This window comes from Citrobacter sp. S39 (assembly GCF_009495675.1).
GTDB classification, from domain to species: domain Bacteria; phylum Pseudomonadota; class Gammaproteobacteria; order Enterobacterales; family Enterobacteriaceae; genus Citrobacter; species Citrobacter freundii.
Genome location: NZ_CP045555.1, coordinates 2,643,549 through 2,701,219, shown reverse-complemented (window position 1 = coordinate 2,701,219; position 57,671 = coordinate 2,643,549). Strand labels below are relative to the sequence as shown.

General features: G+C 51.2%; 54 protein-coding genes (2 of these 54 cut by a window edge). 22 read left to right on the top strand and 32 right to left on the bottom strand.

Annotated elements, in window-relative coordinates:
- The 3 genes from GFB57_RS12720 to apbC form a co-directional block, all read right to left on the bottom strand.
- Positions 1–381: the 5' portion of a fimbrial protein gene (locus tag GFB57_RS12720; protein WP_003027341.1), read on the bottom strand. 171 nt of this gene lie to the left of the window's left edge; 381 of the gene's 552 nt are visible here — the first part of the coding sequence; its start codon is at positions 379–381; the stop codon falls past the left edge of the window.
- Between the two features lie 277 nt (positions 382–658).
- Positions 659–940, bottom strand: a complete 282-nt coding sequence (locus GFB57_RS12715; protein WP_003027342.1) for a DUF2574 family protein — start codon at positions 938–940, stop codon at positions 659–661.
- A gap of 264 nt (positions 941–1,204) precedes the next feature.
- Positions 1,205–2,314, bottom strand: coding sequence for an iron-sulfur cluster carrier protein ApbC (gene apbC, locus GFB57_RS12710; protein WP_003027343.1), 1,110 nt, complete (start codon positions 2,312–2,314; stop codon positions 1,205–1,207).
- Positions 2,315–2,478: 164 nt separating this feature from the next.
- Here apbC and metG point away from each other — a divergent pair, with 164 nt between their 5' ends.
- Together metG and GFB57_RS12700 are read left to right on the top strand one after the other, a co-directional pair.
- The gene (gene metG, locus GFB57_RS12705) at positions 2,479–4,512 is read left to right on the top strand and encodes a methionine--tRNA ligase (RefSeq protein WP_003027344.1); all 2,034 of its coding nucleotides are present in this window, start codon (positions 2,479–2,481) and stop codon (positions 4,510–4,512) included.
- Positions 4,513–4,718: 206 nt separating this feature from the next.
- Positions 4,719–5,177, top strand: a complete 459-nt coding sequence (locus GFB57_RS12700) for a YehR family lipoprotein (protein ID WP_003027345.1) — start codon at positions 4,719–4,721, stop codon at positions 5,175–5,177.
- 42 nt (positions 5,178–5,219) lie between these two features.
- On the opposite strand, the gene GFB57_RS12695 is transcribed toward GFB57_RS12700, so the two are convergent.
- The 3 genes from GFB57_RS12695 to GFB57_RS12685 are packed head-to-tail and all read right to left on the bottom strand — an operon-like array spanning position 5,220 to position 8,138.
- Positions 5,220–5,690, bottom strand: coding sequence for a DUF1456 family protein (locus GFB57_RS12695; RefSeq protein ID WP_003027346.1), 471 nt, complete (start codon positions 5,688–5,690; stop codon positions 5,220–5,222).
- Positions 5,691–5,736: 46 nt separating this feature from the next.
- Positions 5,737–6,456, bottom strand: a complete 720-nt coding sequence (btsR, locus tag GFB57_RS12690; protein WP_003027347.1) for a two-component system response regulator BtsR — start codon at positions 6,454–6,456, stop codon at positions 5,737–5,739.
- Positions 6,453–8,138, bottom strand: coding sequence for a sensor histidine kinase (locus GFB57_RS12685; protein ID WP_003027348.1), 1,686 nt, complete (start codon positions 8,136–8,138; stop codon positions 6,453–6,455). The genes btsR and GFB57_RS12685 overlap by 4 nt, the downstream gene beginning before the upstream one ends.
- A 225-nt stretch (positions 8,139–8,363) precedes the next feature.
- On the opposite strand from GFB57_RS12685, the gene mlrA reads away from it, so the two are divergent.
- A complete protein-coding gene (gene mlrA / locus GFB57_RS12680) occupies positions 8,364–9,095 on the top strand; it encodes an HTH-type transcriptional regulator MlrA (protein ID WP_003027351.1) in 732 nt (243 codons plus the stop codon).
- A 51-nt stretch (positions 9,096–9,146) separates the two neighbouring features.
- Entirely contained in the window at positions 9,147–9,254 is a 108-nt protein-coding gene (locus tag GFB57_RS12675; protein WP_003027354.1) for a protein YohO, read from the top strand.
- Here GFB57_RS12675 and GFB57_RS12670 read toward each other — a convergent pair.
- From GFB57_RS12670 to bglX, 5 genes are all read right to left on the bottom strand, one after another.
- On the bottom strand, positions 9,235–9,966 hold the full coding sequence (locus GFB57_RS12670; protein ID WP_003027356.1) for an ABC transporter permease: 732 nt from the start codon (positions 9,964–9,966) through the stop codon (positions 9,235–9,237). The two genes, GFB57_RS12675 and GFB57_RS12670, sit on opposite strands and share 20 nt — an antisense overlap.
- Entirely contained in the window at positions 9,950–10,897 is a 948-nt protein-coding gene (locus GFB57_RS12665) for an ABC transporter ATP-binding protein (RefSeq protein ID WP_003027357.1), read from the bottom strand. The genes GFB57_RS12670 and GFB57_RS12665 overlap by 17 nt, the downstream gene beginning before the upstream one ends.
- Positions 10,890–12,056, bottom strand: a complete 1,167-nt coding sequence (locus GFB57_RS12660; RefSeq protein ID WP_008323475.1) for an ABC transporter permease — start codon at positions 12,054–12,056, stop codon at positions 10,890–10,892. The genes GFB57_RS12665 and GFB57_RS12660 overlap by 8 nt, the downstream gene beginning before the upstream one ends.
- Before the next feature lie 15 nt (positions 12,057–12,071).
- Complete coding sequence (locus tag GFB57_RS12655) at positions 12,072–12,989, bottom strand: ABC transporter substrate-binding protein (protein WP_003027359.1); 918 nt, start codon at positions 12,987–12,989, stop codon at positions 12,072–12,074.
- 195 nt (positions 12,990–13,184) lie between these two features.
- Positions 13,185–15,482, bottom strand: coding sequence for a beta-glucosidase BglX (gene bglX / locus GFB57_RS12650; RefSeq protein WP_003027360.1), 2,298 nt, complete (start codon positions 15,480–15,482; stop codon positions 13,185–13,187).
- Between the two features lie 232 nt (positions 15,483–15,714).
- Here bglX and dld point away from each other — a divergent pair, with 232 nt between their 5' ends.
- Positions 15,715–17,424 (top strand): D-lactate dehydrogenase, encoded by a 1,710-nt coding sequence (gene dld, locus GFB57_RS12645; protein WP_003027361.1) that lies wholly within the window; start codon positions 15,715–15,717, stop codon positions 17,422–17,424.
- Between the two features lie 64 nt (positions 17,425–17,488).
- Here the strand turns inward: dld and pbpG are convergent, their stop codons facing one another.
- Positions 17,489–18,436 (bottom strand): D-alanyl-D-alanine endopeptidase, encoded by a 948-nt coding sequence (gene pbpG, locus GFB57_RS12640; RefSeq protein ID WP_003027363.1) that lies wholly within the window; start codon positions 18,434–18,436, stop codon positions 17,489–17,491.
- A 180-nt stretch (positions 18,437–18,616) separates the two neighbouring features.
- On the bottom strand, positions 18,617–19,204 hold the full coding sequence (locus tag GFB57_RS12635) for a Yip1 family protein (RefSeq protein ID WP_003027364.1): 588 nt from the start codon (positions 19,202–19,204) through the stop codon (positions 18,617–18,619).
- A 242-nt stretch (positions 19,205–19,446) separates the two neighbouring features.
- On the opposite strand from GFB57_RS12635, the gene GFB57_RS12630 reads away from it, so the two are divergent.
- On the top strand, positions 19,447–20,016 hold the full coding sequence (locus GFB57_RS12630) for a DedA family protein (RefSeq protein WP_290366801.1): 570 nt from the start codon (positions 19,447–19,449) through the stop codon (positions 20,014–20,016).
- Positions 20,017–20,053: 37 nt separating this feature from the next.
- On the opposite strand, the gene mdtQ is transcribed toward GFB57_RS12630, so the two are convergent.
- Positions 20,054–21,493: a multidrug resistance outer membrane protein MdtQ gene (gene mdtQ / locus GFB57_RS12625; RefSeq protein WP_003027366.1), complete on the bottom strand. Its 1,440-nt coding sequence runs from the start codon at positions 21,491–21,493 to the stop codon at positions 20,054–20,056.
- Positions 21,494–21,662: 169 nt separating this feature from the next.
- On the opposite strand from mdtQ, the gene GFB57_RS12620 reads away from it, so the two are divergent.
- Positions 21,663–22,397 carry a class I SAM-dependent methyltransferase gene (locus GFB57_RS12620; protein WP_003027368.1) on the top strand — a complete coding sequence of 245 codons (735 nt, stop codon included), beginning with the start codon at positions 21,663–21,665 and terminating at the stop codon, positions 22,395–22,397.
- Between the two features lie 222 nt (positions 22,398–22,619).
- Here the strand turns inward: GFB57_RS12620 and dusC are convergent, their stop codons facing one another.
- From dusC to GFB57_RS12590, 6 genes are all read right to left on the bottom strand, one after another.
- Positions 22,620–23,558 (bottom strand): tRNA dihydrouridine(16) synthase DusC, encoded by a 939-nt coding sequence (gene dusC, locus GFB57_RS12615; protein ID WP_003027369.1) that lies wholly within the window; start codon positions 23,556–23,558, stop codon positions 22,620–22,622.
- A gap of 61 nt (positions 23,559–23,619) precedes the next feature.
- On the bottom strand, positions 23,620–24,813 hold the full coding sequence (locus tag GFB57_RS12610; RefSeq protein WP_003027371.1) for a 3-hydroxybenzoate 6-monooxygenase: 1,194 nt from the start codon (positions 24,811–24,813) through the stop codon (positions 23,620–23,622).
- A gap of 14 nt (positions 24,814–24,827) precedes the next feature.
- The gene (maiA, locus tag GFB57_RS12605) at positions 24,828–25,472 is read right to left on the bottom strand and encodes a maleylacetoacetate isomerase (protein ID WP_003027373.1); all 645 of its coding nucleotides are present in this window, start codon (positions 25,470–25,472) and stop codon (positions 24,828–24,830) included.
- 8 nt (positions 25,473–25,480) lie between these two features.
- Complete coding sequence (locus GFB57_RS12600; protein ID WP_008323466.1) at positions 25,481–26,182, bottom strand: fumarylacetoacetate hydrolase family protein; 702 nt, start codon at positions 26,180–26,182, stop codon at positions 25,481–25,483.
- Between the two features lie 15 nt (positions 26,183–26,197).
- Positions 26,198–27,235, bottom strand: a complete 1,038-nt coding sequence (gene gtdA, locus GFB57_RS12595; protein WP_003027376.1) for a gentisate 1,2-dioxygenase — start codon at positions 27,233–27,235, stop codon at positions 26,198–26,200.
- An 11-nt stretch (positions 27,236–27,246) separates the two neighbouring features.
- Positions 27,247–28,605 carry an aromatic acid/H+ symport family MFS transporter gene (locus tag GFB57_RS12590; RefSeq protein ID WP_003027377.1) on the bottom strand — a complete coding sequence of 453 codons (1,359 nt, stop codon included), beginning with the start codon at positions 28,603–28,605 and terminating at the stop codon, positions 27,247–27,249.
- A gap of 126 nt (positions 28,606–28,731) precedes the next feature.
- Here GFB57_RS12590 and GFB57_RS12585 point away from each other — a divergent pair, with 126 nt between their 5' ends.
- The 8 genes from GFB57_RS12585 (at position 28,732) to preA (ending at position 35,695) form a co-directional block, all read left to right on the top strand.
- Complete coding sequence (locus GFB57_RS12585) at positions 28,732–29,640, top strand: LysR substrate-binding domain-containing protein (protein WP_003027378.1); 909 nt, start codon at positions 28,732–28,734, stop codon at positions 29,638–29,640.
- Positions 29,641–29,771: 131 nt separating this feature from the next.
- On the top strand, positions 29,772–30,170 hold the full coding sequence (locus tag GFB57_RS12580) for a CidA/LrgA family protein (protein WP_003027379.1): 399 nt from the start codon (positions 29,772–29,774) through the stop codon (positions 30,168–30,170).
- Positions 30,167–30,862, top strand: a complete 696-nt coding sequence (locus tag GFB57_RS12575) for a CidB/LrgB family autolysis modulator (RefSeq protein ID WP_003027380.1) — start codon at positions 30,167–30,169, stop codon at positions 30,860–30,862. Before GFB57_RS12580 ends, GFB57_RS12575 begins: the two co-directional genes overlap by 4 nt.
- Positions 30,863–31,010: 148 nt before the next feature.
- Positions 31,011–31,895 (top strand): cytidine deaminase, encoded by an 885-nt coding sequence (gene cdd / locus GFB57_RS12570; protein WP_003027381.1) that lies wholly within the window; start codon positions 31,011–31,013, stop codon positions 31,893–31,895.
- 134 nt (positions 31,896–32,029) lie between these two features.
- Positions 32,030–32,749, top strand: coding sequence for an outer membrane permeability protein SanA (sanA, locus tag GFB57_RS12565; protein WP_003027383.1), 720 nt, complete (start codon positions 32,030–32,032; stop codon positions 32,747–32,749).
- A gap of 2 nt (positions 32,750–32,751) precedes the next feature.
- Positions 32,752–32,991: a DUF2542 family protein gene (locus GFB57_RS12560; RefSeq protein WP_003027385.1), complete on the top strand. Its 240-nt coding sequence runs from the start codon at positions 32,752–32,754 to the stop codon at positions 32,989–32,991.
- A gap of 233 nt (positions 32,992–33,224) precedes the next feature.
- Positions 33,225–34,466, top strand: coding sequence for an NAD(P)-dependent oxidoreductase (locus GFB57_RS12555; RefSeq protein WP_003027387.1), 1,242 nt, complete (start codon positions 33,225–33,227; stop codon positions 34,464–34,466).
- Positions 34,460–35,695, top strand: a complete 1,236-nt coding sequence (preA, locus tag GFB57_RS12550; protein ID WP_003027389.1) for an NAD-dependent dihydropyrimidine dehydrogenase subunit PreA — start codon at positions 34,460–34,462, stop codon at positions 35,693–35,695. The genes GFB57_RS12555 and preA overlap by 7 nt, the downstream gene beginning before the upstream one ends.
- Before the next feature lie 57 nt (positions 35,696–35,752).
- On the opposite strand, the gene mglC is transcribed toward preA, so the two are convergent.
- The 6 genes from mglC to folE all read right to left on the bottom strand — a co-directional run bounded on the left by mglC (position 35,753) and on the right by folE (position 42,672).
- Positions 35,753–36,763, bottom strand: coding sequence for a galactose/methyl galactoside ABC transporter permease MglC (gene mglC / locus GFB57_RS12545; RefSeq protein ID WP_003027393.1), 1,011 nt, complete (start codon positions 36,761–36,763; stop codon positions 35,753–35,755).
- A 15-nt stretch (positions 36,764–36,778) separates the two neighbouring features.
- A complete protein-coding gene (gene mglA, locus GFB57_RS12540; RefSeq protein ID WP_003027396.1) occupies positions 36,779–38,299 on the bottom strand; it encodes a galactose/methyl galactoside ABC transporter ATP-binding protein MglA in 1,521 nt (506 codons plus the stop codon).
- Positions 38,300–38,370: 71 nt separating this feature from the next.
- The gene (mglB, locus tag GFB57_RS12535) at positions 38,371–39,369 is read right to left on the bottom strand and encodes a galactose/glucose ABC transporter substrate-binding protein MglB (protein ID WP_003027399.1); all 999 of its coding nucleotides are present in this window, start codon (positions 39,367–39,369) and stop codon (positions 38,371–38,373) included.
- A 292-nt stretch (positions 39,370–39,661) separates the two neighbouring features.
- Positions 39,662–40,687: an HTH-type transcriptional regulator GalS gene (galS, locus tag GFB57_RS12530; protein WP_003027402.1), complete on the bottom strand. Its 1,026-nt coding sequence runs from the start codon at positions 40,685–40,687 to the stop codon at positions 39,662–39,664.
- Positions 40,688–40,831: 144 nt separating this feature from the next.
- Entirely contained in the window at positions 40,832–41,989 is a 1,158-nt protein-coding gene (gene yeiB / locus GFB57_RS12525; RefSeq protein ID WP_003027405.1) for a DUF418 domain-containing protein YeiB, read from the bottom strand.
- 14 nt (positions 41,990–42,003) lie between these two features.
- Complete coding sequence (folE, locus tag GFB57_RS12520) at positions 42,004–42,672, bottom strand: GTP cyclohydrolase I FolE (RefSeq protein WP_003027410.1); 669 nt, start codon at positions 42,670–42,672, stop codon at positions 42,004–42,006.
- A 322-nt stretch (positions 42,673–42,994) separates the two neighbouring features.
- Between folE and fghA the strand changes: the two genes are divergently transcribed.
- Positions 42,995–43,831, top strand: coding sequence for an S-formylglutathione hydrolase (gene fghA, locus GFB57_RS12515; RefSeq protein ID WP_003027413.1), 837 nt, complete (start codon positions 42,995–42,997; stop codon positions 43,829–43,831).
- A 279-nt stretch (positions 43,832–44,110) separates the two neighbouring features.
- Positions 44,111–46,096 carry a ligand-gated channel protein gene (locus tag GFB57_RS12510; RefSeq protein ID WP_003027416.1) on the top strand — a complete coding sequence of 662 codons (1,986 nt, stop codon included), beginning with the start codon at positions 44,111–44,113 and terminating at the stop codon, positions 46,094–46,096.
- A 64-nt stretch (positions 46,097–46,160) separates the two neighbouring features.
- Here the strand turns inward: GFB57_RS12510 and lysP are convergent, their stop codons facing one another.
- A complete protein-coding gene (lysP, locus tag GFB57_RS12505) occupies positions 46,161–47,630 on the bottom strand; it encodes a lysine-specific permease (RefSeq protein WP_003027419.1) in 1,470 nt (489 codons plus the stop codon).
- A gap of 195 nt (positions 47,631–47,825) precedes the next feature.
- Positions 47,826–48,707 carry a DNA-binding transcriptional regulator YeiE gene (gene yieE / locus GFB57_RS12500; protein ID WP_003027421.1) on the bottom strand — a complete coding sequence of 294 codons (882 nt, stop codon included), beginning with the start codon at positions 48,705–48,707 and terminating at the stop codon, positions 47,826–47,828.
- A 178-nt stretch (positions 48,708–48,885) separates the two neighbouring features.
- Here yieE and GFB57_RS12495 point away from each other — a divergent pair, with 178 nt between their 5' ends.
- The 3 genes from GFB57_RS12495 (at position 48,886) to GFB57_RS12485 (ending at position 51,955) form a co-directional block, all read left to right on the top strand.
- Positions 48,886–49,935, top strand: a complete 1,050-nt coding sequence (locus GFB57_RS12495; RefSeq protein ID WP_003027424.1) for a YeiH family protein — start codon at positions 48,886–48,888, stop codon at positions 49,933–49,935.
- Positions 49,936–50,006: 71 nt separating this feature from the next.
- The gene (gene nfo / locus GFB57_RS12490; protein WP_003027428.1) at positions 50,007–50,864 is read left to right on the top strand and encodes a deoxyribonuclease IV; all 858 of its coding nucleotides are present in this window, start codon (positions 50,007–50,009) and stop codon (positions 50,862–50,864) included.
- 2 nt (positions 50,865–50,866) lie between these two features.
- Positions 50,867–51,955 (top strand): sugar kinase, encoded by a 1,089-nt coding sequence (locus GFB57_RS12485; RefSeq protein ID WP_003027430.1) that lies wholly within the window; start codon positions 50,867–50,869, stop codon positions 51,953–51,955.
- A 46-nt stretch (positions 51,956–52,001) separates the two neighbouring features.
- Here GFB57_RS12485 and GFB57_RS12480 read toward each other — a convergent pair whose 3' ends face one another.
- From GFB57_RS12480 to hypT, 4 genes are all read right to left on the bottom strand, one after another.
- The gene (locus GFB57_RS12480; protein WP_003027431.1) at positions 52,002–53,252 is read right to left on the bottom strand and encodes a NupC/NupG family nucleoside CNT transporter; all 1,251 of its coding nucleotides are present in this window, start codon (positions 53,250–53,252) and stop codon (positions 52,002–52,004) included.
- A gap of 96 nt (positions 53,253–53,348) precedes the next feature.
- Positions 53,349–54,284: a pseudouridine-5'-phosphate glycosidase gene (locus GFB57_RS12475; RefSeq protein WP_290366800.1), complete on the bottom strand. Its 936-nt coding sequence runs from the start codon at positions 54,282–54,284 to the stop codon at positions 53,349–53,351.
- A complete protein-coding gene (locus tag GFB57_RS12470) occupies positions 54,272–55,213 on the bottom strand; it encodes a pseudouridine kinase (protein ID WP_003027434.1) in 942 nt (313 codons plus the stop codon). The genes GFB57_RS12475 and GFB57_RS12470 overlap by 13 nt, the downstream gene beginning before the upstream one ends.
- Positions 55,214–55,515: 302 nt before the next feature.
- Complete coding sequence (gene hypT / locus GFB57_RS12465; RefSeq protein WP_003027438.1) at positions 55,516–56,427, bottom strand: hypochlorite stress DNA-binding transcriptional regulator HypT; 912 nt, start codon at positions 56,425–56,427, stop codon at positions 55,516–55,518.
- A 348-nt stretch (positions 56,428–56,775) separates the two neighbouring features.
- Between hypT and GFB57_RS12460 the strand changes: the two genes are divergently transcribed.
- Both GFB57_RS12460 and GFB57_RS12455 read left to right on the top strand, forming a co-directional pair.
- Positions 56,776–57,495, top strand: coding sequence for an amino acid racemase (locus GFB57_RS12460; protein WP_003027440.1), 720 nt, complete (start codon positions 56,776–56,778; stop codon positions 57,493–57,495).
- 75 nt (positions 57,496–57,570) lie between these two features.
- Positions 57,571–57,671 carry the 5' end (the start) of an anaerobic C4-dicarboxylate transporter gene (locus GFB57_RS12455; RefSeq protein WP_003027442.1) on the top strand. The gene runs 1,198 nt beyond the window's last position, so the window shows 101 of its 1,299 coding nt (coding positions 1–101); the start codon lies at positions 57,571–57,573; its stop codon lies off the right edge, out of view.

Genomic DNA, 57,671 nt, shown 5'->3' with positions numbered 1-57,671 from the left:
AATCTGCTTACTGCCTAGTGTTAAGTTAAAACCGACTCCTTCAGCATCACCCGAGGTTTTATTAAGTACACCAGAGGTAAAACTTGCACCCGTAATTCTGACTGTTTTTAAAGTTGTATTAGCTGGACAGACAATAATCATCGGCGTTGAGCTATCATGTTTTACATCACCAACTGTACCCCCAGTACTCAAATTAGCAAAGCGGGAAGCATCAATAGTGGGTAACTCAATTATGCTATTATTATTTTTATCTTTAAAATAACAAGAGCTATTATCCACATGACCATTAATAGTCAGTGTTCCTGTTTCATCAGCAGCAAAAGTCCCAGCGCTCATAAATACAACAGACAGAACAGCAGCAGAAATAATTGAACGTTTCATAATATCTTCCCTAATGAATTAATTTCGATTTGTTAAGAGCAGTTATCTCTTGAAAAGAAATTCTCACAGCTGAAACGTTGCCGCAATGTAAACGCGTTGTTTTATTGATTTAAAACAAGTTACAAATCGCAATATACATGCAACAAATAAATCAGGATTTGTATTATTTTCAGAATTAATAAATCTATGTAATTAACTGCCAGGAAGAATTTATTCAATGCATAGAAAACCACATATCATTCATTAAAATGATATGTGGTTAATAAAGGCGTTCTTTTTAATCGTAGCGATTGAGTACGATCTGTCGCGTGGTATCGCCAAGGACAGTAACCACTTCCGTCACCACCCCGCGCGCAGGTGAAGAAGCAACATCGTTAACAGTTGAAAAATGAAGTGTCTTGCCACACCGCTGTTGCACGTTGTTATTCACAACATCGGTACTACAGGTTGATTCGGTTACTCGTCCACTGATTGTTAAGGTCGCGGTATCGGAAGCAAACGCAGATGCACTTATTCCATAAGTCAGAATGATAGTTCCCATCAGCGAGCTAATTTTCATTTTTATCGTCACCTCTGTCGTTAACATCAAATAACATGCAGATGGCCTGTCAGCGTAATATGGGCAAAACGCGCTGTTCAATCCAATTGAAATTGTAGATTAATGAGATAGATTTGATCAATTGCAATGATGCATTGAGGTGATTCATTCGGAAAAAGGCATGAATTATAAACGCAGAATGAACAATATCATAATATTTTTAAATTTAATATATTCACCGCATCAATAATACATTAATGCGGTGAATATCTGTAACGCTATAAATTACACCGCGCGGAAAGCAATCTCGCCCGGAATAACTTCTCCCTGCCAATACAGCTGTGCCGCCACACGCCCTGCAAGGTCGCGGTAAATGGCGGTAAATTCGCTGTCTGGACGGCTGATAACCGTCGGCGTACCGCGATCTAGGTCTTCACGCAGAGAAATATGCAGCGGCATTTGTCCCAGCAGTTGGGTGTGGTACTGCTCGGCCAGTTTCTGCGCGCCGCCGGTGCCAAAGATTGGCTCATGGTGACCGCAATTGCTGCAAATATGCATACTCATATTCTCAACAATACCCAATACCGGCACTTCGACTTTTTCGAACATCACAATGCCTTTTTTCGCATCGATCAGCGCGATGTCCTGCGGCGTAGTGACAACAACCGCGCCCGTTACCGGAATGTTCTGCGCCAGCGTCAACTGGATGTCACCAGTGCCCGGCGGCATATCCAGTACCAGATAATCAAGATCCGGCCATAAGGTTTCCTGCAACATCTGCAACAGCGCTTTACTGGCCATCGGGCCGCGCCACACCATCGCGTTATCGTCAGTGACCAGGTAACCAATGGAGTTCGTTGCCAGACCATGAGACATGATCGGCGCCATGTGGGTACCATCTGGCGAGGTTGGACGCTGGTTTTCCGCGCCAAGCATTGTCGGGATAGACGGACCATAAATATCGGCGTCCAGAATCCCCACTTTCGCCCCTTCTGCAGCCAGTGCCAGCGCCAGGTTCACGGCGGTAGAAGATTTACCCACGCCACCTTTACCTGAACTGACGGCGATGATGTTTTTCACACCATTAATACCTGGCTGATTTTTCACGCGTTTCAGCGTCGCGATGTTATGCGACAGTTTCCAGTCGATCGCTTTCGCGCCGGTAATACGCAGCAGATCGGCGCTACATTGCTCTTTTAAGTCCTCAAACGCGCTATGCCAGACGAACGGCATGACCAGCTCAACGTGCAACGTGTCATCCATCCAGGCGACGTGGTGCAACGCTTTAAGCGTCGTCAGATTATGCTTCAGGGTTGAATGCTGAAAATTCGCCAGCGTCCCGGCAACCATGGCGCGCAGGGTCTCTGGTGATTTGGCCTGGGATTGTGCGTTCATCCCGACTCCTTTTTGTTGTTCTGAATATACAATAGTCACCAGGTAGTTTACTCCAACCGCAACAATTATTCATTTACGGATAAATGCCCTTATCGCTTGGCGCAGTAATTACCATTTTGGTACTATCAAAGCCCTTTTCACTACAAAAGAAGTAATTGCCCACTATGACTCAAGTCGCGAAGAAAATTCTGGTAACGTGCGCGCTGCCGTACGCCAACGGCTCAATCCACCTCGGCCATATGCTGGAGCACATCCAGGCTGATGTCTGGGTCCGTTACCAGCGAATGCGCGGCCACCAGGTTAACTTCATCTGCGCGGACGACGCACACGGTACGCCAATCATGCTGAAAGCACAGCAGCTTGGGATCACGCCAGAGCAGATGATCGGTGAAATGAGTCAGGAGCATCAGACTGATTTTGCAGGTTTTGACATCAGCTATGACAACTACCACTCGACGCACAGCGAAGAGAACCGTGAGCTGTCTGAGCTGATTTACACGCGCCTGAAGGAAAACGGTTTTATTAAGAACCGTACAATCTCCCAGCTTTACGATCCGGAAAAAGGCATGTTCCTGCCGGACCGTTTCGTTAAAGGCACCTGCCCGAAATGTAAGTCTCCGGATCAGTACGGCGATAACTGTGAAGTCTGCGGCGCAACCTACAGCCCAACCGAACTTATCGAGCCGAAATCCGTTGTGTCTGGCGCGACGCCGGTGATGCGTGACTCCGAACACTTCTTCTTTGACCTGCCGTCATTCAGCGAAATGCTGCAGGCGTGGACGCGCAGCGGCGCGTTACAGGAGCAGGTCGCCAACAAAATGCAGGAATGGTTCGAATCCGGCCTGCAACAGTGGGATATTTCCCGCGATTCCCCGTACTTCGGTTTTGAAATCCCGAATGCGCCTGGCAAATACTTCTACGTCTGGCTGGACGCGCCAATTGGCTATATGGGTTCATTCAAAAACCTGTGCGATAAGCGCGGTGACACCACCAGCTTTGATGAATACTGGAAGAAAGATTCCGACGCCGAGCTGTATCACTTCATCGGTAAGGATATCGTTTACTTCCACAGCCTGTTCTGGCCTGCCATGCTGGAAGGCAGTAACTTCCGTAAGCCGACCAACCTATTCGTCCACGGTTATGTGACGGTGAACGGCGCGAAGATGTCTAAATCTCGTGGCACCTTCATTAAGGCAAGCACCTGGCTGAAGCACTTCGATGCCGACAGTCTGCGCTATTACTACACGGCGAAACTATCTTCACGTATTGATGACATCGACCTGAACCTGGAGGACTTTGTTCAGCGCGTTAATGCCGATATCGTCAATAAAGTAGTCAACCTGGCATCCCGTAATGCAGGCTTTATTGCTAAGCGTTTTGACGGCATTCTGGCGACTGAGCTGGCCGACCCGGCGCTGTATAAAACCTTCACCGACGCCGCAGCAGCGATCGGCGAAGCATGGGAAAGCCGTGAATTTGGTAAAGCTATTCGTGAAATCATGGCGTTGGCCGACGTGGCAAACCGCTACGTTGACGAACAAGCACCGTGGGTTGTGGCTAAACAGGAAGGCCGCGATGCCGACCTGCAGGCAATTTGCTCCATGGGCATTAACCTGTTCCGTGTGCTGATGACTTACCTGAAGCCGGTTCTGCCAACGCTTGCTGAACGTGTGGAAGCGTTCCTTAACTGCGAACTGAGCTGGGATGCCATTGAGCAGCCACTGCTCGGTCACAAGGTCAACACCTTTAAAGCGCTGTACAATCGCATCGACATGAAACAAGTTGAAGCGCTGGTGGAAGCGTCGAAAGAAGAAGTGAAAGCCGCTGCCGCACCAGTAACCGGTCCGCTGGCGGATGACCCGATTCAGGAAACCATCACCTTTGACGATTTCGCCAAAGTTGACCTGCGCGTAGCGCTGATTGAAAACGCCGAATTCGTGGAAGGTTCCGACAAACTGCTGCGTCTGACGCTGGATCTCGGTGGTGAGAAACGAAACGTCTTCTCTGGTATTCGTTCTGCGTATCCGGATCCACAAACCCTGATTGGCCGCCAGACCATTATGGTTGCTAACCTGGCTCCTCGTAAGATGCGCTTCGGCATTTCTGAAGGGATGGTAATGGCCGCAGGTCCTGGCGGGAAAGATATCTTCCTGTTAAGCCCGGATGAAGGTGCAAAACCGGGCCAACAGGTGAAGTAAGTCAAGTATCTCAAGCGCTGCAACCGCAGCGCTTTTTTTTTGCTACGTGAGTGCTTCCTCTAATCTTAACCCTTGCTCCATTTTCGGACTGCTCAGTTGTTAATATTAGATTTATTCTATACTGCTCTGGGATCAAGGTAGTCCGGGCTTACCAGATTCGTGGAGATTATTGTTTAACATCCGATATTCATGAAATGGAGTTTTAAATGAAAGCGTTACTAAAATTTTTCTCTCTCGCCGTGGTATCGGTTGTGTTTTTTTCCCTGGCAGGATGCGGTGATAAAGTAGAGACAAAAACATTTAATGCCAACCTCAACGGTTCGGATATCACTGTCTCTTACACCTATAAAGGTGATAAGGTCCTGAAGCAAATCTCTGAAAGTAAAATCAGCTATGCGTCAGTCGGTGCCAGCAATAAAGAAGAAGCAGCAAAAGTATTCGACGCATTAAGCGCCAAATATCAAAACATTACAGGCATAGAAGAAAAACTCATCTATTCAGATACTTACGCGCAAGAAAATGTCACTATCGATATGGAAAAAGTTGATATAAAAGCGTTGCAGGCCATTTCAGGGATGAAACTATCTGAAAACGCCGATAAAAACATCAGCATGAAGCAAATGCAAACGGTAATGGAATCGGCGGGTTTTAAAGAAGTGAAGTAAAGCATCGGCGACCCGATTTTGATCGTGGTCGCCAGCGCTGCTTTACGCTTTCTTTTTATGCTCTCGCGACGTTAAACCACGCAGAAAATAACGCAGGAACTGATCGCCGCATTCGCGATAATTCTTATGGTCCGGTGCGCGCATCATGGCGGTAATTTCCGGCATCGACACACGGAATTTCTGCTCGGTCATAATTGCCAGAATATCATCGGTTTTCAGTGAAAAAGCGATACGCAGTTTTTTCAGCACCGTATTGTTGTTAACACGACGCTCAAGCGCCAGTTCCGGTGCAGAATCATCTTTACCACGCAGATGATAAATCAGACCGTTTAAAAAACCGGAGAGAATGATATCCGGGCAGCGAACAAACCCGTCTTCATCTTCTTTTGTCGTCCAGGTATCGAAATTTGCGGAGATGGATTCCATGTCAGCAAGCGCAAGAATACGCACCATGTCGTTATTGTTCGCTTTCAGGGTGTAGCGCAGGCTACGAAGAATATCGTTACTTAGCATAGAGCCTTCAACAGTCGGTGATGCAATGGCGCGCAGTGTATCAGTTTTACAGTCCAATCGCCTCTTTTAGACTTTTAAGATAACGACGACTCACCGGAACGGTCAGCCCGTTACGCAAAATCAGTTCCGCCTGGCCGTTGTCTTCCAGACGGATCTCCTGCAATTGCGCCATATTTACCAGATATTGTCTATGACAACGCAGCAGAGGAGTACGGCTCTCCAGCGTCCTGAGCGTCAGCTCAGTGAAGCCTTCTTTACCATCACTGCTGGTCACATATACGCCACTCATACGGCTGCTGATAAACGCCACGTCATCCATTTGCAGCAAATAAATTCGGCTGTGGCCGCTGCACGGAATAAACTTCAGCACCTGCTGATTTTCTGGCAGCAGTGATACATCCTGCTTCGTGCGCTCCTGACGCAAACGGATCAGCGTTTTTTCCAGTCGAGCTTCTTCGATCGGTTTGAGCAGATAATCAAACGCATGTTCTTCAAAGGCTTTCACCGCATACTCATCAAAGGCGGTCAGAAAAACAATGTACGGACGATGCTCGGGATCAAGCATGCCAACCATTTCCAGGCCGCTGATTCGCGGCATCTGAATATCAAGGAACAGAACATCCGGACGCAATTTATGTACCGCGCCAATGGCTTCCACCGCATTCGAACATTCGCCGACAATCTCGATGTCGCTTTGCTCCTGCAACAGGATCCGCAGATTTTCCCGGGCTAACGGTTCGTCATCGACAATTAGCACTTTGATCATGCCAGTTCCTCCAGAGGAAGTCGTAAAGTGATTCGGGTAAAGCGGTCAGGTTCACACGCTACGCTGATGCCAAAATCATCGCCAAACCGCTCGCGCAGTCGTTTATCGACCAGATTCATACCCAGTCCACTGGCTTCTGATGTTGGCTGATACAGCCCGGCATTGTCTTCGATATCCAGCATCAGATATTGCCCTTCTCGACGGGCGGTAATCGATACTTCACCGGTATCCAGCAACTGAGAAGTACCGTGTTTGATGGCATTCTCCACGATGGGTTGCAGAGTAAAGGCGGGTAATTGCTGATGCGAAAGTTCTTCTGGCACCGTCAAGGTCACCTGAAGACGCGATTGGAACCGTGCCTTTTCAATTTGCAGATAAGCATTAACGTGTTCAATTTCATCGGCCAGCGTCACAATTTCCGACGGGCGTTTTAAATTTTTACGAAAGAACGTCGACAGATACTGCACCAGTTGGCTGGCCTGCTCGCTATCACGTCGGATCACAGCTTTGATGGTGTTGAGCGCATTAAACAGAAAATGGGGATTGACCTGGGCGTGCAGGAGTTTTATTTCCGACTGCGTGAGCATCGCTTTTTGCCGCTCATACTGCCCGGCCAGAATCTGAGCCGAAAGCAGTTGGGCGATCCCTTCCCCCAGCGTGCGGTTGATTGAGCTAAAGAGACGGTTTTTGGCTTCATACAGTTTGATGGTCCCCATCACCCGCTGGTTTTCACCCCGCAGAGGGATCACCAGCGTCGAACCTAATTTGCATTGCGGATGCAAAGAGCAGCGATAAGGGACTTCATTGCCGTCGGCATAAACCACCTCTCCGGTTTCAATCGCCCGCTGAGTGTACGAGGAAGAGATAGGTTTGCCCGGCAGATGATGGTCGTCACCAATACCGGTAAATGCCAGCAGTTTCTCACGATCGGTAATCGCCACCGCACCGATATCCAGCTCTTCATACAGCACCTGAGCAACCTTCATGCTGTTAACCTCGTTGAACCCCTGGCGCAAAATACCTTCCGTTGAAGCGGCAACTTTGAGCGCGGTGGCGGAAAAAGCGGAGGTATATTTTTCAAACATCGCCCGTTTATCGAGCAAAATACGCATAAATAAGGCGGCGCCGACGGTATTGGTCACCATCATAGGCGCGGCAATATTGCTGACCAGTCGATAGGCATCATCAAACGGCCTGGCGATCAATAAGATGATCAACATCTGCACCAGTTCAGCAACAAAGGTAATGGCGCCCGCCGTCAGCGGGCTGAATACTTTATCGGTACGACCACGACGGGTGAGCACGCTGTGCACCAGTCCGCCGAGCAACCCTTCCACAATGGTCGAGATCATGCAGCTAAGCGCCGTCATGCCGCCCATTGAATAACGATGTAAACCACCGGTCAGACCGACTAAGCCGCCAACCACAGGGCCGCCAAGCAGCCCGCCCATTACCGCACCAATAGCGCGAGTATTCGCAATGGAGTCATCAATGTGCAGCCCGAAATAGGTGCCCAAAATGCAGAAAATGGAAAAGGTAACGTAGCAAAGCAGTTTGTGCGGCAGCCGGATAGTCACCTGCATCAGCGGAATAAACAAACGCGTTTTGCTCATGAGCCACGCGATAACGAGAAACACGCACATCTGCTGAAGCAGCAGCAACACCAGATTAAACTCGTACATACCCGCCAACCACACATCTCTTAAAAGCGCGTAACATACATGGGCTGCGCGTAACTTTCTTTGAAGTGTTGCAAAAAAAAAGGAATTTGTGAGAACGATCACTCGAAAGCGCGAGCATGACTACAAACTCACCCATTTATTGATCAAAAAACAGACAAAACTACCTGGTTCGCAAAAGAGCGTCTAAAGTAAAACTGGGACCTCGCAAGCATAAGTGAGACGACGATGGCGCTTTACACAATAGGTGAAGTGGCTTTGCTTTGTGATATCAACCCTGTCACTTTACGCGCGTGGCAGAGGCGTTACGGATTACTGAAACCGCAACGGACAGACGGCGGACATCGCCTGTTTAACGACGCGGATATCGATCGGATCCGTGAGATAAAACGCTGGATCAACAACGGTGTCCAGGTCAGCAAGGTTAAAATGTTGCTCAGCAATGAGAGCATTGATGTGCATAACGGTTGGCGTGAACAACAAGAGACGCTGTTGAGCTATTTGCAAAGTAATAATCTGCATAGCCTCAGACTGTGGATTAAAGAGCGTGGTCAGGATTATCCCGCACAAACGCTCAACACCCATTTATTCATTCCGTTACGCCGACGTCTGCAATGTCAGCAGCCGATCCTCCAGGCGTTACTGGGGATCCTCGACGGCGTACTGATCAACTACATCGCGATTTGTCTTGCCTCAGCACGCAAGAAACAGGGCAAAGATGCTCTGGTGGTTGGCTGGAACATTCAGGATACGACCCGCTTATGGCTGGAAGGTTGGGTCGCCAGCCAGCAGGGGTGGCGCATTGACGTCCTTGCCCATTCGCTGAACCAACTGCGACCGGAGCTGTTTGAAGGTCGCACCTTGCTTGTCTGGTGCGGCGAGAACCAAACGCCCGCTCAGCAACAACAGCTGAATGAATGGCGCGCGTTGGGTCACGATATTTATCCACTCGGTATTTAATATTCTATTAACAAACGTGTACAATCCTTGAATTCACATAAGGAGTGCATAATGAGCGCAGCTAAAATCGGTGTCATTACCCTCTTCCTGCTGATGGCCATCGGCGGTATCGGCGGTGTCATGCTGGCAGGTTATACCTTTATTTTACGTGCCGGGTAAGATGTCTCGCTAATTTCTCAAAACCGCGGTCAACAATTACCGCTGCCAGCGCGACCAACAGCGCCCCCTGAATTACATAGGCGGTATTGAACCCACTCAGCCCGATAATAATCGGCGTACCCAGTGTGTTCGCTCCAACGGTTGAGGCGATGGTTGCGGTGCCTATATTAATAATCACCGACGTGCGAATCCCGGCCAGAATAACCGGGGCCGCCAGCGGTAACTCTACTTTACGCAGCCGCTGCCCCTGACTCATGCCCATTCCGCTGGCTACCTCAATCACGCTGGGAGAAATACCGCCGAGTCCCGCCAGGGTTGCCTGCAAGATCGGTAATACCCCATACAGGATCAGCGCAATAATTGCCGGTTCAGGACCAAACCCCATCACTGGTACGGCGATCGCCAACACTGCAACTGGCGGAAAGGTCTGCCCCACGGCGGCAATCGTTTCCACTATCGGCCTGAATTCCGCGCCCCAGGGCCGGGTTACCGCAATTCCCGCCCCAACGCCAATCAATACGGCGATAAGGCTTGAGATCCCCACCAGTGTAAAATGGCTCAAAGCCAGCGCCGTAAAACTTTCCTGCTGATACACGGGACGTGGCAGCTCAGGAAACAGCGAACTAAACAGGGTCTGACTGTGAGGCAATCCAACCAACAGGATCAGAAACAACGTAACAAGCCACAGCAGTGGATCAGCAAGACATTTCACGGGTCGGCATCTCCGAAAGCAAATCGCGAAAATGGAGCGTTCCGCAGGGTACCCCCTGCAGCGTCACGACAGGTAAAACGTCGCAACCGCGCGCCACGAACACCGATAACGCATCACGAAGCGTCATCTCATCCACCAGCGGCTCGCCGTCTGAGTGTTCTCCGCGACGAATAAAATCGCCTACCGTACGCAGCGACAACAGCCGTACGCCCAGTTCACTGCGGCCAAAAAAGGTTTGTACGAAATCATTCGCTGGCGCGGTGAGCATCGACAGCGGCGTGCCTTGCTGCACGACCTTTCCTGCATCCATCAGCACCAGATGCTCCGCCAGTCTTAGCGCCTCGTCGATATCATGCGTCACCAGCACAATGGTACGCCCGAGCAGACGGTGAATACGCGTCATCTCCTGCTGCAGCGCACCACGAGTGACCGGGTCCAGCGCGCCAAAAGGCTCATCCATCAATAGCACCTGCGGATCCGCCGCCAACGCACGCGCAACCCCGACCCGCTGCTGCTGTCCGCCGGAAAGCTGATGCGGATAACGGTGGCGCAAACTCGCCTCAAGGCCCAGCAGAGCCATCAGTTCATCTGTTCGGTCATCAATACGTGAGCGCGACCACTTTTGCAGTTGCGGTACGGTGGCGATGTTCTGCGCGACGGTCCAGTGGGGAAACAAGCCAATAGACTGAATCGCGTACCCCATGCGCCGTCGTAGCTCCAGCACCGGCAGGCTACGAATTTCTTCTCCGGCAAAGCGGATCTGCCCGCTGTCGTGTTCAACCAGCCGATTGATCATCTTTAGCGTGGTGGACTTCCCCGAACCTGACGTGCCGATTAGCACCGAAAAGCTGCCCTCCCCTAACTGCAGGTTAAGGTCATCAACGGCTTTTTGCTGACCATAGGTTTTACTGACCTGGCGAAATTCAATCATTATTCGATACCTTTAGCAGCGCGAGACCTAAATCAAACAGCGCATCAATCAACACTGCCAGCACAACGACCGGGATCACGCCCAACAGCACTAAATCGACGGCGCTACTGAGCAATCCCTGAAAGACCAGCGCGCCAAATCCCCCTGCGCCAATCAGCGCAGCAATCACCGCCATTCCCACGGTTTGCACCATCACCACGCGCAAACTGCGTAAGAAGACAGGCAGCGCCAGGGGAAATTGCACCGAGATAAACCGTTGACGCGCGCTCATCCCCATAGCCCGGGCGCTTTCCAGCACATCGCGCGGAACCTGATTCAACCCAGCCACAACGCCACGTACAAGCGGTAACAACGCATACAGCACCAACGCAATAAGCGCAGGCGTCATACCGGTTCCCGCGACGCCGAACTTGCCCAATAAAGGAAAGTGCTTCACCAACCCGGCAAGTGGCGCAATTAACAGGCCAAACAGCGCGACTGAAGGAATGGTTTGGATGATATTCAGTGCCGCAAAAACCGGCCCCTGACGGGCGACAGAGAAAGCACACCAGATGCCCAGTGGCACACCAATGAGCAGCGCGGGCACCACGGTAGCGAACAGAATCGTCAAATGTTGCGCCAGGGCGTCGTTGAAGACATCCTGGCGGTTGGCATATTCTTTAAGCAGGGATAGATCGTTAAACGTGCCGGAGAACAAAAGCACCAGCGGCACAATGAATATTTGAGCATGCAGCGCCCAACGCCACAGTGCCTGAGCGGTGATGCGACGAATAGCGTCACTGGCGGCCAGCAGCATCAGCCCCACGCCCAACCAGAATCCACTGCCCAGACTGGTTCTGGCCAGCGGACTCCCTGTCTTCGCCAGATACGTTGCCGTTGTACCTGCGGTTACCAGCGCGGCGATCACCAACAGTTGGCAAACGATAAGCGCCAATATATTGCCGGGCTTTCCCGGTACAACGCTCAGAAGACATAGCAGCAAACAGGCCACCGCCAATCCCCATGCCGTGTCGGAGCTGATATCCCAGAGTTGACGACCTTCGCCGGACACCAGACGATTAGGTGCATAGCTAATGAAAGGCAGCGCTGCCGACGCGAAAGTAAGAAGCACCAGCAACAACAGCACCCGATTGACTGAAATATTCGACAAAACACCCACCCGCTGCAAACGCCGTTACTTCACCCATCCTTTTTGCTTCAGGTAATCTGCTGCGACTTTTTTCGCATCCAGTCCCTCCACGGCAATGCTGGCATTCAGTTGTTGCAACGTTTTTTCATCCAGGCTGGCAAATACCGGTTGCAGCCACTCTCCCATTTGCGGATAGTCTTTTAGCACCGACTCACGTACGACGGGCGCTGGCGCATAAATGGGCTGGACACCTTTTGGATCGCTTAAAGTTTGCAGACCGAGCGCCGCAACCGGGCCATCGGTGCCATAAGCCATCGCCGCATTGACTCCGGAGGTCTGCTGCGCCGCCGCTTTAATCGTCACCGCGGTATCTCCCCCAGCCAGCGACAACAGCTGATTTTGATTCAGTTTGAAATCATAAGCTTTTTCAAACGCAGGCAGCGCGTCAGCCCGTTCGATAAATTCAGCAGAGGCGGCAAGTTTGAACGTTCCTCCGTCCTTCAGGTAACGGCCTAAATCAGCAAGGGACTCAAGTTTGTTCTTTTGCGCAACATCCTGGCGTACTGCAATGGTCCAGGTGTTGTTGGCGGGTGCAGGGGTTAGCCAGACCAGCTTATTTTGCTCTGCATCCAGCTTTTTCACTTTGTCGAATCCAGCCTGCGCATTTTTCCACGCGGGATCATTTTCATCTTTAAAAAAGAATGCGCCATTACCGGTATATTCCGGATAAATATCCAGCTCACCGGAGGTGATTGCCCCACGCACCACTGGGGTGGTACCAAGCTGTATTTTATTGACGGTTTTCACGCCATGGCTTTCGAGCACCTGCAAAATAATGTTGCCGAGCAGCGCCCCTTCGGTATCTATTTTTGAACCGACCGTGACGGGTGACGCGGCCTGTAAGGGTAGGCTTATCGCAGCTAACAGCGCCAGCAAACCCACCGATACTTTTGAGATTATCATGCTGTACTCCTCATCCTTTTGCGGCCCTTTTCAGAGACTTGAGGAAAAAGCATAGTCGAAAAATCAGGGCTTAACCTGGCAATTGGGGAGTAAGAGAGGGATTCGTTAGCAATAACGTGATGAGAAATAAGAAGCAGACGCGGCGCATACACCTAAAGATAAAGGCCGGAAACCCGGCCTTTACTCGCTAATCAATTACAGCAGTTCAAATTCGCCCTGCTTCACTCTGGCGGAATCCACGCCGATGAAAACGTTAAATTTGCCAGGTTCTGCATCGTATTGCATACGCTGATTCCAAAACTTCAGCGCGTCAATGTCAATCGGGAAGCTGACGGTCTGGGTTTCACCCGGCTTAAGATTCACTTTCTCAAAACCTTTCAGCTGTTTTACCGGACGACTCATGGAAGCGGTCACGTCCTGCAAGTACATCTGAATCACCGTCGCACCTTCGCGCTTGCCGGTGTTGGTCACCTGCACGCTGGCCGTCACGGTCCCGTCACGCTTCATCGTTGGAGAAGATAGCTTCACATCAGAAACCGTGAACGTGGTGTAGCTCAGGCCATAACCAAAGGGATACAACGGACCATTCGCTTCATCAAAGTAGCGCGACGTGTACTTGTTCGGCTTATCTGCGTTATACGGGCGACCGGTATTGAGATGGCTGTAATAGACCGGGATCTGTCCGACAGAGCGCGGGAAAGACATCGGCAGCTTGCCTGACGGGTTGTAATCGCCAAACAGCACATCGGCGATGGCGTTACCGCCTTCCGTCCCGGCAAACCAGGTTTCGAGGATCGCATCGGCCTGTTGATCTTCTTTAACCAACGCCAGCGGACGTCCGTTCATCAGTACCAGAACCAGAGGTTTACCGGTGGCTTTCAGCGCGGCAATCAGGTCACGCTGACTCTGTGGAATAGTGATATCGGTGCGGCTGGAAGCTTCATGCGCCATACCTTGCGCTTCGCCGACTACCGCAACCACCACGTCAGACTGCTTCGCTGCGATCACGGCTTCATCGATCATCGCCTGCGGCGAGCGCGGGTCAACCTTCACCGCCTCTTCATACAGATTGAGGAAATCGACAATGCCTTTGTCGTTGGTGATATTCGCCCCTTTGGCGTACAGCACTTTGCCCTGATCGCCGACGGCATTTTTAATCCCCGTCAGTACCGTTACCGACTGATCGGCAACACCGGCAGCGGACCAACTGCCCATCACATCACGCTTGCTGTCGGCCAACGGACCGACGACTGCCACGGTGGCGGATTTTTTCAGCGGCAACGTTTCCAGACGGTTTTTCAGCAGCACCAGGCTTTCTCGCGCTACTTCACGCGCCTCTTTACGGTGCAAACGGCTTTCCGCGTTGGTGTCCTGTGGGTCAGATTCTTTGGCCCCCAGATGACTGTACGGGTCGTTAAACAGCCCCATATCATATTTCACGTTCAGCACGTGGCGCGCGGCGTCATCCAGCTCCGCCATCGTCACTTTGCCGGATTTAATCAAGCCCGGAAGATATTTGCTGTAATACTCATCGCTCATACTCATATTGATGCCGGACTTGATCGCCACACGCACCGCATCTTCAGGATCGGAGGCAGTACCGTGCTTAATCAGTTCCTTAATCGCGCCGTGATCGGAAACGGTAATACCCTTAAAGCCCCATTCATCACGCAGCACGTCTTTGAGCAGCCATGCATCTGAGGTTGCAGGCGTACCGTTTAGCGAATTAAGTCCTACCATTACCGCACCGCTACCAGCGTCCAGCCCGGCTTTATACGGCGGCATATAGTCGTTGAACAGACGCTGTGGGCTCATATCGACGGTGTTATATTCCTTGCCACCTTCAACCGCGCCATAAGCGGCGAAGTGCTTGACGCTGGTCATCACCGAATAGCGATCCGCCGGGCTTTTACCCTGCATCGCTTCAACCATGGTTTTACCCATCGTAGCCGTTAAATACGTGTCTTCACCAAAACCTTCTGAAGCACGGCCCCAACGCGGATCGCGAGAGACATCGACCATTGGCGCCCAGGTCATATTCAGACCATCATCGGCGGCTTCATACGCGGAAATACGGCCAACGGTTCTGACCGCATCGAGATTAAAAGAGGATGCCAGGCCGAGACTTATCGGGAACACGGTACGTTGGCCGTGCAATACGTCGTAGGCAAAAAAGAGAGGAATTTTCAGGCGGCTGAGTTCCATCACCTGATCCTGCATTTTGCGGATATCCTGGCGCGTGACGGTGTTAAAAATTGCCCCAACCTGCCCGTCTTTGATCATCTCGCGGATGGCTTCTTTCGGGTTATCAGGCCCGACGCTTATCAAGCGTAGTTGCCCAATTTTCTCATCCACGGTCATCTGTTTAAGTAAATCGGTAACGAATGCATCCCGCGCATCTGGCGTCAGAGGATGGTTACCAAACAGCGTGTCCGCCTGCGCTGGTTGCAACGCCAGACTCACCGCGACACCTACAGAACATAGCCATTTCATGTTGATTCTCTCTTTATTTTTTCCCGACGAGGCAGCGAAAATATAACAAAAACCGCAGTTTGCCGTAAGACTAAACGGGAGCGATAAAGAAAGCTAAGGTTATTCTCCTAATTTTCAAAACCAGCGCAAATCATTAGAAGACGAACCAGAGACAATATGAATGAGAAAGCGTATTGTCATACAAAGCGCTATGCTTGTTCCTGATATTGAGTCCCACCACAAGGAGTGGAGAATGTCTTCCATTACAACAGATAATAAAGCTTTCCTGAATGAACTGACCCGTCTGGTTGGTCATTCTCACCTGCTCACTGAACCTGCTAAAACAGCCCGCTATCGCAAGGGATTCCGCTCCGGCCAGGGCGAAGCGCTCGCCGTCGTGTTCCCCGGCTCGCTTTTAGAGCTGTGGCGCGTTCTCAATGCTTGCGTCGCCGCAGATAAAATTATCCTGATGCAGGCCGCCAATACCGGCCTGACCGAAGGCTCTACGCCGAGCGGAAATGATTACGACCGCGAAATTGTCATTATCAGCACCCTGCGCCTGGATAAACTGCACGTCATCGGCAAAGGCGAACAAGTGCTGGCTTATCCCGGTACAACGTTGTATTCGCTGGAAAAGGCGCTCAAACCGTTTGGCCGTGAGCCACATTCTGTGATCGGGTCATCCTGTATTGGCGCTTCGGTAATTGGCGGCATTTGCAACAACTCCGGCGGCTCGCTGGTACAGCGCGGCCCGGCATATACCGAGATGTCGCTGTTTGCGCGTATTGACGAACAAGGTAAATTGCAGTTGGTCAACCATCTGGGTATCGAGCTGGGCCAGACCCCGGAACAGATCCTGAGCAAACTTGATGACGAGCGGATTAAAGATGACGATGTCCGCCACGACGGGCGACACGCGCACGATCACGACTATGTCACCCGCGTCAGAGATATTGAGGCGGACACGCCCGCCCGCTATAACGCCGACCCGGATCGCTTGTTTGAATCATCCGGTTGTGCAGGTAAGCTCGCGGTTTTCGCCGTGCGTCTGGACACCTTCGAAGCCGAAAAAAATCAGCAGGTCTTTTACATCGGTACCAATCAGCCTGAAGTGCTGACGGAAATCCGCCGTCATATTCTGGCAAAATTCGAGCACCTGCCGGTTGCTGGTGAATATATGCACCGCGATATTTACGACATCGCCGAGCAATATGGCAAAGATACGTTTCTGATGATCGACAAGCTCGGCACCGACAAAATGCCGTTCTTTTTCACCCTGAAAGGTCGCACCGATGCGATGCTGGAAAAAGTGAAAATTTTCCGTCCGCATTTCACCGACCGGGCAATGCAGAAATTTGGTCATTTGTTCCCCAGCCACTTACCGGCACGCATGAAAAGCTGGCGCGATAAGTACGAGCATCACCTGCTGTTAAAAATGGCCGGTGGCGGCGTGGCTGAAGCGCAAAACTGGCTCAGCGAATATTTCAAAACCGCTGAAGGCGACTTCTTTGCCTGTACCCCAGAAGAAGGCAGCAAGGCGTTTTTGCATCGCTTTGCGGCGGCTGGCGCGGCGATTCGTTATCAGGCCGTACATGCCGATGAAGTAGAAGATATTCTGGCGCTGGATATCGCACTGCGTCGTAACGACACCGAATGGTATGAGCATCTACCGCCAGAAATCGACAGTCAACTGGTGCATAAGCTCTATTACGGTCACTTTATGTGCTATGTATTCCATCAGGATTACATCGTGAAAAAAGGCGTGGATGCACATGCGCTGAAAGAGCAGATGCTGGAGCTTCTGCACGAACGCGGAGCACAGTATCCGGCAGAGCATAACGTCGGACATCTGTATAAAGCACCGGAAACATTAACCCGTTTTTACCGCGAGAATGACCCCACCAACAGTATGAATCCGGGTATTGGTAAAACGAGTAAGCAAAAGTTCTGGAAAGAATCGTAGGCCCGATAAGCGTAAGCGCCATCGGGCACGTTGCCGGGGGCGCTTCGCTTGGCCAGCCTACGGTTTAATCGTTTTGCGCGGTTTGCTCACCCGTAGCTGAACCTGCCGCCGCCATCTGCGCCGCTTTTTGCTTTTTGTAGCTCAGCGCTGCCGCCGGAACCGGCATCACCTTGCCGGTTTCAATCCAGGTGCGTAAACGGCTGGCATCGGCAAAGTGGGTATATTTACCGAACGCATCCATCACCACCAGCGCCACCGGTTTGTTATTGATCACGGTGCGCATCACCAGACAGTGGCCCGCCGCATTGGTAAATCCGGTTTTGGTTAACTGAATATTCCAGTTATCGCGGTATACCAGATGGTTGGTGTTACGGAATGGCAGCGTATAAGCCGGGTTGGCAAAGGTCGCCATATCTTCACGCGTAGTGCTTAACTGGCCAATCAGCGGATACTGCTTGCTGGCGATCAGCAGCTTGGTTAAATCACGAGCTGTCGAGACGTTATGAATCGATAAGCCGGTTGGTTCCACAAAGCGTGTCTGAGTCATGCCGAGCGCTTTCGCTTTGGCATTCATGGCTTTAATAAACGCGTTATAACCGCCAGGGTAATGATGCGCCAGACTGGCTGCCGCACGGTTTTCTGACGACATCAGCGCCAGCAGCAGCATGTCTTTACGGCTAATTTCACTGTTCAGTCGCACACGAGAGTAGATGCCTTTCATTTCCGGTGTCTGACTGATATCAACTTTCAGTTTCTCATCCAACGGCAGTCGTGCATCAAGCACCACCATCGCGGTCATTAATTTGGTAATCGACGCAATCGGACGCACAAGGTCCGGGTGGTTCGAATAGATAACTTTGTTGGTATTCAGATCAACAATCATCGCGCTACCGGACGCTATCTCAGGTTGAGAAGCCGCTGCGGTAGTTGCCGTTTTCGCCACGGCTTGGGGTGCAAAAGGAACGGCCAGCACCAGGGCAAGGCTTAATAATGAAACTCGGAATTTCAGCATGATGAGATTTCTGATAATGGTTCACGCACGTCACAACGCACACCGCCAGAGACTAAGTATTATCTCAAGCTAGCTCAGGCATCATAGCGATCCGGCAGGTTTGCCGCCACAGGAGAATCGTCTCGAAATGCTGCGTTGCTGACTTTTACGTCAACAACGCAGCGCAGACAGGTTTATCCGTCAGAATAATCGGTAGCCGTAACCCCACAGGATTACCGTAATAGCCAGCAGAACTTCCAGTACCAGCACACCGATCGCCAGCGTCGAACTGGAAAAACTTAACCCTTCCTCGCGTGTGATATTCAGGAACGTAGGTATACCGAGATAAAGTAAATAGCCGGTGTAAAACAACGCGATGGTCCCCACCAATGCGCACAGCCAGACCAGCGGATAAAGTGCGACCAGTCCGCTTAAAAACAGCGGCGTCGCGACATATCCTGCAAAAACCATACAATGCGCCAGCGATGGGCGCTGCGGGTAATTACGCGCCATCCACCAGATAACCCGTCCCATGACGGCAACGCCCACCAGCATCACCCCGTAAAACAGAATTGCCATCGCAAATCCGGTCAACAGAGACAGCTTCAGGATATTGCCATCGCCAAAATTCCAGCCGATTTGCGTGGTGCCGATAAATGCGCAAACCACCGGGATTGCCGCCATCAGCAGTACATGGTGGGTATAGTGATGCGAAACGCTTTCGTTTTCGCTGTTGATCACGTGCATTTCACGATCGGGATGGGAAAACAGCCCCCAGACATGGTTCATACCGCCCCCTTGTTGTCAGCTCCGGACCTCAACACTTCAAGTATAATTCAGCTTCTGATTATTTTATGTACACAAAAAAAATACCGAAGCGCCGGGTAAAAAGTTTGTTCAGGCGTAGGCATGATAAGCGAAGCGCCATCAGGCATTGGAGAGCTGAGCGACCTTAAGCGCTACTACGCGGCTTTTCCGGCATCAAACAATCATAGGGTGTATGCTATTAGCAGTGGAGGTCATACAATCGTATGGATATAAATCATTATGTTGCGCAATACGGCTATGCTGCGTTAATCATCGGCAGTCTGGCGGAAGGCGAAACCATTACCCTGTTAGGCGGCGTTGCGGCGCATCAGGGCGTCCTGAAATTTCCCCTGGTGGTACTCTCGGTCGCGCTGGGCGGGATGATTGGCGATCAGTTGCTTTATTTACTCGGACGTCGTTTTGGCGGCAAAATTTTGCAGCGTTTCTCGCGCCACCAGGCGAAAATTGATTACGCACAGAAGATAATCCAGCGACGTCCTTACCTGTTTGTAGTCGGTACGCGCTTTATGTACGGCTTTCGCGTTATTGGTCCCTTACTGATTGGCGCCAGTCACCTGCCGCCGAAGATCTTTTTACCGCTAAATATTCTTGGCGCGTTTGTCTGGGCATCGTTATTTACTACTCTGGGCTACATCGGTGGTGAAGTGATAGCGCCGTGGCTGCACAGCCTTGACCAGCATATCAAGCATGGCATCTGGCTGGTGCTGGTTATCGGGATTGTCGTGGGCGTCCGCTGGTGGATGAAACGGCGAAGCACGCGTAAAGCGCAATGAAGATGGCCCGACAGCGGAACACCGTCGGGCCGATTAATCAGGACGCGTGATAACCGCCGCCCAGCGCACTGGTCAACTGAATTGAGGCATCCAGCCATTGCCCTTGCAAAAGCAGACCGTTGCACTGCTCACGTAATGCCGGGATCTTTGCCTCGCTGACCCTGGAGCCCGCAATAATACCCGCATTAAAGCGTGCCTGAGCCAGCCCCACTACGCGCTGAGCGTCATGTTCAATCTGCTGCTGATGCTGATTTTTCTGCGCTAATGTTTCTACCTGCGATGCAGCACGTGCCACGTCATTCACCGCATCCACCACAGCTTTGTTGTAATTCGCCACCGTCAGGTTGCTTTGCGCTTTCGTTATGTCGAGATTCGCGTTCAGCCTGCCGCTGTCAAAGATAGGCAGTGTCAGCCCGGCGGTTACGCCCATTTGCTGCGCGGAATGGCGGAACAGGTCACTCAGATGTAACGCATCCTGTTGTAAAAATGCCATCAGATTCACATCGGGATAAAACGCCGCTTTCGCCGCATCAATGCTGCTCAGTGATGACTCAATGTACCAGTGCGCCGCCTGTAAATCCGGGCGGCGGGCCAGTAGCGAGTAACCCAATTGTGACGGGAGCTGGCTTTCGACCGCGGGCAGTGGGGTCGAATGGAGCTTCAGGGCCGTGGACTGGGCATTGGTCAGCGCGCTCAGCCGTGCTTCAATCACCTTCATTTTGCCGCTGACATCATTCAACTGCTGCTCTGTTTTGCTGGAGTCAATATCAGTTTCAACGCCTTCCACTGAAGAAGTTAGACCGTTTTGATACAGCTGACGATCGACGCTTATCACATTTTGCTGCTCGCTTTCGATTTGCGTCAGTACGGTTTTCAGCGCCGCCTGCGTCTGCCATTCCCAGTAAAGGCGGGAGACACCGCTCGCCAGCAGCTGCCGGGTTTGCTCGCGCTCAGCCTCACGTACCTTAACGGCCCCAATACGCGCCGTCACTTCAGCCCGATTTTTACCCCACAGATCCAGATTCCAGCCAGCGGTTAAACCAAAGGTTCCATTGGTGTACCACGGTCCTGTTGTTCCCGCGGCCGGATCGGTAATGGCAAACGGTCCCATCAGCCCCTCAGCTGACATTCTCTGACGCTCAACGTCTGCGGAGAAGTCGATCTCCGGGCCATCCTGCGCTTCCACGGCCTTAGCCTGCGCCTCCGCCAGCTGAATGCGCTGTTCCGCTACCTGCATATCAGGAGAATTTCGCAACGTGCTGTCAATCAACGCATTAAGTTGTGGGTCATGATATGCCCTCCACCACTGGCTGTCCGGCCAGCCATTTTTTAACGCGGCAGGCAATGTGGTATCGACATTCGCAGCAGGGGTCTGCTGTGACAGAGACTGGCGGTCATCATGCATAGGCGCACAGCCTGCCATCAGAACAAAAAGCGGCAACAATGCCGTGGTGATAAACACAGAATTACGATTCATGGAGATATACAGGTAAGAAAAGATTTGCAGAGATTACGACTTGTCGCTTTTGCTTTTTTAGTTACGCGTGGCAATACATCTTTGGCAATAAAAATATAAAATCAGAAAAATATACACCTCGCGAATAATATAGGTTAAATAGTTTTAATAATTAATGGATGGAGATTTTATGTCACAGAATATCTATGACGATCCTAAGTTCTTTGCTGGATATGCCACGCTGGATCGTTCAGTAAAGGGGCTCGACGGCGCGCCAGAATGGCCGACAATACAAGCGATGCTCCCCTCTCTTCAAGGCAAAAACATTCTTGATTTGGGCTGTGGATATGGCTGGTTTTGCCGCTACGCGCGCGATAATCAGGCTGCCAGTGTAGTGGGACTGGATATTTCACAAAAAATGTTAACTCAGGCGCACAGTATGACGCAGGGTAATGGCATCGTTTATCAGCGTGAAGATCTCGAAACGCTTACCTTGCCCCCAATTTCCTTTGATCTGGTTTATAGCTCGCTTGCCCTGCACTATTTGCACGATATAGAACGATTATTCGTAACCATTTACCAGTCATTAACACCGGGAGGCATGTTGGTTTTCTCTGCTGAGCATCCAATTTATACCGCACCGCTTAACCAGGGCTGGATCAAAGATAAAACCGGGCAACTCTCCTGGCCGATTAATCATTATCAGCAGGAAGGTGAGCGCATCAGTAACTGGTTTGCTGAGGGCGTCAAAAAACAGCACCGTAAGCTGGCGACCTGGATTAATGCGCTGATTGGGGCCGGATTCGACATCGTTTGTGTCGATGAATGGGGACCTTCCGCGCAACAGATTGCTGAAAACCCAGCGTTAGATGAAGAAAAAGAGCGGCCGATGGTGTTTCTGCTCAGCGCACGTAAACCAGCATAACAGCGCCTCCAGGCAGAATGATTAATACTTTCCTATACTCAATCTGAACTTACCAAAAAAAGGAAAGTTAATGAAAATTCTGCTGTGGGTTATTCTGATTATTTTTCTGATTGGACTGTTGGTGGTAACAGGCGTGTTTAAGATGATTTTTTGATATTGCTGCCTATCAGCCAGCCCGGATAAGGCATTAGCATTTAATCCGGTCTGGCGCATCAGCTGTGTTCAAAGGGTAATAGCCTGAATCGCACGCGCGATATCCGGCGAATTGTTTAACGCACGAATTTCCTGAAACAGCGCGGTTGCCTCTGAATATTCTTTTCGCAGATACCCTAACCACTGCTTAATCCGCGCTACATGATACAGCCCGGTGTCCCCCTGCTTTTCAAGACGGGTATATTTTTGCAACAGCGTCACGACATCAGGCCACGGCATACGCGGTTCGTTGTATTTCACCACGCGGCTCAGGTTTGGAATATTTAATGCGCCACGTCCGATCATCACCGCATCGCATCCGCTGATGGCCATACAATCCTGGGCGCTCTGCCAGTCCCAGATTTCGCCATTCGCGATAACCGGAATAGTCAGTCGCTGGCGGATCTCGCCAATCGCCTGCCAGTTAATATGTTCTGCCTTATAGCCCTGTTCCTTGGTTCGACCATGCACCGCCAGTTCGCTGGCGCCAGCCTGCTGCACGGCATCGGCAATTTCAAACTGCCGATCGCTGTTATCCCAGCCCAGACGCACTTTCACCGTCACCGGGAGATGAGCCGGGACCGCCTCGCGCATAGCTTTTGCGCCCCGGTAGATAAGCTCAGGATCTTTCAGTAACGTTGCGCCACCGCCGCTGCCATTCACCAGCTTCGACGGACAACCACAGTTCAGATCGACACCGTACGATCCCAGTTCTACCGCACGCGCCGCATTCTCCGCCAGCCACTGCGGGTACTGCCCCAACAGCTGAATGCGAACCAACGTGCCGGATGGCGTCCGGCTGTTGTTACGCAGTTCCGGGCAGAGTCGATGAAATACTTTTGCCGGCAGGAGCTGATCCACCACGCGCACAAACTCGGTGATGCACAGATCGTAATCATTCACTTCAGTCAGCAGCTCGCGCACCAGTGAGTCGAGCACGCCTTCCATCGGCGCCAGTAAAACACGCATATCGTCACCCGCAAAAAAAGAGGCGCTATGGTAGCGCCTCCGTTCGGGAGATTAAAGAGGCTCAGCGTGGCAGCAGGCAGTTATCTTCTTTCCAGCCGTATAACCACTCCATACCGCGATAAAATTCCGCCTGCGACTTGTCTTTCCACAACAGATTACGCACCTGACGCTCGACGCTTGCGGCATGATAGACGCGTCCCATTTCGCGCGTTGACCAGACGATGCGTGCGGTACGCGGAATACGCACCGACTCATACAGCGCAAAGGCATCAGCCGCATCGCCGTCACACTGCTGTAACGCTTTACCTAGCGTGACAGCATCTTCCAGCGCCATACAGGCTCCTTGCGCCATATATTGCGCCACCGGGTGCGCGGCATCTCCCACCAGCGTGATGCGGTCGGTTCCCCATTTCTCTACCGGCTCACGATCGGCGGTTGACCAGCGCCGCCATGACGTCGGTTTATCCAGCATCTGACGAGGGCGTGGATGAATACCCGCAAAATAGGAGAGCACTTCCTCTTTGCTACCATCCTTCACCCCCCACTCCTCCTGCTGACGACTGTGGAAGGTCACCACCAGGTTGTACTGTTTGCCGCCGCGCAGTGGGTAGTGCACCAGATGACAATGCGGTCCGGCCCACAATACCGGCGCGTTAATGCGCAAATCTTCCGGCATATCATCGCAATCAATCACGGCGCGATAGACCACGTGCCCGGTAACCCGCGGAGCATCGCCAATCAGAGACTGACGAACAACCGATTTTACACCGTCACAGCCCACCAGAATATCCGCCGTCCAGTTGTTGCCGTGTTCGTCAAATACCGTCACGTCATTCTCTGTCTGGCGAATATCAACCACGTTAGTTGAAGTGCGATACTCAACGTTAGGATGCACCAGCGCCGCTTCCCAAACGCTGGCGTGAATATCAACCCGATGGATAACCGCATAAGGACCGCCAAAGTGATCGCGGAACGCCTGCCCGGTTTCAATGCGTACCACCTCTTTCGCATTTACCGCATCCATCATCGTGATGTGGTCGGTAAAAACGGCGCGTTGACGGGCAACTTCCCCCACGCCAAGGCTGTCCAGAGCAGAGAATGCATTCGGCCCGAGCTGAATACCCGCGCCAATTTCACCAATCTCGTGCGCTTTCTCCAGCAACATCACTTTAATGCCCTGACGGGCTAGCGATAGCGCGGTCGCCGCACCGCCAATCCCGCCACCCACGATAATTGCGCGTGTCACTTTAGCCATTGTCGTTCTCCTTATCAGGCTGGAATTTTGTCTTGTTGATTCTCGGGCGCGGCGGCGATAAACGCCGGAAGCTGGGTACAGGCATCATATACCGCCTTACAGCGTGGATATCCGCTCAGATCGCAACCCATCCGCAACGCGTTTGCCCACTGCGGGATCAGACAGCAATCCGCCAGCGTCGGTGCGTCCCCCACGCAAAACGTCCCCGAGTGACTCTGGCGCAGCATCTGTTCCACCGCGCCTAACCCTTGCTGGATCCAGTGCGCATACCAGCGTTTTTTATCTTCTTCACTGACCTTTAACTCTTCGCTCAGGTAGCGCAGTACCCGCATGTTATTTACGGGATGAATATCACAGGCGATGGCATAAACAATTTCCAGCACCTTACTGCGCGTCGGGAAGTCAGCAGGCAGCAGCGGCGACTGCGGAAAGTGGCCATCCAGCCAGTCGGTTATCGCCAGAGACTGCCCGAGTGATTCTCCGTCATCGGTCACCAGCGTCGGCACCAGTCCCACCGCATTCATTCGCCGGTAGGCCAGTTCGTTCTGCTGACCAATGCGAATATTGACGCCCACCGTCTGGTAATCGAGCCCCTTCAGCGCCAGCGCAATGCGTACACGATATGACGCGGAGCTATTAAAGAAACTGTACAGCTTCATTATGCACCTCAGACAATCTTCACGGCGATGGGGGTTAAACCGTCTACGTTTCCGGTGATCACATCCCCTTTCACTACCGCCCCTACGCCTTCGGGTGTACCGGTGTAGATCAGATCGCCTGGCTGCAGTTCGAAAAAGCCTGACAGATAGCTGATGGTTTCATTCACAGACCAGATGAGGTGGCGAATATCGCTACGCTGGTGATCGTCGCCGTTGACCTGCAACCAGATTGGCGCATGGTTAACATCCACACTTTCGCTGGCTTTATGCAACGGCGCGATGGGCGCGGAGAGATCAAACGCTTTACCGATTTCCCACGGACGCCCCATCTGACGCATCTCCATCTGCCGGTCACGGCGGGTCATATCCAGACCGGTGGCATAGCCCCAGATATATTCGTGCGCTTTTTCCAGCGGAATATCACTGCCCTTTTTACCAATCGCCACCACCAGCTCTATCTCATAGTGATAGTTATGGGTCTGCGATGGGTACGGCAGTTCAAGGATCTGACCAGCTGCCACCGGGACTACCGCATCAGCAGGTTTACAGAAGAAGAACGGGGGTTCGCGATCCGGATCAAAGCCCATTTCACGCGCATGAGCGGCATAGTTACGGCCCACACAATAAACGCGGCGTACGGGAAATTGTTCATCGCTGCCAACCACCGGAACGGTAACAGGCGCTTGTGGTTCGAATACATATTGCATCATTTTTTCTCTCCCAAATTAATAGCGTGCTTCACGGAACAGCCCCAGTGCTTCCTGAACCGGTCTGTCCGAAAAACTGAATAAGACGGTATCTTCGTGGGTCTGGAACGACACGCCGTGCCAGGTCGGCACCACAAAAATATCTTTTGGCGAAAAGTTGAAGATCTCGTTACCGATGGTGACCTGCCCACTTCCTTCCACCACGTGATAGATAGTGCTGTCAGTGGTACGCGCCATTCGTGAGGAAAAGCCCTGCGGCAACAGTTGCAGGAAGGTTCCCATCGAAGGCATGGGATAACCGCCGGTTACCGGGTTTACGTAACGCATCTTGTAACCGTCCCACTCATCGGCGTCGCCCATACGGGTCAGGTCATGTAGCGCTTCACGGCTGCGATCGTAGCGATAGTTAAAAATCGGCGATGAGTTACCCTTCTGATGACGCAGCGGCAGCATATTGGCCGCGTAGCGCGGTAAGTAATCCCCTTCCTGACGCGTGACCGGCTGCTGATCTTCCGGGTAGTCTTCCGCAAAGCCGCAGCCCAGCAGGTTCACCAGCGGCAGGTCCAGACCGTCCAGCCACACCACCGGTTCACTGCCCGGGTTGCCGTGATCGTGCCAGCGCCACTGCGGCGTCAGAATAAAATCTCCTTCATGCATCTGGGTGCGCTCGCCATCCACGGCGGTAAATGCTCCTTTCCCTTCGACAATAAAGCGCAGTGCAGACTGGTTGTGGCGGTGACTCGGCGCAACCTCGCCCGGCATAATTAACTGCAATCCTGCGTACAGCGTTGGGGTGATTGAAGACTGTCCGCGCAACATTGGGTTTTCCAGCACCAGCACGCGGCGAATCGCCTCTTTCGCGCCAATCAGATCGCCACTTTCTAACAGCAGAGGGCGGATCTCCTGATAGTTCCAGTACGCAGGCGCGCAATGTGCGTTCGGTGTTGGCGGCACCAGGCGGTGCAGCGACTCCCACAGAGGGGTCAGATTCTGCCCGGAAATATGCTGGTAAAACTGCTGACGGCTGTTCTTAACATCCTGATTCAGTTCAGACATAGGGATTCTCCTTATTCATTCACAACACCTGCGCGAGGCAGAGTATTTGAGGCAGAGGCCGACTGGCGGATAACAACCGTCAGCAGCGTAAGCATCACCGCGCTGATGGCCGCCGGGACGGCAATAATGAAAAACAGGTTATCGAATGAGAAATTCATCGCCATCATCACGCCGCCAGAAAGCGAGCCGACAATCGCGCCGCAGCGCCCCACCGCATTAGACCAGCTGACGCCCGTCGCCCGGCTTTGTGTCGGATATAGCGTGGCGGTTAACGCATTTAGACCAACCTGAGAACCGCTGATACCAATGCCGGTGCCAAAAATAGCCAGAGCCATCAACCACAGACCGTTCTCGCTCAGGCCAATCATGACGATGCACACTGCGCCCAGTGCATAACTCACGGCCAGCACGCGGAAAGGATTGTATTTATCCATCAGCACGCCCAGCGCCAGCGCCCCCAGCGTTCCTCCAATCTGGAAGGCGGCAGTTACCCATGAGGCATGCTGCAGATCAATTCCACGATGGTTTAACAGCGTTGGCATCCAACTGGAAAGCAAATAAATAATCAGCAAGCTCATAAAGAACACTACCCATAGCATCAGGGTAATGGGCAGCTGTCGCCCGACGAACAGCTGGCGAATGCTTCCTTTAGCAATCGCGGTGCCCTCGTTGAGATAAAAATGGGTAGTGTCATAACGTTCCCGGGTGATGGCGCTAACAGTTCTGGCAATCACGTTTTGCGGCAGTTGGCGACGAACCTGCCAGCGCGGGGATTCCGGTAGCGCAAACAGCAGAGCCACAAACAGCATGAGTGGTAGAACGCCTCCCAGCACCAGAATGCCGTGCCAGCCAATAACCGGCACCAGTTGCGCGCTCACAATTCCGCCCATCGCCGATCCCAGAGTAAATCCACAAAACATCATGGTCACCAGCGCGCCACGCCGCCGCGCTGGCAGGTACTCTGACGTCATGGTGATGGTATTTGGCATCGCGCCGCCCAGACCTAACCCGGTAAGAAAGCGCAAAATAACCAACGTTTGTAGATCGGGAGAAAAAGCCGAAATCAGGCTCAGGGCGCCGAACAGCGCCACGCAGAGTTCAATCACCCGTTTGCGGCCAAAACGGTCAGACAATGGGCCGCAGAGCAATGCGCCAGCGGTTAGCCCCAACAGGCCTGCGCCAAACAACGGCGCCAGATCGCCGGCAGTCAGCTGCCAGTGAGTACGAATGTCGGGAGCGATAAAGCCAATAGCTGCGGTATCAAATCCGTCGAGCATGACGACCAGAAAACAGCAAATGATAACGCGCCACTGGGTCTTACCGACGGGAGCGGAATCGATCAGTGCTTGTAGATCACGTTGATGAGTCATAGTGAATGCCTCAGTGCAGGTAGAGTAGATGTCTGTTTTGTTTTAGGTATGTTGCGACTTTGTATGTTTGGAGATGAAATGTACAATGGCTTTTCATGCAGAGGCATAACCTGGAGGTTATAGCAAATGGCAAACTGGGCGCAGAAACTTAAGTTGCAACACCTGCAAACGCTTATCGCGCTGGGCGAACAGGGAAATCTGACTCACGTCGCACGGATGATGAATATCACCCAGCCAGCGTTGTCAAAATGGTTATCACAGCTCGAAGATGAGATTGGCATCACCCTCTTTGAACGTCATAGCAAAGGCTTGCGTCCTTCCGAAGGCGGCAAACTGCTACTGCAGCATGCCCAACGCCTGCTCAATGATATGGAACGTTCGCAATATGAAATCGCCCGTTTTAAGCAAGGCGGCCTGGTGGGAAGTCTGAAGATTGGCTGCTCACCCGTGGCGACCGACTGCGTTTCAATGGCAATACTGGGTTTGCTCAAAGAGTTGCCAACCCTGAACCTTAATATCGAAGAGAAAGTGATGACCCCGCTGCTGCACGATCTGCTCGCGGGTTCGGTGGATGTCGTCGTCGGTCGCGTCGGTGGCCGGGCGCTTCAGTTGCCGCTCAATTACCAGGTGCTGTATACCGAGCCGGTCTGTTTCGTCGCCCGTCCCGATCATCCCTTGGCAAAATATCCCTTGCTCACCTGGCACGATCTGGCGAACTGGCGCTGGATTGTCTGGCCGACAGGAACCCCGATCCGGATAAGCATTGATAACGCGCTGGTTGATAACGGCGTCATGTTGCCGGAAAACATCATTGAATCGGCGTCGATCAACGTCAGTACCAACCTGCTGCAAAGTAGCGATATGATCTCTATTCTTTCTTTGCGTCTGGCACAACGGTATGCCGCCCAGGGACAGCTGGCTATTCTGAATCTGCCGAAGATTGAACAAAAAGGCAGCGTCGGCGTCTTCTGGCGCAACAACGAAACACCTACTACCGCCCTGAATCGTTTTTTGTATTATCTGGCACAGGCTTAGCGCGGAGAGTTAGGGCCATCGCCCGATGTTCCAGATATCTATTTCCTCTATGCTTAGAATTCATGATGTGATCGGTAGCACGTTTTTAAGTTTAATTGTATGATGAATCAGTCTCGTCAAGGGTTTCAACTATGAGCAAAGCACTGAACGTTATCTGGCAATATTTGCGCGCATTCGTCCTGATTTATGCCTGCCTCTACGCAGGTATTTTTCTTGCGTCGCTACTTCCTATCACCATTCCGGGCAGCATTATCGGCATGCTGATTCTGTTTGTCTTACTGGCTTTGCAGGTGTTACCGGCAAAATGGGTTAACCCTGGCTGCTACGTGCTGATTCGTTATATGGCCCTGCTGTTTGTCCCGATTGGCGTGGGGATCATGCAGTACTTTGACCTGCTCCGCGCACAATTTGGTCCGGTAGTGGTGTCCTGTACCATCAGTACGCTGGTCGTTTTCCTGGTGGTGAGCTGGAGCTCGCACATTGTGCACGGTGAACGCAAAATCGTTGGGCAAAAAGGGTCTAAAGAATGATGTCGTATATCTGGTGGTCGTTACCTCTTACGCTGGCGGTATTTTTTGGCGCACGTAAGCTGGCTGCACGATTTAAAATGCCGCTATTGAACCCGCTGCTGGTTGCCATGGTGGTGATTATTCCCATTCTGCTGCTGACCGGCATTCCCTACGATCACTATTTCAAAGGCAGCGAAGTACTGAACGATTTACTGCAACCTGCCGTGGTCGCGCTGGCCTATCCGTTATACGAACAGTTGCACCAAATTCGCGCCCGCTGGAAATCAATCATTGCTATCTGTTTTGCCGGGAGCGTTGTGGCGATGGTAACAGGTACAACAATCGCTTTGTTGATGGGCGCATCACCGCAAATTGCCGCGTCTATCATGCCAAAATCGGTCACCACGCCTATCGCTATGGCCGTGGGAGGCAGTATTGGCGGCATTCCGGCTATCAGCGCCGTATGCGTTATTTTTGTCGGTATCCTCGGGGCAGTATTTGGTCATACGTTGCTTAATGCGATGCGCATTCGCACCAAGGCCGCTCGGGGGCTGGCAATGGGCACCGCGTCGCACGCCCTGGGTACCGCACGCTGTGCAGAACTGGACTACCAGGAAGGCGCGTTTAGTTCTCTGGCGCTGGTTATTTGCGGCATTATCACCTCGTTGGTTGCCCCATTCCTGTTCCCGATTATTCTGGCGGTGGTGGGTTAACCTTCATTTTTTAGCTATTTATTTGCGATGCGTTGCACATTTTTCATTTAAGTTTCATAAGTTGCATACGTAATGGGATTTGGATCACATATAAAGCCATAACAGGTCCGTAAACTACGATTCCATTACATTGTTATGAGGCATCGCCATGCATCCACGTTTTCAAACTGCTTTTGCCCAACTCGCGGATAACTTGCAATCAGCCCTGGCCCCTGTTCTGGCGGATGCGCATTTCCCCGCCATGCTGACTGCTGAGCAGGTCTCTTTGCTGAAACGCGAATCGGGACTGGACGAAGACGCGCTGGCATTCGCTCTGCTGCCGCTGGCTGCGGCCTGCGCACGTACTCCACTGTCCAATTTCAACGTTGGGGCTATTTCTCGCGGCATCAGCGGCAACTGGTACTTCGGTGGGAACATGGAGTTCCTGGGCGCGACCATGCAGCAAACTGTTCATGCCGAGCAAAGCGCTATCAGCCACGCCTGGCTGCGCGGTGAAAAAGGGCTCGCCGCCATCACCGTCAACTACACGCCGTGCGGCCACTGTCGCCAGTTTATGAATGAACTAAACAGCGGACTGGATTTACGTATTCATCTGCCGGGACGTGCGCCACACGTACTACGCGATTATCTGCCAGATGCCTTCGGCCCGAAGGATCTGGAGATTAAAACGCTGCTGATGGACGATCAGGATCACGGCTTCGCACTGCAGGGCGATGCGTTGACCCAGGCAGCAATCACCGCTGCCAATAGATGTCATATGCCGTACAGCAAATCCCCAAGCGGCGTGGCACTGGAGTGTAAAGATGGTCGTATTTTTAGCGGCAGCTATGCTGAAAATGCCGCTTTTAACCCAACCCTGCCACCACTGCAAGGCGCGTTGAACCTGTTGAATCTGAACGGTTATGATTATCCAGATATCCAACGCGCCGTGCTGGCTGAAAAAGCCGATGCGCCGTTAATTCAGTGGGATGCGACATCTGCCACGCTGAAAGCACTGGGCTGCGACAATATAGAGCGCGTGCTACTCGACTAAGTCGTGTTGCCCGATGGCGTAACGTCATCGGGCAACAGTGACTAAAATCCCCTCAATCAGATTACTGTTTCTTGCGCTACGTCTTCCGGTACAGTAGCCTGATTGAAATTCCATCCAAATAACGAGTTTTCTGCATGTTAAAGCGCGTGTTTTACAGCCTGTTAGTCCTGCTGGGCTTGCTGCTTTTGACTGTGCTTGGACTCGATCGGTGGATGAGCTGGAAGACTGCTCCCTACATTTACGACGAACTGCAGGATTTACCCTACCGCCAGGTAGGAGTGGTTCTGGGCACGGCGAAGTATTACCGCACCGGCGTCATCAATCAGTATTACCGCTACCGCATTCAGGGCGCATTGAACGCCTATAACAGCGGGAAGGTAAACTATCTGCTGTTAAGCGGCGACAACGCACAGCAAAGCTACAACGAACCCATGACGATGCGTAAAGATCTGATTGCCGCAGGCGTCGATCCCGCTGACATCGTGCTTGATTACGCCGGGTTCCGAACGCTCGACTCCATCGTGCGTACCCGTAAGGTGTTCGATACCAACGATTTCATCATTATTACCCAGCGATTCCACTGTGAACGTGCCTTGTTTATTGCGCTCCATATGGGTATCCAGGCCCAGTGCTACGCCGTACCTTCGCCAAAAGATATGCTCACCGTGCGGGTACGTGAATTTGGCGCCCGTTTTGGCGCACTTGCCGATCTCTACATTTTTAAACGTGAACCCCGCTTTTTAGGCCCACTGGTCCCTATCCCAACCATGCATCAGGTACCGGACGATGCACAGGGATATCCGGCAGTCACGCCTGAACAACTGCTCGAGTTACAAAAGAAACAAGGAAAATAAGCATGGATGTACAAACCCTTTTCGTCGTGTTGGCCTTTCTGCTCATTCCCGTGTTTTGTTTTCGTGAAGCCTGGAAAGGCTGGCGCTCGGGAGCCGTAGATAAAATTAAAAAGAATGCGCGCGAACCGGTTTTCGCTTATCGCAATCAAGAGCCGCTGCAATTTTGGTCTTACGTACTGGTTTATGCTGGATGCGGGTGCTTATCCTTCGGTATGGTTATTTACTTAGTTTTTTATCGATAACGCATTTGCCTTTATATTAGCGTTTGAGAATAGCTAATATTTTGATAATAGTTACCATTTCAAGATAAGGGATTAATGCTGCCCGTCAGCATTTCCCTCAAACTATCTTCTATTTGTGAATCCTTTCACAGAATACTCTTCCTGCAGTGCTTAGCCTTAAGAATAGCCTTTCACTTTTTATATTTTGTTATTAACGGTTTGCCTTAATTTACTCAAGCATTAAGGAAGAAAATATGCCACAACAAAATTATCTGGATGAGCTCACGCCTGCTTTTACCCCATTATTAGCAATAAAAGAGGCTTCCCGCTGTTTATTATGTCACGATGCCCCCTGTAGTCAGGATTGCCCGGCGCAAACCGACCCGGGGAAATATATTCGCTCCATTTATTTCCGTAATTTTAAAGGCGCAGCCGAAACTATCCGCGAAAATAATGCGCTCGGTGCGGTGTGCGCTCGAGTTTGCCCAACCGAAAAATTATGCCAGCGCGGGTGTACGCGTTCAGGAATTGATAAACCTATCGATATTGCGCGTCTGCAGCGCTTTATTACCGATTTTGAACAGCAAACCGCGATGAAAATCTATCAGCCGGCAACAAAAACGCTGGGCAAGGTCGCTATTATCGGTGCAGGTCCGGCAGGATTACAGGCCAGCGTAACGCTGAGCAATCTTGGTTATGACGTAACCATCTTCGAAAAACAGGCTCAGCCAGGCGGCTGGTTGCGCTATGGCATCCCAGAGTTTCGTTTGCCGCATTCGGTTTTGGATCATGAAATTGCCCGTATCGTTGAAATGGGCGTGACCATCAAGTGCAATTGTGAAGTCGGCAATGCCCTTTCCGTTGAGCAACTCAAAGCAGAATATCGCGCCGTACTGGTTACCCCAGGTATGTCTTACGGCTCAACATTGCCTCTTTTTGAGAAAGCGAATCACGTTGAAATTGCCGTCGATTTTCTGCAAAGAGCCCGGCAATCAATCGGAGATATTACCGTCGCCAAAAGTGCATTGATCATCGGCGGTGGCGACGTGGCGATGGATGTCGCCAGTACGTTGAAACTGCTGGGCTGCCCGTCAGTCACCTGTGTCGCGCGTGAAGAACTGGCTGATTTTCCGGCCAGCGATAAAGAATTCAGCAGCACCCAGGCATTAGGCGTGTCGATTATTGACGGTTTCACGCCCGTGGCGGTAAGCGGAAATCAAGTTACCTTTAAGCACGTACGCCTGCCAGGCGAACTCATGCTAGAAGCCGAGCACATTATTCTTGCCGTTGGTCAACACGCTCAGCTTGATAATTTCGCCACGTTAAAGCCACAGCGCAATCTAATCAATACGCAAAACTACCAAACTGCTGATCCGGTTCTGTTTGCTGCAGGCGATATTGTTGAAGGCGATAAAACGGTCGTTTACGCCGTGAAAACCGGAAAAGAAGCCGCTCAGGCCATTCATCACTATTTAGAGGGAGCTTGCTCATGTTAACGAAAGATCTTTCTATTACCTTTTGCGGCGTCAAATTTCCCAACCCGTTCTGCCTCTCTTCCTCCCCGGTGGGCAACTGTTATGAAATGTGCGCCAAAGCCTATGATAGCGGTTGGGGCGGCATTGTTTTTAAAACGATCGGTTTCTTTATTGCGAATGAAGTTTCCCCACGTTTTGACCATCTCAGCAAAGAAGATACCGGCTTTATTGGCTTCAAAAACATGGAGCAAATTGCCGAGCATCCGCTGGAGGAGAATCTGGCTGCTATTCGGCGACTGAAACAAGACTACCCGGATAAGGTTCTGATTGCGTCGATCATGGGGGAAAATGAGCAGCAATGGCAGGAACTGGCCCGCCTGGTTGAAGAAGCGGGTGCAGATATGATCGAGTGTAACTTCTCCTGCCCGCAAATGACCTCACATGCTATGGGCAGCGATGTAGGACAAAGCCCTGAGCTGGTTGAAAAATACTGTCGGGCGGTTAAACGCGGTTCGTCCCTGCCAATGCTGGCTAAAATGACACCAAATATTGGTGATATGTGTGAGGTGGTGCTGGCGGCAAAACGCGGAGGAGCCGACGGTATCGCGACCATCAATACGGTTAAATCCATCACTAATATCGACCTGAACAGGAAAATCGGGATGCCGGTCGTCAACGGTAAATCTAGTATTTCCGGCTACTCCGGCAAGGCCGTTAAACCTATTGCTTTGAGATTTATCCAACAACTACGCATGCACCCTGAACTGCGGGATTTTCCGATTAGCGGCATTGGAGGAATTGAGACCTGGGAAGATGCCGCCGAGTTTTTACTGTTAGGCGCGGCCACGCTGCAGGTGACCACCGGGATCATGCAATATGGATATCGGATTGTGGAGGACATGATCAGCGGGCTGTCACATTACCTCGCCGATCAAGGGTTTGACTCACTGGAGGAGATGGTGGGTCTGGCCAATGCCAATATCATCCCCGCCGAGGAGCTTGACCGTAGCTACATTGTCTATCCGAACATCCATCTTGATAAATGCGTCGGCTGTGGTCGTTGCTACATCTCCTGCTATGACGGCGGGCATCAGGCGATGGAATGGAATGAGGAAACCCGTACACCGCACTGCAATACGGAAAAATGTGTGGGATGTTTATTGTGCGGTCACGTTTGCCCGGTAGCCTGTATTGATCTGGGCGAGGTGAAATTTAAACCCGGAGAGAAAGAACATGCGTTAACGTTGTAACGCAGATAAAAAAGCCCGGTGCAGGTTGCGCTGCACCGGGCTTTTTACATTGTACGATTACTTCTTACGCGCGTACTTCAGTGAGTCCAGCGCAACCGCGAAGATGATAATGCCGCCCTTGATAATATACTGCCAGTAAGGGTTTACGCCGATGTAGGTCAGACCGTAGTTGATGACGGTGAAGATAATCACACCGGTCACCACGCCAAACACGGTACCTACCCCGCCGCTGAACGACACGCCACCAACCACGCACGCCGCAATCGCATCCAGCTCATACATAAAGCCGAGGTTGTTGGTCGCCGAGCCGATACGCCCGGCTTCCAGCAAACCACCGAAGGCATAGAACACGCCAGACAACGCATAGATAATCAACAGGTTCAGCGCAACGTTTACCCCAGACACTTTCGCTGCTTCCGGATTTCCGCCGATGGCGAAAATGTTTTTACCGAAGCGGGTCTTGTTCCACAGCACCCACACAAAGGCCACGGCAATCAGCGCGTAGAAGGTGATGTAGGAGAGTCGGAAACTGCCCAGTGCAATAAAGCCCTGTGCAAAGGTTGAAAATCCGCTATCAAAGCCAGAGATTGGCGATGCACCGACGAAGTCGTAGTACAGGGAGTTGATCCCGTAAACGATAATCATCGTACCCAGGGTGGTAATAAACGGCGTCACGTTCAGGTAAGCAATGATAATACCGTTCACCAGACCGATAATGGCACCAATCACGCAGACAATCAGCACCACTACAATGATCGGCATCGTCGCCATTTCCGGGAACACCTTGTTGGCATTCTCCATCGACTGCAACAAAGTCGCTGCAACCACTGCCGCCAGGCCAACCTGACGCCCCGCCGACAGGTCGGTCCCTTGGGTAACAATCAGTCCAGCCACACCCAATGCGATAATAATACGCACCGAGGATTGTGTGAGAATATTACTCAGGTTTAGTAAGCTTAAGAAAGTGGGATCCTGGAAAATAATAATCGCCAGCAAAACCAAAAGAACAACGTAAATTCCGCCTTCTTTCAGGTAAGTAAGAAAACTTTTCTTATTTAACGCACTCATGAGGAGCCCCTAATCTTAAAGGTGCAAAGACGCAAGACGGAGGATTTCGTTTTGCGTTGTTGTTTTAGTGTCAACAATTCCGGCAACGAGACCATTGCTCATCACCAGAATACGATCGGTAATACCCAGCAGCTCCGGCATTTCAGAGGAAATAATAATAATCCCCTTATCCTTTTTCGCGAGTTCAGCAATTAACTGGTAAATTTCAAATTTCGCGCCAACATCGATACCACGCGTCGGTTCATCCAGCATCAGTATTTCTGGCTGCGTTAATAACCAGCGGCCGATAACCACCTTTTGCTGATTACCACCGGACAGTGAACCGATTTGCGTACGATGGCCTGGCGTTTTCACCCTCATGGAGTCAATTACCCACTGGGTATCACTCTTCATGCGGGAATTATCCAACAGACCGACTTTGTTTTTGTAATTTTGGATATTAGAAATTAACGAGTTAAAACCAATGTCCAGATACGCATAAATACCGGTTGAGCGGCGCTCTTCCGTGACCAGCGCAAAACCATGGTTGATGGCTTCATTTGCACTGTGGTTATTAATCTTTTTGCCATGTAGCGTAATCGTACCCGATGATTTCTCACGAATACCAAAAAGCGTTTCAACAATATCCGTGCGTTTTGCGCCGACCAGACCGGCAATCCCGAGAATTTCCCCTTTGTGTAAATCAAACGAGATATCACGAATCGACGGCTGACGCAGCGAGGTCAGGTTACGCACTTGCAGAATGACTTCACCAGGTTTGTTTTCTTTATCCGGAAAACGTTGGTTCAGTGAACGCCCTACCATCATGGCGATGATCTTATCCATATCCAGCCCTTCCAGCGGCTGGGTCGCAATCCACTGGCCGTCGCGTAGAACGGTAATTTCATCACACAGCTGGAAAATTTCTTCCATTTTGTGAGAAATATAAACAATACCGCATCCACGCTCTTTCAGCTTACGGATGATAGTGAACAGATGATTAACTTCTTTCTCGGTTAACGATGAAGTTGGTTCATCCATGATGACGATTTTGGCGTCATAGGAGAACGCCTTCGCAATTTCAATCATCTGCATTTGTGAAACGGATAATGTGCCGACGCGCGCACGCGGATCGATATCAATATCCAGTTCATCAAATATCGCTTTGGTATCGCGGTACATTTTTTCCTGATCGACAAACATGCCTTTGGTGGGATAGCGTCCCAGCCACATGTTGTCCATCACAGAGCGTTGTAATACCAGGTTTAATTCCTGGTGTACCATCGAAATACCATTCTCAAGCGCTTCCTTAGCAGAATGAAAGTCGATTTCTTTACCCTGAAATAAAATACTGCCGGAATCTTTTTGATAGATGCCGAAAAGACATTTCAATAATGTTGATTTCCCCGCGCCATTCTCCCCCATTAAGGCGTGAATAGAATGCGGGCGGACTTTTAAATTGACATTATCAAGCGCCTTAACGCCGGGGAAGGACTTGTTGATGCCGGTCATTTCCAACAAGTATTCGCCTGACGACTGAGTATGTGTGCTGACCATAATTATACCTTGTTGGCCTTGCAGAGTGCGTTATTAAGGGCGCAATGAAATTGCGCCCACAGACGGAGTATTTACTTATTGGTGAACTCGGCCAGATTATCTTTATCGACACCTACGTACGGAACGCGAACAATCTTATTCTCAATTTTCCAGTTAGTGCCATCTGCCGCACCTTTGCCATCAGCCAGGTTTTTCGCCAGATCAAAGGTGGCTTTCGCCTGGTTATTAGCATCGTTCAGCACGGTACCGGCCATAGCGCCAGATTTCACCAGCGCCAGTGCTTCAGGCAGGGCATCCACGCCAAATACCGGTACGCTGGTTTTATTGTGTGCCTTCAGCGCTTCAACTGCGCCCATTGCCATCGCATCGTTGTTGGCGATTACGACTTCGATTTTGTTCGCGTTCGGACCGGACATCCACGCATCCATCTTATCTTTCGCCTGAGCGGTATCCCACATTGCAGTATCTAACTGCAGTTGCTCAGTTTTAATGCCTTTGTCGTTCAGCTCTTTAATCACGTAAGTAGTACGTGCTTCAGCATCCGGGTGTCCCGGTTCGCCTTTCAGCAGAACAAACTGAATTTTGCCGTCTTTGTTCAGGTCCCAGTTCGGGTTAGCTGCCCAGTGTTTGGCAATCAAATCACCCTGAATAATACCGGACTCTTTAGAGTCAGTACCGACGTAATACGCTTTGTCATAGCTGTCCAGCGCCTTGCGAGAAGGTTCTTTGTTGAAGAACACGATCGGTACGTTCTGTCCGCGTGCTTTTTCAATGACCGTGCCTGCAGCTGCCGGGTCAACCAGGTTAATCGCCAGTGCTTTAACGCCTTTTGCCAGCAGCACGTCGATCTGATCGTTTTGTTTGGACTGGTCGTTCTGCGAGTCGTTCATCAGCAGTTGTACATCTGGCGCCGCTTTGGCATCTTTTTCAATAGCCTTACGTACCACTGACATAAAGTTATCGTCATACTTATAGATAGTCACACCAATACGGGTATCAGCAGCGTGCGCAGCCGCGCCGAATAACATGCTTGCCATTACAGCAGACAGGGTCAACACCTTCTTATTCATGGTATCTCCGGTTTTATTATGCAGGGTAGTACTTGAGATAAATGCTCGGCAGGCAGAACGTTACTGAAGTGTTACTGAACGCCGAAGCTCACTTTTAAAAATATTTCTTCCGTGTCTGGCAACGCTCCCAAAACAGGCTTTAATTATCGTTTAAGGCAGCTATACCTCGATGAAAGTGATTATTCACCGTTACATAGTAGTTACAGCGCAACAAACAGTGTCATCATAGCTATCGCATTGTTAATATACTGTGAATTTACTCACATATTGAAAGCGGTTACATCGCGATGCGTTATAAGTTAGTGATCGGTGCCGCATTCTGCCGCAGCGCCACTGAATGGCGACGTACCAGCGTCGGCATAAAGCAATGCGTCGCCTGCGGATCCAGCGTGCCAGCCGCGCCCTGTAGTGCAAGCTCCGTCGCCATTTTTGCCATAGAGGCAATGGGATAGCGCACGGTGGTTAGCTGCGGATCGGTGTAACGCGCGATGGGAATATCATCGAAGCCAATGATTGAAAGGTGTAATGGAATAGCGATACCGTTATCTTTTAGCGCTGTCAGCGCGCCAGCGGCCATATTGTCGTTATAAGCGAAGACTGCCGTCAGTTGTAAATTGCGCCCCAGCAGTTCCACCATCGCAGACTCTCCGCCCTGCATATCGGGCGAACCGGTGCCGACCCAACTTTCTGCCGCAACAATCCCCTGCTCTTTCAGAGCAGTTAACCACCCTTCTTTGCGCATGGTGTCATCTTCAATGCGATGGCTTGATGCCAGATAACCGATGCGTTGATGACCATTATTCAGCAACATACGGGTCGCCATTTTAGCGCCGCTGATGTTATCCAGGCAGACGCAACGGTGGGCGTAACCCGGTACCAGGCGATTGATCAGCACCATGCCGGGGATTTGATCCATAAACTCGGCCAGTTCCCGATCGCTCAGTGCTTTAGAGTGTACAATCAATGCGTTACAGCGTTGGCGAATCAACACCTCAATGGCATGACGTTCTTTTTCCGCCTCATGGTAGCTGTTGCCAATCAGGACATACTTCTGATGCTGTTGGGCAACCATATCCACGGCTTTTACCAGCGCGCCAAAAAACGCATCTGATACATCCATGACGACAACACCAATCGTGTCGCTTACCTGCGTCGCCAGCGCTTGTGCGTTGGCATTAGGTCGATAGCCAAGCTGAGTGACTGCTTTCATTACCGCTTCACGCGTATCGGGACTCACCAGCGCACTGTTGTTCAGTACGCGGGAAACGGTCGCTACAGAAACGCCAGACTGCCGTGCCACATCACGAATGGTTACCATATTCACTGCCCTGTTTTAGATTGCGGCTGCCCACAGACACCCCAGGCTGGGTATTTTGTCAGCACAATGAAACGGACTGCGTGAGTGATGTCACAGGAATGAAAGCGCTTACATCCATTTTGTTAATGAATGTGATCCAGATCGTTATCTGGATGTTCGCGGTAATGATGTCCCTGCAGCACGCAGGGTTAATTGACGCCACAGCCATTCCACCGGGCCCTGGCGGTAATAACGTAGCCATATCACGGAGAAAAGTAAGTTAATGACCCAGACCGGGATGACGAAATACAGCAGCTCCAGCCGGTCGAATTTCATAAATAAGCCGAATTGATAGAACAGCGTGGTACAGATTAAGGTTTGTAACAGATAGTTGGTTAACGCCATGCGTCCCACACAGGCGACAGCAATGACCCATTTTAAACGGCTAAGCTGCGGCCAGAAACCGTACATCAGCGCGGCGTAACCAATGGTCTGCATCGGCGCTCCCAGCTCTCGCGGGGCTTGTAACAGGAAAGCACACCAGCGGTAGGCCCAGTCCAGATTCCACTGAGCGATGATAGCAGGCAGGTTTATCGCCATCCCAATAATGACCAGCAGCACGCCGGTACGTCGATAGTGTTGCAAACTGTACTGCCCTTTTAGCCAACCGCTGCGCATTAATGCCGCGCCGAGCAGCATCATCCCCGCCAGTTGCCAGCCGTACTGAGCACCCAACGCCAGCAAGCTATTGGACATCATATCCACGCGATTGCTGATTGCTTCCATTCCGCCGTTCACTTTCCAGTATTTTTCATACAGCAACGCTGAAGCATCCGGCGTCCAGGCGCGGCTGGTTTCGCTCCCGGAGATCACACCCAACAGCAGCAGTACGCCAACGCCCACCAGATACAGCAGCACACCAGTATTAAATAAGCTTTTTACCGACGGCGCATCCCGGATCAGCCGCCAGCAAATCAGGCCGATCAAGCCATATGCCAGCAGGATATCGCCATCCCAGAAGAATAAACCGTGAATAAAACCCAATAGCACCAGCAGCGTAAGCCGTGACTGGATCCAGCGTTTACCGCGTGGGAGCAGCATTTGCAGACCGGCACCGAACAGCAGCGCAAACAGCGTGAGGAATTTTACCTGCGCAAAGAGATCGAGCAGCGCCCAGGTCCAGGCATCGGATAAGGTGATGTCGCCATACCACGCAGGATTGAGATATGCCGCCTTTGGCAAGCCAAAGGCGCTAATATTGAGAAGCAGGATACCAAGAATGGCGACGCCACGAATAAAATCCAGCGTGACATTACGCTCCATGGTTCCTGCCCTAATCAGTTGTGATGACGTACTGCGCGCAGGAATTCCTGACGCGTGTTCTGGCTGGACTTAAACAATCCACCAAGAGAAGTGGTGGTGGTCGCACTGGTCGCATCACGAATGCCGCGCGCTTTCACACAGTAATGCACCGCATCAATCGACACCGCCACATTATTCGTCCCGAGCAGCGTTTGCAGCGCGGTGAGAATTTGCTGGGTCAGGCGTTCCTGTACCTGTGGGCGCTGGGCGAAGAACTGCACAATGCGGTTAATCTTCGACAGACCAATAACCGAATCTTTCGGAATATACGCCACCGTCGCTTTGCCATCGATAGTGACAAAGTGGTGTTCGCAGGTGCTGGTCAGCGTAATATCGCGGACCGTGACCATCTCGTCCACCTTCATTTTATTTTCAATAACGGTGATTTTCGGGAAGTTGGCGTAATCGAGGCCGGAGAAAATCTCATCGACATACATTTTCGCAATGCGATGCGGAGTTTCCATCAGACTGTCATCGCTCAAATCGAGATTGAGCAATTGCATAATCTCGGTCATATGGCCAGAGATAAGACGTTTGCGTGTTTCGTTATCCATCTCTTGCACGGGCGGGCGCAGCGGGGTTTCGAGACCACGCGCAACCAGCGCTTCATGAACCAGTGCCGCTTCTTTACTGAGTGATGACATTTCTTCTTCTCCTGCAGGTGGGGCGCCTCTGCCCTGCATGGGGCAAAGTTTTTAGGCTGTATCACAGCCAGAACATTGTGCGTGAGGCGGCGCACATAATCCAGTATTCACCGCGATAATTATTGAAATTGGCACAGCCTTTCAGCTGTAGCAACTTCACTTTCTGTTCAGCCCGGTGACGTCGAGTGTTAATGTAAAGTTATATAGATGATGAAGTATGTTTGCTCAATGCGGAAGTGAAAGTTACTCACAGTGCAATGAATAATCTGTATTATGGTGAGTTCGCAAACACATACAGGTTCAACACAACAAGGAGCCACGCATGGAAATGCTTGAAGAGCACCGCTGTTTTGAAGGCTGGCAGCAACGCTGGCGTCACGACTCCGCCACGTTAAATTGCGCCATGACCTTCAGTATTTATCTTCCACCACCCCGCGATAACGCCCCGCCTCCGGTGCTGTACTGGCTGTCGGGCCTGACCTGCAATGATGAAAACTTCACCACCAAAGCCGGCGCACAGCGCATCGCGGCTGAGCTCGGTATTGTTCTGGTGATGCCAGACACCAGCCCGCGCGGCGAGCAGGTTGCCAACGATGATGGTTACGATTTAGGCCAGGGCGCGGGATTTTACCTCAATGCCACTCAGCAGCCATGGGCAACGCATTTTCGTATGTATGACTATCTGCGTGATGAGCTTCCGGCACTGATTCATTCGCAGTTTAACGTCAGCGATCGCTGCGCCATCAGCGGGCACTCTATGGGGGGTCACGGCGCATTGATTATGGCGCTGAAAAATCCCGGGAAATACACCAGCGTTTCAGCCTTTGCGCCGATCGTAAACCCTTGTCGCGTTCCGTGGGGCGAGAAGGCTTTTAGCGCTTATCTGGGTGAAGATAAAACACAATGGACTGAGTGGGATAGCTGCGCGTTAATGCTGGCCAGTAAGCCCACAGACGCGATTCCGACGCTAATTGATCAAGGAGACAGCGATCAGTTTCTTGCCGATCAGTTGCAGCCAGCAGTGCTGGCCGAAATAGCCCGTCAGACCGCATGGCCAATGACGCTACGCATCCAGCCAGGTTACGACCACAGCTATTACTTTATTGCGTCGTTTATTGAGGATCACCTGCGCTTCCACGCCCAGTATTTGCTGAAGTAATTTCTGAGTTGAGGGCGTAAGCCCTCTTCATTTCTCCATCATTCCTTCACTTTTTCTCCTTTTTTCTTCCTTCACTATCTTATTGATTAAAAAAGTATTTCACTCCAAATCACATCAAACACAAATGATTTCTATTATCATTTGTGTTTACAAATATTCATACTTTTGTACAATCCTCCCGCTTCTTTACTGAAAAGAGTCCTTAAAAGACAAATACATACAATTGTCATGGCCTTTCACATGACGCGCAGTTTGATTCATTTAAATGGAATGATACAAATGACTATACCTCACGTTAAGGCTGTAGCTGCCGCAGTATGCGTCGCCAGTCTCCCATCACTCGGCCATGCCGCTGAACAAGATACCGTGGTAGTTACCGCTACCGGCTTTGAGCAGAAAATTCAGGATGCCCCGGCTTCGATATCTGTTATTACCAAGCAGCAGATTGAGGACAAAGCCTATCGCGATGTCACCGATGCGCTAAAAGATGTCCCTGGCGTCGTCGTCACCGGCGGGGGGAGCAGCAGCGATATCAGTATTCGCGGTATGGCTTCGCAATACACGCTCTTCCTGGTCAACGGTAAACGCATCAGCACCCGCGGCACACGTCCTAATAGCGACAACTCAGGTATTGAACAAGGTTGGCTGCCGCCGCTTGAATCCATCGAGCGTATCGAAGTCATCCGTGGCCCGATGTCATCCCTGTACGGCTCCGACGCGATGGGCGGTGTCATTAACGTCATCACCAAGAAAGTGTCGAATACCAAAGCCTGGACCGGTTCTCTGCACGGCGATGCCACTTTCCAGGAAGACAGAGACTCCGGTGATATTTACCAGACCAACGCCTATGCGTCTGGGCCACTGATTGACGGATTACTTGGCGCGAAGGTGACCGGGTTATTCTCCCATCGGGCGGAAGATAAAATCCTCAATGGCTACAATGAACAGCGTATGCGTAACGGGGGCTTAACCCTGAACTTTACGCCAGACGATAAAAACGATATCGATTTCGATTACGCACGTGAATTGCAGGATCGCGACAGTACCCCAGGCAAATCTATGGCTGAGGAAAACTGTCGTAACGGAAGCTGTAAGCCGAACAGCAAAAGCGAAAGCAAGTATGTGCACACCACATATTCACTAACCCACAGCGGTTATTACGACGACTTCAACTCCACCAGCTATGTCCAGCAGGAAGAGAGCGAAAACCCGGGTCGCCAGATGAAGTCCTACAACACGATTTTCAATAACCAGAATCAGGTATTCCTTGGAGCGCATACCCTGACGCTAGGCGGGCAATACCGTTATGAAAAACTGCGCGATAACGGCAACCAGCTGCAAGCGGCTGATGGGCTGAACAAACTGACCCGCTGGAGCTGGGCGTTGTTTGCTGAAGATGAATGGGCCGTTACCGATACCTTTACGCTGACCGGCGGTCTGCGTATGGATAAGGATGAAAACTACGGTGACAACTGGACGCCACGCGGCTATGGCGTATGGCATCTGAGCGATCAATGGACCTTAAAAGGCGGCGTTTCAGCGGGCTACCGTGCGCCAGACCTGCGCCAGTCATCAGCAAACTGGGGACAGGTCACCGGCGGCGGTCGTCTGAACGGAATCATTGTCGGCAACCCGGACCTGAAGCCGGAGAAAAGCCTCAGCGAAGAAATCGGCTTACTGTGGGATAACGGCGATAACCTCAACGCGGGCGTCACCCTGTTCAATACCGACTTCAAGAACAAAATCACTGAAGTGCGCCGTTGTAACAGCAGTTCCGATCCGGCCTGCACCATCGGCAATACCCATTATGACTTCGTCAGCGATCGCGTTAACGTCGATAAAGCCAATATGCGTGGCGTAGAATCCACCTTCGGCTGGAAAATAACCTCTGACGTCAACTGGACTGCGAACTACACCTACACGGAATCTGAGCAGAAAAGCGGTCAGTTCTCCGGCCAGCCGTTGAACAAAATGCCGAAGCATATGTTTAACACGACGCTGGACTGGCAGGCCACGCAAGATCTCGGTTTCTGGAGCCGCCTGAATCTGCGTGGAAAAACGTCTGAATACCTGAGCCGTACTTCCATGGCACAGGGTACGCCGTCCTATACGCAGGTCGATGTGGGTTTACGTTACTATGCCACCAAGGATCTATTGATGACCGCTGGCGTGTATAACGTGCTGGATAAGCAAATCGATTACGATACCTACGACACCGTTCTCGATGGTCGTCGTTACACGGTTGGCATGACATACAGCTTCTAAGTCTGACGCAATAAAAAACCCCGGCACTCATCATGCCGGGGTTTTTGTTATGCTTTTTATACTGTTATTTCTTCACGCGACCCGGGAATTTCATTTCGCTGTAGCGAACAAAATGAGTTCCTTTGGTCAGCTTATAGCCAAACCAGATAATCAGGAACAGCGGGATACCAATATAGGTAGCCATCACGCCGCCCCAGTCAATGCTGTCTTTCAGGAACGCTTCGTAGTTCTGGCCGAGAGTGATAATCAGGCACAGCACAAAGGCGAAGATCGGACCCAGCGGGAAGAAGCCAGAACGGTACGGCAGATCCTTCACATCGTGGCCCTGCAGCACATAACCGCGACGGAAGCGATAGTGGCTAATGGCGATCCCCAGCCAGGCGATAAAGCCCGTCATCCCGGAAGTATTCAGCAGCCACAGGTATACGGTCTGGTTGCCAAACATCGAGGTCAGGAAGCACAGCCCCGCCACCACGGTGGTCGCATACAGCGCGTTACGCGGTACGCCGCCGCGAGACAGTTTGCCGAAAATACGTGGCGCTTTACCGTCACATGCCAGGGTGTAAAGCATACGCGTGGAAGCGTACATCCCGGAGTTACCTGCAGACAGCACCGCCGTCAGGATAACTGCGTTCATCACCGCTGCCGCAGACAGCAGACCCGCATGCTGGAATACCAGCGTGAACGGGCTAACGCTGATGTCTTTCACATCGTTACGCAGCAGGCTTGGATCGGTGTACGGAATAATCAGGCTGATAATCAAAATCGCGAACACATAGAACAGCAGGATTCGCCAGAATACCTGACGTACCGCACGTGGAATGTTCTTTTCAGGATCTTCAGATTCACCTGCCGCGATACCGATAAGCTCCGTCCCCTGGAAGGAGAAGCCGACGATCATCGCCACACCAATCATCGCAGCAAAACCACCAGCAAACGGTGCATCACCGGTCGTCCAGTTGCTCCAGCCCACCGGCTGAGCGCCTTTGAAGATACCGAAAATCATCATTACGCCAACTACGATGAAGATAATGACGGTGGTAACTTTGATCAGTGAGAACCAATATTCCGCTTCACCAAATCCGCGAACGGAAATGTAGTTCAGCAGGAAGATCACGCCGAGGAACAGCGCACTCCAGATCCAACCCGGCGTGTCCGGGAACCACCAGCTCATCACCAGCTGTGCGGCCACCAGGTCAACGGCAATCGTTACCGCCCAGTTGTACCAGTAGTTCCAGCCCAGCGCGAAGCCAAAGCCTTCTTCTACGTAGTTCTGACCGTAGGTGGAAAACGAGCCAGAAACCGGCATATAGGCCGCCAGTTCACCGAGGCTGGTCATCAGGAAATACACCATCAGACCGATCAGAATATAAGAGAACAACGCGCCGCCAGGACCCGCTGCAGAAATAGTTGCACCAGATGCAACGAAAAGACCTGTACCGATGGAGCCTCCAATGGCAATCATCGTCAGGTGACGCGCCTTCAGTTCACGACGTAGCGTGGGCGCTTCTGTGGTTTTAGTTTCGGAAACCATGTGAAAATGCTATCCATCCAAAAAATGAGGCGCGATTGTAGCAGACGAAACGGCATTCTTCCGGCACAAATGCGCTGTTATAAGAGACCTTCATGACTGGCCGCGGATTATAAGTAAAGCAGAAAATAGAGGGTGCAAGGCGGTTAAAACGTAACCGCCATTATGCAAAAAGGAGTCATTACGACAGTGAACGTCCTATTCCCCCTGCTCTACCTGGTCGCTGTAGCGCAAAAAGCGCGTAATGGCATTGGAGATATGTTTTTGTCGATGATGAACACGCCACAGCGTGCGGACCAAACGCGGAAGCGGCACAGGAACTTCGCTCAGCGTTCCCGCCTGTAACTGCTCGGCAATGACCCGCCGTGACAAACAGCTGATCCCGAGGCCATGGCGCACCGCATGCTTAATGGCCTCGGAGTTACCCAACTCCATTGCCATCTGAAATCTCGGCAAATGAGACAACAGCAGGTAATCCACCAGTTCACGCGTACCCGATCCTCGTTCACGCAGGATCCACGGCGAAGCAGCCAGTTGTTCCAGCGTAACGGGTCCCTTTGTAAGCGGTGACGACGGTGCGGCGAACACCACCAGCTCGTCTTCCAGCCACGGTTCAGAGATAATTTCCGTACTGTGACACGGCCCTTCAATCAGCCCGATGTCTACCCGGAAATCCAGCACCGCATTGATCACGTCCTGGCTGTTGCCCACGCTAAGCTCCAGCGGCAAATCAGGGAAATCATGCCGATAGCGGGCGATCATGGCAGGGAGAATATAGTTGCCAATGGTGCTACTGGCATAAACCCGGATAGCGCCATTATCTTCGCGGAAAAGCTGTTCGATTTCGGTGGTTTGCTCGAGTAGCGCCAGCGCCCGTGGGTAGAGCAAGCGCCCGTGTTCGTTGACCACCAGTCGTTTACCAACACGGTCAAACAGTTGCACGCCGAGTTGCCCTTCCAGATCGGTAAGTGCCGCACTCACCGCCGACTGCGACAATGCCAGCATGACAGACGCCTGGGTCGTTGAGCCGCTTTTTAATACCTCAGCAAACACTTCAAGTTGTCGCAGGGTGATATGCATAGTCGTTTTCCACCGGATAACCGTTACTTATACCCTAAATAATTCGAGTTGCAGCCAGCGTACATGCAACCTGAAGTATGACGGGTATACCACTTATATAGATTAATTATAAATATATAATCAATTTTATTTTTAAACCACTTCGCCGTACTCTTTTACCCAGATAAAGGAGAAGGATATGACAGAACTCACCTTGCAGACTCATCGTCGTACAGCGTGGCATTTTATTCCGGGGCTCGCCCTGAGTGCAGTTATCACTGGGGTCGCCTTATGGGGTGGATCCATTCCCGCCGTTGCAGGTGCCGGGTTCAGCGCCCTCACCTTAGCAATCTTACTGGGGATGGTTCTCGGCAACACCGTCTATCCGCACATCTGGAAAAGCTGTGACGGCGGTGTGCTGTTTGCTAAACAACATTTATTACGTCTGGGGATCATCCTCTACGGCTTCCGCCTCACCTTCGCGCAAATTGCTGACGTCGGCGTCAGCGGTATCGTGATTGATGTGTTAACGCTAAGCAGTACCTTTATGATTGCCTGTTTCCTGGGGCAAAAAGTGTTTGGTCTGGACCGCCACACCAGTTGGCTGATTGGCGCGGGGAGCAGCATTTGTGGTGCCGCCGCCGTGTTGGCAACCGAGCCGGTAGTGAAGGCGGAAGCCAGTAAGGTAACCGTCGCTGTCGCCACCGTAGTGATCTTCGGTACCATCGCTATCTTCCTGTATCCGGCAATGTATCCGCTGCTGGCACACTGGTTTAGCCCGGAAACCTACGGCATTTACATTGGTTCCACCATGCATGAAGTGGCACAGGTAGTGGCTGCCGGGCACGCCATTAACCCGGATGCGGAAAATGCCGCAGTTATTGCCAAAATGCTGCGTGTCATGATGCTGGCACCGTTCCTTATCCTGTTGGCCGCTCGCGTTAAACAGCTGTCTCCGGCCTCCGGTGGTGAGAAGAGCAAAATCACCATTCCGTGGTTTGCCATCCTGTTCATTGTGGTCGCGATTTTTAACTCGTTCCACTTTCTGCCGCAGTCGGTAGTGAACATGCTGGTAACACTGGATACCATTTTGCTGGCAATGGCGATGGCCGCATTGGGGCTGACCACTCACGTTAGCGCCCTGAAAAAAGCCGGTGCTAAACCGTTACTGATGGCCTTGCTGCTGTTTGTCTGGCTGATTGTGGGCGGTGGTGCGATTAACCTCGCTATCCACGCGCTGATGGCATAAACGAGCACGACTCACCTCCATTAACCCGCTATACTTCCTCCTTTTGCATTTGAGTATGGCGGGTTTAATTTATGAAATACATCGGAGCGCACGTAAGCGCCGCTGGCGGTCTGGCTAACGCCGCTATTCGAGCCGCAGAAATCGAAGCGACCGCATTCGCCCTGTTCACCAAGAATCAGCGTCAGTGGCGTGCCGCGCCGCTGACCACCGAAATCATTGATGATTTCAAATCTGCCTGCGAGAAGTATCACTATACTTCCGCACAAATCCTGCCTCACGACAGCTACCTGATTAACCTCGGTCACCCGGTCAGCGATGCGCTGGAAAAATCGCGTGATGCGTTTCTTGATGAAATGCAACGCTGCGAACAGCTTGGCTTATCCCTGCTGAACTTTCACCCAGGCAGCCATTTGATGCAGATTCCGGAAGATGAATGTCTGGCGCGCATTGCGGAATCGATCAATATCGCCCTCGCCCAGACCCAGGGCGTTACGGCGGTCATTGAAAATACCGCCGGACAGGGCAGCAACCTTGGCTTTAAGTTTGAGCACCTGGCCGCCATTATCGACGGCGTAGAAGATAAATCCCGTGTCGGCGTCTGTATTGATACCTGCCACGCCTTCGCGGCCGGTTACGATTTGCGTTCCGTTGAGGAATGTGAAAAGACGTTTGCGGAATTTGAACGAATTGTCGGCTTCAAGTATCTGCGCGGTATGCACCTGAACGACGCCAAGAGCACGTTTGGCAGCCGCGTTGACCGTCACCACAGCTTAGGTGAAGGCAATATTGGCCACGATGCCTTCCGTTGGATCATGCAGGACAATCGTTTTGACGGCATTCCGCTGGTGTTGGAAACCATTAATCCAGATATCTGGGCAGAAGAGATTGCCTGGCTGAAAGCCCAGCAAACTGAAAAAGCGGTGGCCTAATCATGAACGACAGGGAAAAGCAGATCCTTAAGATCTTGCGCCGCAATCCGTTGATTCAGCAGAATGAAATCGCCGATATTTTGCAGATCAGCCGTTCACGCGTCGCTGCGCATATTATGGATTTAATGCGTAAAGGCATGATCAAAGGTAAAGGTTATATCCTTACCGAACAGGATTATTGCGTGGTTGTCGGTGCTATCAACATGGATATCCGGGGTGTTGCAGACATCCATTATCCGCAGGCAGCCTCTAACCCTGGCAGCATTCATTGCTCAGCAGGCGGTGTAGGACGTAACATCGCCCACAACCTGGCGCTGTTGGGCCGCGACGTACATTTAATTTCCGCTGTTGGCAGTGACTTCTATGGCGAAACATTGCTGGAACAAACGCGTCAGGCTGGGGTTAACGTTTCCAGCTGCATTCGTCTGCATGGACACAACACCTCAACCTACCTGTCGATCGCTAATCAACAGGAAGAGACCGTACTGGCCATTAACGATACCCATATCCTGCAACAATTGACGCCGCAGTTGCTTAACGGTTCGCGAGATTTGATTCGCCATTCCGGTGTCGTACTGGCCGATTGCAATCTGACCGCCGAAGCCATTGAGTGGGTCTTTACTATTGCCGATGATATTCCGGTATTTATTGACACCGTTTCAGAGTTCAAAGCGGAAAAAATGAAAACCTGGTTTACGCGTATTCATACGCTAAAACCCACGCAGAAAGAGCTGGCGATTTTATGGGGCCAACCTATTCATACTGATGCGGATCGCGTACTGGCCGTCAATAGTCTGCATCAGCAAGGGGTAAAACGCATTTTTGTCTGCCTGGAAGATGAATCCGTTTTTTGCAGCGAAAAGGACGGCGAACAGTTTTTATTGACGCCGCCTGAGCATACGGTGGTAGACAGTTTTGGTGCCGATGACGCTTTTATGGCGGGATTACTGTACAGCTTTCTGGAAGGCAGTGAGTTTCGTGAAAGCGCGCGCTTTGCCATGGCCTGCGCAGCATTATCGCGGGCCAGCGTCAGTATCAACAACCCAACGCTCTCTGCGGATAACGCTCTGTATTTGCTGCAAACAGCTTGAATGTCTGCCGGATAGCGCTACGCTTATCCGGCCTACAAACTTTATTTTATGCCAGTCCGATAAAGAAACCGGCTATTGTGGCGCTCATCAGGTTTGATAGCGTTGCTGCTGCCAGCGCACGCATTCCAAGTTGCGCGATTTCCGGCGCACGCTGTGGCGCAATCGCCGAAAATGCCCCGACCACGACGCCAATCGAACCGAAGTTCGCGAAACCACACAACGCAAACGAGATAATCGCGATGGTCTTCACGTCCAGCGTTCCGCCCGTTTGCAGATACGGCGAGAAGTTGAGATAAGCAACAAATTCGTTGATCGCCAGCTTCTGTCCAATCAGACTACCTGCCAGCGTCGCATCGCTCCAGTCCACGCCCATAATCCACGCCAGCGGGGCTAACGCATAGCCAAAGATCCCTTCCAGAGTGGCGTGGCCAAAACCAAACCAACCGCCAATTCCGCCGATAATGCCGTTAATCAGCGCGATAATGGCGACAAATGCCATTACCACCGTCGCAACGCCTGCGGCGATCTTCAGCCCGGTCATAGCCCCACTGGCCGCCGCTTCGATGATGCTTTTCGGTGGTGTTTCAGTAAATGACAGGTTTTCAAAGGTGACGCGAGATTCTTCCGTTGCCGGACTCAGCATACGCGCGAACAAAATACCGCCAGGGATTGCCATCAATGATGCCGCCAGCAAATAGTCAATCGGGACGCCCATTCCGGCGTAACCAATCATCATTGAGCCAGCAATCGAGGCCATCCCGCTACAAATAGCGGTAAACAGTTCATTACGATTAAGGCGGTCAATAAACGGTTTCACGATTGCCGGGATCTCGTTTTGCCCGAGGAAAATCGTGGTTACTGCGACAAATGACTCGATCTTACTGATGTTCAACGCCTTCTGGAAAATACCGCCGAGGATGCGGATCAATAGCCCCATCACGCCAATGTAATAGAGCAGACTGATGAGTGCGGTCACAAAAATGATGGCCGGGAGCACCCGGAAGGCGAAGATAAACCCTGCCCCGTCAAACAGCACATCCATTTTTGGCCCAACCAGGGAGCCGAAGATAAATGCGCTACCCGCGTCACTATATGACATCACCTTGTGGACGCCGAGCGCGGCCTGTTCAACCAGCCATTTTCCCGGCGGGAAATAGAGCATAATACCGCCGATGGCAATTTGCAGTACCAGCGCAGCCCCAACGGTGCGCAGACTAATACGTTTTTTATTTACTGACAGCAGAAACGCGATGGCCAGTAATACCACCATACCCACAACACTTCTCATTATATCCATAATGAAATTCCCTTCATGCCAGGAAACCCGGCGTTATCGCCAGGTTTTGGTAGGTTTGATATTCGCGGGCGACCGCATTCTGCCCGGGAAATTCTGTCAGGCGAGGCGTTGATACTCCTTCGCAATTTCACAGGCCAGCACTGCGTTGTTGAACACCAGTTGAATATTTGATTTCAGGCTGTCGCCACCGGTCAGCTCCGCAACTCGCGCCAGCAGGAACGGCGTACTTTCTTTACCCACGACGCCCTGCTCTTCCGCTTCTTTTACCGCCCGATCTATTGCCGCATTAATTTTCTCTTCTGCCATGGCAAACTGCTCCGGGATTGGATTAGCGACAACCAGGCCTCCATTAAGACCCGTTTGCCATTTCACCGCCATCGCGCGGGCAATCTCTTTAGCGCTGTCCAGACGGATACTGACTTCAAACGGACTGGTACGACAGAAAAATGCCGGTAACGCTTGGGTTCGATATCCAATTAACGGCACGCCAAAGGTTTCTAAATATTCAGTCGTTAAGCCAAGATCCAGAATAGATTTAGCACCAGCACAAATTACCGTGACATTGGTATGTGTCAGTTCCTGCAGATCCGCGGAAATATCAAACGTATGTTCAGCACCACGATGAACGCCACCAATTCCCCCGGTCGCAAATACTTTAATTCCAGCCAGCGCGGCAATAATCATCGTAGAGGCAACGGTGGTGGCACCATTTTTCCCTGCCGCGACCACAAATGGCAAATCACGACGACTTACTTTCGTAACGCTATGTCCTTCTCGTCCAAGCAATTCAATTTCATCTTTACTTAAACCTACTTTCATTATTCCGCCGATAATGGCGATGGTCGCAGGAACAGCGCCGTGCTTACGAATAGTCTCTTCTACTTCAATCGCTGTCTGAGCATTCTGCGGAAATGGCATTCCATGAGAAATAATGGTTGATTCAAGCGCAACAATCGGTTTTTTACTGTTTAATGCTTCCTGGACTTCTGGTGATATTTGTAATAATTCAGAGGAAAGAGTTAATTCAGACATTCTGTGTTCTCCACTATTGAGCTAACATTCGCAACAGACAAATCAGGGTTATTGGTATATTCACAGGCTAATGCCATTGATGAACACCCCTGCGCAAATCGAACCGAATCAATAAAGGGCATGCCGTCTACCCAGCAGGCGGCCAGTCCAGCCATCATCGCATCACCAGCCCCTGTGACATTAATGACGCGAGTTTTAATGGGGAGCGACCAACCACAACTCCCCGCAATATCACTGTAATAAACGCCGTCGCCGCCCATGCTGAGCACCAGCCGGTTTAAGCCGCGATCATGAAACCACGCGGCGACTTTGCTAACGTCATCACGCCCAGAAAGCGCAATACCGCTGAGCGTTTCGGCTTCAAGGCGGTTTGGTTTGAGGGTGTGAATTTTTGCAAAGCGGCCGCGAATTTTTACGCACTTCCAGGCCGACACCGGGTCAACAAACACCGGAACATCTCCGGCGTTTTCCAGTACCCATGCCAGAGCGTCTTCGCTGATATTGCAATCGGCGATAATGACTTTTGCCTGCCTAATAAAATCAAAATGCTGTGATAAAAATTCTGCTGAAATATGCTCGGTGATACTCATATCATTAATAGCCACCAGCATTTCACCAGTATTATCAAGCAGCGATAAATAACTGGATGTATTCTCTCCGGAAACGATAAGACACTTGTCGACATGTACTCCTGATTGATTGGTTTGTGCCAATAATGATTGACCATAAAAATCGTTACCAACCGCTGTTAGCAACCAAGAATTTTTACCCAGCAGCGCGAGATTATGTGCGATATTGCGTCCAACGCCACCGGGAGTGAATTTTATCTTACCTGGATTCGAATCCGCATAATTTAGAGAAGCATGCGAATACCCAGCAACATCCATATTGGCCGAGCCAATCGTTACGATGTATTCCTTTTCACGCATAGCACGTCCCCTGGCAATTAATTTTCCACAAATGAGTTCGTTAAAAATAACCAACGCCACACATCATGTTATTAGAGCATATGTTCACTATCAAACATGTGTTCATAGTAGGCGTGTTTTTGACAAAGTAAATCCATCCACAAGCTATAAAGTCGATAGATATGAACAGAATCACAATTTTTTATAGATACAGTTTGTCAGGGAGAGAGAAAATGAGAGGTAGTACACAAATTGATCAGGTTAAAAAGCATCTTTGGTCATAACCGAAGGTTTTTCAGACGCGCCAGGCGAACTGGCGCGTATCAACTAAGCGAAACCAGATCCTCTGGCATATGGTTGTACAAAATCCGCCAGAAGTGCTCAGCCGTTTTATTCAGGCGGGTATCCATTCTATAAATATAGGCCTGAATAGGCACCATCAACTCCGGCGTGTCCAGACAAACCAGGCGTTTATCCCGTAGTTCGTTCACAATCGTCCACGCTGGCAGCCAGGCAATACCATGCCCATCCAATGCCATATTCTTCAATAGCTCACTCATCGAAGACATAAACAGCGTACGCGCCGAAATACTACCCACCTCCGCCAGGTGACGGTTAACCAATCTTCCCATGTAGGATGTGCTGGTATAGTTCAGTATCGGCACCTGCGGCTGATAGATATCAAACAATGCCTGACCCTGTGCATCCGCAGCACAGACGGGATACAGCTCAGACTCAAACACCTTCAAGCCGCAGAAAGGTGACTGCATTAAGTCTTCATCGCGAAAGGAGATAATGAAATCACTTTTCCCCTCGCGCAGCGTGTTCACTGCCTGGACTACGTCAATCGCTTCGACGTGGTACACAAACTCCTCGCCCCATGCCGACATTGAATGTACTAATCTGGGCAACATCGTCAGCGACAGAGAATGCGCTGCCGCTATTTTGATATTGGGAACGCCAAGCAGGTTGTGACCACTAAGCTCATCTAAGTTACATTCCAGCTGTTGCAGCAGGCTACGGGTCTGCGAATGGAATAACTTACCCTCCTCCGTCAGCTGCAGTGGACTCGTCGTACGGTCAAACAGCAGCACCCCAACGGCGGATTCGAGCGCCTTGATCCGCCGGCTAAATGCCGGTTGGGATAGGTTGCGCTCCTCAGCTGCCTGGGAAAAATGACGACACGCTTCCAGCGTCAAAAAGTCATATAACCATTTTGTCTCGATATTTTTCATGCCTGTCACGCGGATGTTTAAATATGTCAATTAGTCTTAAGCATCATGCCTGAATATGTCCGGAGATGATATTCAACATCAGCATCTGGTGATTCGTTTTTTGCATAACACCTTCGTTTTGACATTAACATGTTTCTTTACCCATCGACCACGACCGCTTATCGCCGCGGAATTTCAGACACCAGCCTGATTACTGGCCTGCTGAGGTGGCAAAAGAAACTGCACCCATGCAGTTTTTGCATTGAACCATACATTATTGCATTTCTCCTCACGACACACTGCTGTTAAACATAGACACCAGACACACACCAGCCCTGATATTAAATATCGGTAATAGAGGTATATATCGTGAAAGGTTTAATTGGCGTACTTGGTGGTATGGGACCTGCTGCAACCGTCGATCTTTTTAATAAATTCGTCACCTTTACCGCAGCGCAACGCGATCAGGAACATATCCCATTAATTATTTCATCCATCCCTGATATTCCAGATCGAACTGATGCGTTAATGCATCATGGTCATTCCCCACTTCCGGCAATGCGTGATTATATGCATAAACTGGAAGATGCTGGTGCGGAGTGTATTGTGATCCCCTGTAATACTGCCCACTTTTGGTTTAATGAATTAAAAGAGTGCTGTCATACAGAGTTACTCAGTATCGTTGAAACCACCATGAATGAAGTCAAAAACTGCGGAAAATCGCGTATCGGTTTACTTGCTACCAACGCCACCCTTTACATGGGACTCTACCAAAAAGGCATAGAATCTCTTGGCTTAACCTGTGTCAGCCCTGATTCTTCCGGTCAGGAAAAAGTCATGGATAGTATTTATTGCTTAAAAGCCGGCGATCTTAAGCGGGCACAAACGCTGATGAATGAACAGGCTGAAATGCTCTTTTCACGCGGTGCAGAAGTCATTGTACTGGGATGTACTGAAGTCCCCGTCATTCTTGCCAACGCAGTCAAAAACTCACCAGATAAATATATTGACTCAACCGGTTCATTAGTACGCGCCGGTATTAAATGGTACGAAAAGCGAGTTGGCAAACATCATCTTCTGGCGCAATAACAGCCGTCACCAGATTAATAAAGCATTAAACAAACACTTATTTTAATAACAAATTATTCTCTGGCGGAGGCCATTATGGTTTGGTTAGAAATTATCGTCGTGTTGGGTGCAATATTTTTTGGTATCCGCCTCGGCGGAATAGGTATCGGTTTATGCGGCGGGCTGGGGCTGGCTAT

What these genes read in the sequence shown, in the direction of transcription:
- mglB (WP_003027399.1), bottom strand. Translation starts at nt 39,369, where the DNA reads ATGAATAAGAAGGTGTTGACCCTGTCTGCTGTAATGGCAAGCATGTTA.
- nfo (WP_003027428.1), top strand. Translation starts at nt 50,007, where the DNA reads ATGAAATACATCGGAGCGCACGTAAGCGCCGCTGGCGGTCTGGCTAAC.
- yeiB (WP_003027405.1), bottom strand. Translation starts at nt 41,989, where the DNA reads ATGGAGCGTAATGTCACGCTGGATTTTATTCGTGGCGTCGCCATTCTT.
- GFB57_RS12630 (WP_290366801.1), top strand. Translation starts at nt 19,447, where the DNA reads ATGGATATAAATCATTATGTTGCGCAATACGGCTATGCTGCGTTAATC.
- mlrA (WP_003027351.1), top strand. Translation starts at nt 8,364, where the DNA reads ATGGCGCTTTACACAATAGGTGAAGTGGCTTTGCTTTGTGATATCAAC.
- sanA (WP_003027383.1), top strand. Translation starts at nt 32,030, where the DNA reads ATGTTAAAGCGCGTGTTTTACAGCCTGTTAGTCCTGCTGGGCTTGCTG.
- maiA (WP_003027373.1), bottom strand. Translation starts at nt 25,472, where the DNA reads ATGAAGCTGTACAGTTTCTTTAATAGCTCCGCGTCATATCGTGTACGC.
- bglX (WP_003027360.1), bottom strand. Translation starts at nt 15,482, where the DNA reads ATGAAATGGCTATGTTCTGTAGGTGTCGCGGTGAGTCTGGCGTTGCAA.
- mdtQ (WP_003027366.1), bottom strand. Translation starts at nt 21,493, where the DNA reads ATGAATCGTAATTCTGTGTTTATCACCACGGCATTGTTGCCGCTTTTT.
- dld (WP_003027361.1), top strand. Translation starts at nt 15,715, where the DNA reads ATGTCTTCCATTACAACAGATAATAAAGCTTTCCTGAATGAACTGACC.
- GFB57_RS12470 (WP_003027434.1), bottom strand. Translation starts at nt 55,213, where the DNA reads ATGCGTGAAAAGGAATACATCGTAACGATTGGCTCGGCCAATATGGAT.
- GFB57_RS12555 (WP_003027387.1), top strand. Translation starts at nt 33,225, where the DNA reads ATGCCACAACAAAATTATCTGGATGAGCTCACGCCTGCTTTTACCCCA.
- apbC (WP_003027343.1), bottom strand. Translation starts at nt 2,314, where the DNA reads ATGAACGCACAATCCCAGGCCAAATCACCAGAGACCCTGCGCGCCATG.
- GFB57_RS12495 (WP_003027424.1), top strand. Translation starts at nt 48,886, where the DNA reads ATGACAGAACTCACCTTGCAGACTCATCGTCGTACAGCGTGGCATTTT.
- GFB57_RS12560 (WP_003027385.1), top strand. Translation starts at nt 32,752, where the DNA reads ATGGATGTACAAACCCTTTTCGTCGTGTTGGCCTTTCTGCTCATTCCC.
- GFB57_RS12675 (WP_003027354.1), top strand. Translation starts at nt 9,147, where the DNA reads ATGAGCGCAGCTAAAATCGGTGTCATTACCCTCTTCCTGCTGATGGCC.
- fghA (WP_003027413.1), top strand. Translation starts at nt 42,995, where the DNA reads ATGGAAATGCTTGAAGAGCACCGCTGTTTTGAAGGCTGGCAGCAACGC.
- metG (WP_003027344.1), top strand. Translation starts at nt 2,479, where the DNA reads ATGACTCAAGTCGCGAAGAAAATTCTGGTAACGTGCGCGCTGCCGTAC.
- yieE (WP_003027421.1), bottom strand. Translation starts at nt 48,707, where the DNA reads ATGCATATCACCCTGCGACAACTTGAAGTGTTTGCTGAGGTATTAAAA.
- GFB57_RS12695 (WP_003027346.1), bottom strand. Translation starts at nt 5,690, where the DNA reads ATGCTAAGTAACGATATTCTTCGTAGCCTGCGCTACACCCTGAAAGCG.
- GFB57_RS12600 (WP_008323466.1), bottom strand. Translation starts at nt 26,182, where the DNA reads ATGATGCAATATGTATTCGAACCACAAGCGCCTGTTACCGTTCCGGTG.
- GFB57_RS12585 (WP_003027378.1), top strand. Translation starts at nt 28,732, where the DNA reads ATGGCAAACTGGGCGCAGAAACTTAAGTTGCAACACCTGCAAACGCTT.
- GFB57_RS12685 (WP_003027348.1), bottom strand. Translation starts at nt 8,138, where the DNA reads ATGTACGAGTTTAATCTGGTGTTGCTGCTGCTTCAGCAGATGTGCGTG.
- GFB57_RS12620 (WP_003027368.1), top strand. Translation starts at nt 21,663, where the DNA reads ATGTCACAGAATATCTATGACGATCCTAAGTTCTTTGCTGGATATGCC.
- GFB57_RS12575 (WP_003027380.1), top strand. Translation starts at nt 30,167, where the DNA reads ATGATGTCGTATATCTGGTGGTCGTTACCTCTTACGCTGGCGGTATTT.
- GFB57_RS12700 (WP_003027345.1), top strand. Translation starts at nt 4,719, where the DNA reads ATGAAAGCGTTACTAAAATTTTTCTCTCTCGCCGTGGTATCGGTTGTG.
- GFB57_RS12665 (WP_003027357.1), bottom strand. Translation starts at nt 10,897, where the DNA reads ATGATTGAATTTCGCCAGGTCAGTAAAACCTATGGTCAGCAAAAAGCC.
- GFB57_RS12590 (WP_003027377.1), bottom strand. Translation starts at nt 28,605, where the DNA reads ATGACTCATCAACGTGATCTACAAGCACTGATCGATTCCGCTCCCGTC.
- pbpG (WP_003027363.1), bottom strand. Translation starts at nt 18,436, where the DNA reads ATGCTGAAATTCCGAGTTTCATTATTAAGCCTTGCCCTGGTGCTGGCC.
- gtdA (WP_003027376.1), bottom strand. Translation starts at nt 27,235, where the DNA reads ATGTCTGAACTGAATCAGGATGTTAAGAACAGCCGTCAGCAGTTTTAC.
- mglC (WP_003027393.1), bottom strand. Translation starts at nt 36,763, where the DNA reads ATGAGTGCGTTAAATAAGAAAAGTTTTCTTACTTACCTGAAAGAAGGC.
- GFB57_RS12715 (WP_003027342.1), bottom strand. Translation starts at nt 940, where the DNA reads ATGAAAATTAGCTCGCTGATGGGAACTATCATTCTGACTTATGGAATA.
- galS (WP_003027402.1), bottom strand. Translation starts at nt 40,687, where the DNA reads ATGGTAACCATTCGTGATGTGGCACGGCAGTCTGGCGTTTCTGTAGCG.
- cdd (WP_003027381.1), top strand. Translation starts at nt 31,011, where the DNA reads ATGCATCCACGTTTTCAAACTGCTTTTGCCCAACTCGCGGATAACTTG.
- dusC (WP_003027369.1), bottom strand. Translation starts at nt 23,558, where the DNA reads ATGCGTGTTTTACTGGCGCCGATGGAAGGCGTGCTCGACTCACTGGTG.
- GFB57_RS12635 (WP_003027364.1), bottom strand. Translation starts at nt 19,204, where the DNA reads ATGAACCATGTCTGGGGGCTGTTTTCCCATCCCGATCGTGAAATGCAC.
- GFB57_RS12610 (WP_003027371.1), bottom strand. Translation starts at nt 24,813, where the DNA reads ATGGCTAAAGTGACACGCGCAATTATCGTGGGTGGCGGGATTGGCGGT.
- folE (WP_003027410.1), bottom strand. Translation starts at nt 42,672, where the DNA reads ATGTCATCACTCAGTAAAGAAGCGGCACTGGTTCATGAAGCGCTGGTT.
- btsR (WP_003027347.1), bottom strand. Translation starts at nt 6,456, where the DNA reads ATGATCAAAGTGCTAATTGTCGATGACGAACCGTTAGCCCGGGAAAAT.
- preA (WP_003027389.1), top strand. Translation starts at nt 34,460, where the DNA reads ATGTTAACGAAAGATCTTTCTATTACCTTTTGCGGCGTCAAATTTCCC.
- GFB57_RS12510 (WP_003027416.1), top strand. Translation starts at nt 44,111, where the DNA reads ATGACTATACCTCACGTTAAGGCTGTAGCTGCCGCAGTATGCGTCGCC.
- mglA (WP_003027396.1), bottom strand. Translation starts at nt 38,299, where the DNA reads ATGGTCAGCACACATACTCAGTCGTCAGGCGAATACTTGTTGGAAATG.
- lysP (WP_003027419.1), bottom strand. Translation starts at nt 47,630, where the DNA reads ATGGTTTCCGAAACTAAAACCACAGAAGCGCCCACGCTACGTCGTGAA.
- GFB57_RS12480 (WP_003027431.1), bottom strand. Translation starts at nt 53,252, where the DNA reads ATGGATATAATGAGAAGTGTTGTGGGTATGGTGGTATTACTGGCCATC.
- GFB57_RS12655 (WP_003027359.1), bottom strand. Translation starts at nt 12,989, where the DNA reads ATGATAATCTCAAAAGTATCGGTGGGTTTGCTGGCGCTGTTAGCTGCG.
- GFB57_RS12475 (WP_290366800.1), bottom strand. Translation starts at nt 54,284, where the DNA reads ATGTCTGAATTAACTCTTTCCTCTGAATTATTACAAATATCACCAGAA.
- GFB57_RS12485 (WP_003027430.1), top strand. Translation starts at nt 50,867, where the DNA reads ATGAACGACAGGGAAAAGCAGATCCTTAAGATCTTGCGCCGCAATCCG.
- hypT (WP_003027438.1), bottom strand. Translation starts at nt 56,427, where the DNA reads ATGAAAAATATCGAGACAAAATGGTTATATGACTTTTTGACGCTGGAA.
- GFB57_RS12580 (WP_003027379.1), top strand. Translation starts at nt 29,772, where the DNA reads ATGAGCAAAGCACTGAACGTTATCTGGCAATATTTGCGCGCATTCGTC.